Origin of the sequence: Nonomuraea sp. N2-4H (assembly GCF_045291505.1) — a bacterium.
Taxonomy (GTDB): Bacteria; Actinomycetota; Actinomycetes; order Streptosporangiales; family Streptosporangiaceae; genus Nonomuraea; species Nonomuraea fastidiosa.
In genome coordinates this window covers 2850984-2904734 of sequence record NZ_CP147987.1, presented here as the reverse complement: position 1 = coordinate 2904734, position 53751 = coordinate 2850984, and the positions used below count along the sequence as shown (strand labels likewise).

General features: G+C 70.4%; 61 protein-coding genes, 4 pseudogenes and 1 CRISPR repeat array (2 of these 66 running past the window's edge). Of the genes and pseudogenes, 36 read left to right on the top strand and 29 right to left on the bottom strand.

Annotated features, from left to right (window positions below; all coding sequences use genetic code 11):
* Positions 1-635 carry the 5' portion of an MFS transporter gene (locus WBK31_RS13290; protein ID WP_364070649.1) on the bottom strand. Its footprint begins 565 nt before the window's first position, so the window shows 635 of its 1200 coding nt (coding positions 1-635); the start codon lies at positions 633-635; the stop codon falls past the left edge of the window.
* 693 nt (positions 636-1328) lie between these two features.
* On the opposite strand from WBK31_RS13290, the gene WBK31_RS13285 reads away from it, so the two are divergent.
* The 4 genes and pseudogenes from WBK31_RS13285 to WBK31_RS13270 all read left to right on the top strand — a co-directional run bounded on the left by WBK31_RS13285 (position 1329) and on the right by WBK31_RS13270 (position 4046).
* Positions 1329-2087, top strand: a complete 759-nt coding sequence (locus tag WBK31_RS13285) for a peptidase inhibitor family I36 protein (protein ID WP_364070646.1) — start codon at positions 1329-1331, stop codon at positions 2085-2087.
* A 356-nt stretch (positions 2088-2443) separates the two neighbouring features.
* The gene (locus WBK31_RS13280) at positions 2444-3184 is read left to right on the top strand and encodes a protein kinase domain-containing protein (protein WP_364070620.1); all 741 of its coding nucleotides are present in this window, start codon (positions 2444-2446) and stop codon (positions 3182-3184) included.
* A pseudogene (locus WBK31_RS13275) lies at positions 3085-3882 on the top strand (WD40 repeat domain-containing protein); the annotation flags it as partial. The gene WBK31_RS13280 and the pseudogene WBK31_RS13275, both read left to right, overlap by 100 nt.
* An 8-nt stretch (positions 3883-3890) precedes the next feature.
* Positions 3891-4046: a WD40 repeat domain-containing protein gene (locus WBK31_RS13270; RefSeq protein WP_364070617.1), complete on the top strand. Its 156-nt coding sequence runs from the start codon at positions 3891-3893 to the stop codon at positions 4044-4046.
* Positions 4047-4059: 13 nt separating this feature from the next.
* On the opposite strand, the gene WBK31_RS13265 is transcribed toward WBK31_RS13270, so the two are convergent.
* A complete protein-coding gene (locus WBK31_RS13265; RefSeq protein WP_364070614.1) occupies positions 4060-4455 on the bottom strand; it encodes a MerR family transcriptional regulator in 396 nt (131 codons plus the stop codon).
* A 61-nt stretch (positions 4456-4516) separates the two neighbouring features.
* Here WBK31_RS13265 and WBK31_RS13260 point away from each other — a divergent pair, with 61 nt between their 5' ends.
* Positions 4517-5632 carry an alkene reductase gene (locus tag WBK31_RS13260; RefSeq protein ID WP_364070612.1) on the top strand — a complete coding sequence of 372 codons (1116 nt, stop codon included), beginning with the start codon at positions 4517-4519 and terminating at the stop codon, positions 5630-5632.
* Here WBK31_RS13260 and WBK31_RS13255 read toward each other — a convergent pair.
* On the bottom strand, positions 5613-5855 hold the full coding sequence (locus WBK31_RS13255; protein ID WP_364070609.1) for a hypothetical protein: 243 nt from the start codon (positions 5853-5855) through the stop codon (positions 5613-5615). The genes WBK31_RS13260 and WBK31_RS13255 overlap by 20 nt on opposite strands.
* On the opposite strand from WBK31_RS13255, the gene WBK31_RS13250 reads away from it, so the two are divergent.
* Positions 5854-5982 (top strand): hypothetical protein, encoded by a 129-nt coding sequence (locus WBK31_RS13250; protein WP_364070606.1) that lies wholly within the window; start codon positions 5854-5856, stop codon positions 5980-5982. The two genes, WBK31_RS13255 and WBK31_RS13250, sit on opposite strands and share 2 nt — an antisense overlap.
* Before the next feature lie 94 nt (positions 5983-6076).
* A complete protein-coding gene (locus tag WBK31_RS13245) occupies positions 6077-6256 on the top strand; it encodes a hypothetical protein (protein WP_406674925.1) in 180 nt (59 codons plus the stop codon).
* A 55-nt stretch (positions 6257-6311) separates the two neighbouring features.
* On the opposite strand, the gene WBK31_RS13240 is transcribed toward WBK31_RS13245, so the two are convergent.
* On the bottom strand, positions 6312-6725 hold the full coding sequence (locus WBK31_RS13240; RefSeq protein WP_364070603.1) for an Hsp20/alpha crystallin family protein: 414 nt from the start codon (positions 6723-6725) through the stop codon (positions 6312-6314).
* Positions 6726-6925: 200 nt separating this feature from the next.
* Between WBK31_RS13240 and WBK31_RS13235 the strand changes: the two genes are divergently transcribed.
* The 3 genes from WBK31_RS13235 (at position 6926) to WBK31_RS13225 (ending at position 9200) form a co-directional block, all read left to right on the top strand.
* Positions 6926-7903 carry an alpha/beta hydrolase family protein gene (locus WBK31_RS13235; RefSeq protein WP_406674924.1) on the top strand — a complete coding sequence of 326 codons (978 nt, stop codon included), beginning with the start codon at positions 6926-6928 and terminating at the stop codon, positions 7901-7903.
* Positions 7904-7988: 85 nt separating this feature from the next.
* The gene (locus tag WBK31_RS13230) at positions 7989-8471 is read left to right on the top strand and encodes a hypothetical protein (protein WP_406674923.1); all 483 of its coding nucleotides are present in this window, start codon (positions 7989-7991) and stop codon (positions 8469-8471) included.
* A gap of 162 nt (positions 8472-8633) precedes the next feature.
* Complete coding sequence (locus WBK31_RS13225) at positions 8634-9200, top strand: GNAT family N-acetyltransferase (protein ID WP_406674922.1); 567 nt, start codon at positions 8634-8636, stop codon at positions 9198-9200.
* Between the two features lie 158 nt (positions 9201-9358).
* Here WBK31_RS13225 and WBK31_RS13220 read toward each other — a convergent pair whose 3' ends face one another.
* Entirely contained in the window at positions 9359-9556 is a 198-nt protein-coding gene (locus tag WBK31_RS13220; RefSeq protein ID WP_364070640.1) for a hypothetical protein, read from the bottom strand.
* On the opposite strand from WBK31_RS13220, the pseudogene WBK31_RS13215 reads away from it, so the two are divergent.
* A pseudogene (locus WBK31_RS13215) lies at positions 9461-9847 on the top strand (RNA polymerase sigma factor); the annotation flags it as partial. The gene WBK31_RS13220 and the pseudogene WBK31_RS13215 overlap by 96 nt on opposite strands.
* Positions 9848-9980: 133 nt before the next feature.
* Positions 9981-10547 (top strand): hypothetical protein, encoded by a 567-nt coding sequence (locus tag WBK31_RS13210; protein ID WP_406675585.1) that lies wholly within the window; start codon positions 9981-9983, stop codon positions 10545-10547.
* Between the two features lie 7 nt (positions 10548-10554).
* Here the strand turns inward: WBK31_RS13210 and WBK31_RS13205 are convergent, their stop codons facing one another.
* Both WBK31_RS13205 and WBK31_RS13200 read right to left on the bottom strand, forming a co-directional pair.
* Positions 10555-12567 (bottom strand): SUKH-4 family immunity protein, encoded by a 2013-nt coding sequence (locus WBK31_RS13205; RefSeq protein WP_406674921.1) that lies wholly within the window; start codon positions 12565-12567, stop codon positions 10555-10557.
* 39 nt (positions 12568-12606) lie between these two features.
* Positions 12607-12807, bottom strand: coding sequence for a hypothetical protein (locus WBK31_RS13200; protein WP_364070595.1), 201 nt, complete (start codon positions 12805-12807; stop codon positions 12607-12609).
* Positions 12808-12833: 26 nt separating this feature from the next.
* On the opposite strand from WBK31_RS13200, the gene WBK31_RS13195 reads away from it, so the two are divergent.
* Together WBK31_RS13195 and WBK31_RS13190 are read left to right on the top strand one after the other, a co-directional pair.
* Positions 12834-13115: an NUDIX domain-containing protein gene (locus WBK31_RS13195; RefSeq protein WP_364070593.1), complete on the top strand. Its 282-nt coding sequence runs from the start codon at positions 12834-12836 to the stop codon at positions 13113-13115.
* Positions 13116-13216: 101 nt separating this feature from the next.
* Positions 13217-13354, top strand: a complete 138-nt coding sequence (locus tag WBK31_RS13190; protein ID WP_364070591.1) for a hypothetical protein — start codon at positions 13217-13219, stop codon at positions 13352-13354.
* An 83-nt stretch (positions 13355-13437) separates the two neighbouring features.
* Here the strand turns inward: WBK31_RS13190 and WBK31_RS13185 are convergent, their stop codons facing one another.
* Together WBK31_RS13185 and fxlM are read right to left on the bottom strand one after the other, a co-directional pair.
* Complete coding sequence (locus WBK31_RS13185) at positions 13438-14103, bottom strand: MOSC domain-containing protein (RefSeq protein WP_378789380.1); 666 nt, start codon at positions 14101-14103, stop codon at positions 13438-13440.
* Positions 14104-14179: 76 nt separating this feature from the next.
* Positions 14180-15319, bottom strand: a complete 1140-nt coding sequence (gene fxlM / locus WBK31_RS13180; RefSeq protein ID WP_406675489.1) for a methyltransferase, FxLD system — start codon at positions 15317-15319, stop codon at positions 14180-14182.
* A 189-nt stretch (positions 15320-15508) separates the two neighbouring features.
* On the opposite strand from fxlM, the gene WBK31_RS13175 reads away from it, so the two are divergent.
* Positions 15509-16072, top strand: coding sequence for a DUF3558 family protein (locus WBK31_RS13175; RefSeq protein ID WP_364070584.1), 564 nt, complete (start codon positions 15509-15511; stop codon positions 16070-16072).
* Positions 16073-16085: 13 nt separating this feature from the next.
* Here WBK31_RS13175 and WBK31_RS13170 read toward each other — a convergent pair whose 3' ends face one another.
* Positions 16086-16967, bottom strand: a complete 882-nt coding sequence (locus tag WBK31_RS13170) for a lysostaphin resistance A-like protein (protein WP_406674920.1) — start codon at positions 16965-16967, stop codon at positions 16086-16088.
* Between the two features lie 45 nt (positions 16968-17012).
* Here WBK31_RS13170 and WBK31_RS13165 point away from each other — a divergent pair, with 45 nt between their 5' ends.
* The gene (locus WBK31_RS13165) at positions 17013-17648 is read left to right on the top strand and encodes a TetR/AcrR family transcriptional regulator (protein ID WP_406674919.1); all 636 of its coding nucleotides are present in this window, start codon (positions 17013-17015) and stop codon (positions 17646-17648) included.
* A gap of 123 nt (positions 17649-17771) precedes the next feature.
* Positions 17772-18521 carry a hypothetical protein gene (locus tag WBK31_RS13160; RefSeq protein ID WP_378789387.1) on the top strand — a complete coding sequence of 250 codons (750 nt, stop codon included), beginning with the start codon at positions 17772-17774 and terminating at the stop codon, positions 18519-18521.
* Position 18522: 1 nt separating this feature from the next.
* Here WBK31_RS13160 and WBK31_RS13155 read toward each other — a convergent pair whose 3' ends face one another.
* Entirely contained in the window at positions 18523-19149 is a 627-nt protein-coding gene (locus WBK31_RS13155) for a response regulator transcription factor (protein ID WP_364070575.1), read from the bottom strand.
* Positions 19146-20351 (bottom strand): sensor histidine kinase, encoded by a 1206-nt coding sequence (locus tag WBK31_RS13150; RefSeq protein ID WP_364070572.1) that lies wholly within the window; start codon positions 20349-20351, stop codon positions 19146-19148. Before WBK31_RS13150 ends, WBK31_RS13155 begins: the two co-directional genes overlap by 4 nt.
* A 114-nt stretch (positions 20352-20465) precedes the next feature.
* Between WBK31_RS13150 and WBK31_RS13145 the strand changes: the two genes are divergently transcribed.
* A complete protein-coding gene (locus WBK31_RS13145) occupies positions 20466-20645 on the top strand; it encodes a hypothetical protein (protein ID WP_378789392.1) in 180 nt (59 codons plus the stop codon).
* A gap of 83 nt (positions 20646-20728) precedes the next feature.
* Entirely contained in the window at positions 20729-21322 is a 594-nt protein-coding gene (locus WBK31_RS13140; protein ID WP_378789394.1) for a TIGR03086 family metal-binding protein, read from the top strand.
* A 170-nt stretch (positions 21323-21492) separates the two neighbouring features.
* Here the strand turns inward: WBK31_RS13140 and WBK31_RS13135 are convergent, their stop codons facing one another.
* From WBK31_RS13135 to WBK31_RS13120, 4 genes are all read right to left on the bottom strand, one after another.
* Entirely contained in the window at positions 21493-22365 is an 873-nt protein-coding gene (locus WBK31_RS13135; RefSeq protein ID WP_364070564.1) for an alpha/beta hydrolase, read from the bottom strand.
* Positions 22362-22847 (bottom strand): MarR family transcriptional regulator, encoded by a 486-nt coding sequence (locus WBK31_RS13130; RefSeq protein ID WP_364070562.1) that lies wholly within the window; start codon positions 22845-22847, stop codon positions 22362-22364. Before WBK31_RS13130 ends, WBK31_RS13135 begins: the two co-directional genes overlap by 4 nt.
* Positions 22848-22906: 59 nt before the next feature.
* Complete coding sequence (locus WBK31_RS13125; protein ID WP_406674918.1) at positions 22907-23812, bottom strand: NADP-dependent oxidoreductase; 906 nt, start codon at positions 23810-23812, stop codon at positions 22907-22909.
* 758 nt (positions 23813-24570) lie between these two features.
* Positions 24571-25470: a LysR family transcriptional regulator gene (locus WBK31_RS13120; protein ID WP_406674917.1), complete on the bottom strand. Its 900-nt coding sequence runs from the start codon at positions 25468-25470 to the stop codon at positions 24571-24573.
* 321 nt (positions 25471-25791) lie between these two features.
* On the opposite strand from WBK31_RS13120, the gene WBK31_RS13115 reads away from it, so the two are divergent.
* The 3 genes from WBK31_RS13115 to WBK31_RS13105 all read left to right on the top strand — a co-directional run bounded on the left by WBK31_RS13115 (position 25792) and on the right by WBK31_RS13105 (position 28352).
* Complete coding sequence (locus WBK31_RS13115) at positions 25792-26391, top strand: SDR family NAD(P)-dependent oxidoreductase (protein WP_406674916.1); 600 nt, start codon at positions 25792-25794, stop codon at positions 26389-26391.
* 744 nt (positions 26392-27135) lie between these two features.
* Positions 27136-27762 (top strand): ATP-dependent Clp protease proteolytic subunit, encoded by a 627-nt coding sequence (locus WBK31_RS13110; RefSeq protein ID WP_364070551.1) that lies wholly within the window; start codon positions 27136-27138, stop codon positions 27760-27762.
* Positions 27759-28352: an ATP-dependent Clp protease proteolytic subunit gene (locus WBK31_RS13105; protein WP_364070548.1), complete on the top strand. Its 594-nt coding sequence runs from the start codon at positions 27759-27761 to the stop codon at positions 28350-28352. Before WBK31_RS13110 ends, WBK31_RS13105 begins: the two co-directional genes overlap by 4 nt.
* 46 nt (positions 28353-28398) lie before the next feature.
* Here WBK31_RS13105 and WBK31_RS13100 read toward each other — a convergent pair whose 3' ends face one another.
* The gene (locus WBK31_RS13100) at positions 28399-28845 is read right to left on the bottom strand and encodes a helix-turn-helix transcriptional regulator (RefSeq protein ID WP_364070546.1); all 447 of its coding nucleotides are present in this window, start codon (positions 28843-28845) and stop codon (positions 28399-28401) included.
* Between the two features lie 507 nt (positions 28846-29352).
* On the opposite strand from WBK31_RS13100, the gene WBK31_RS13095 reads away from it, so the two are divergent.
* The 8 genes and pseudogenes from WBK31_RS13095 (at position 29353) to WBK31_RS13060 (ending at position 35629) form a co-directional block, all read left to right on the top strand.
* A complete protein-coding gene (locus WBK31_RS13095) occupies positions 29353-29487 on the top strand; it encodes a hypothetical protein (protein WP_364070544.1) in 135 nt (44 codons plus the stop codon).
* A 156-nt stretch (positions 29488-29643) separates the two neighbouring features.
* Positions 29644-29853 (top strand): hypothetical protein, encoded by a 210-nt coding sequence (locus WBK31_RS13090; protein ID WP_364070541.1) that lies wholly within the window; start codon positions 29644-29646, stop codon positions 29851-29853.
* A gap of 136 nt (positions 29854-29989) precedes the next feature.
* A complete protein-coding gene (locus WBK31_RS13085; RefSeq protein ID WP_364070538.1) occupies positions 29990-30232 on the top strand; it encodes a hypothetical protein in 243 nt (80 codons plus the stop codon).
* A gap of 583 nt (positions 30233-30815) precedes the next feature.
* Positions 30816-31451, top strand: coding sequence for a VC0807 family protein (locus WBK31_RS13080; RefSeq protein ID WP_378789405.1), 636 nt, complete (start codon positions 30816-30818; stop codon positions 31449-31451).
* Positions 31441-32427, top strand: coding sequence for a hypothetical protein (locus WBK31_RS13075; RefSeq protein ID WP_364070529.1), 987 nt, complete (start codon positions 31441-31443; stop codon positions 32425-32427). Before WBK31_RS13080 ends, WBK31_RS13075 begins: the two co-directional genes overlap by 11 nt.
* Positions 32428-32446: 19 nt before the next feature.
* On the top strand, positions 32447-33505 hold the full coding sequence (locus WBK31_RS13070; protein ID WP_406674915.1) for an alpha/beta fold hydrolase: 1059 nt from the start codon (positions 32447-32449) through the stop codon (positions 33503-33505).
* 101 nt (positions 33506-33606) lie between these two features.
* Positions 33607-35205: pseudogene (locus WBK31_RS13065) on the top strand (WD40 repeat domain-containing serine/threonine protein kinase); the annotation flags it as partial.
* A 241-nt stretch (positions 35206-35446) separates the two neighbouring features.
* On the top strand, positions 35447-35629 hold the full coding sequence (locus tag WBK31_RS13060) for a hypothetical protein (RefSeq protein ID WP_364070632.1): 183 nt from the start codon (positions 35447-35449) through the stop codon (positions 35627-35629).
* 51 nt (positions 35630-35680) lie between these two features.
* On the opposite strand, the gene WBK31_RS13055 is transcribed toward WBK31_RS13060, so the two are convergent.
* The 5 genes from WBK31_RS13055 to WBK31_RS13035 all read right to left on the bottom strand — a co-directional run bounded on the left by WBK31_RS13055 (position 35681) and on the right by WBK31_RS13035 (position 38564).
* Positions 35681-36142, bottom strand: a complete 462-nt coding sequence (locus WBK31_RS13055; protein WP_406674914.1) for a nuclear transport factor 2 family protein — start codon at positions 36140-36142, stop codon at positions 35681-35683.
* Complete coding sequence (locus WBK31_RS13050) at positions 36139-36924, bottom strand: FAD-dependent oxidoreductase (RefSeq protein ID WP_406674913.1); 786 nt, start codon at positions 36922-36924, stop codon at positions 36139-36141. The genes WBK31_RS13055 and WBK31_RS13050 overlap by 4 nt, the downstream gene beginning before the upstream one ends.
* Positions 36925-36926: 2 nt before the next feature.
* Positions 36927-37118 carry a ferredoxin gene (locus WBK31_RS13045; RefSeq protein WP_364070515.1) on the bottom strand — a complete coding sequence of 64 codons (192 nt, stop codon included), beginning with the start codon at positions 37116-37118 and terminating at the stop codon, positions 36927-36929.
* A 29-nt stretch (positions 37119-37147) separates the two neighbouring features.
* Positions 37148-38032: a pyridoxamine 5'-phosphate oxidase family protein gene (locus WBK31_RS13040; protein WP_406674912.1), complete on the bottom strand. Its 885-nt coding sequence runs from the start codon at positions 38030-38032 to the stop codon at positions 37148-37150.
* 79 nt (positions 38033-38111) lie between these two features.
* Positions 38112-38564: a VOC family protein gene (locus tag WBK31_RS13035; protein WP_406674911.1), complete on the bottom strand. Its 453-nt coding sequence runs from the start codon at positions 38562-38564 to the stop codon at positions 38112-38114.
* A 106-nt stretch (positions 38565-38670) separates the two neighbouring features.
* On the opposite strand from WBK31_RS13035, the gene WBK31_RS13030 reads away from it, so the two are divergent.
* The gene (locus WBK31_RS13030; RefSeq protein ID WP_406674910.1) at positions 38671-39273 is read left to right on the top strand and encodes a CGNR zinc finger domain-containing protein; all 603 of its coding nucleotides are present in this window, start codon (positions 38671-38673) and stop codon (positions 39271-39273) included.
* A gap of 516 nt (positions 39274-39789) precedes the next feature.
* Here WBK31_RS13030 and WBK31_RS13025 read toward each other — a convergent pair.
* Genes WBK31_RS13025 through WBK31_RS13000 form a run of 6 tightly spaced genes read right to left on the bottom strand, consistent with a single transcriptional unit; the run spans position 39790 to position 48488 of the window.
* Complete coding sequence (locus WBK31_RS13025; protein ID WP_406674909.1) at positions 39790-41697, bottom strand: GH39 family glycosyl hydrolase; 1908 nt, start codon at positions 41695-41697, stop codon at positions 39790-39792.
* 8 nt (positions 41698-41705) lie between these two features.
* Positions 41706-43469, bottom strand: a complete 1764-nt coding sequence (locus WBK31_RS13020) for a glycoside hydrolase family 2 protein (RefSeq protein ID WP_406674908.1) — start codon at positions 43467-43469, stop codon at positions 41706-41708.
* Between the two features lie 41 nt (positions 43470-43510).
* Positions 43511-45217, bottom strand: coding sequence for a GH39 family glycosyl hydrolase (locus WBK31_RS13015; RefSeq protein ID WP_406674907.1), 1707 nt, complete (start codon positions 45215-45217; stop codon positions 43511-43513).
* Between the two features lie 34 nt (positions 45218-45251).
* A complete protein-coding gene (locus tag WBK31_RS13010) occupies positions 45252-46148 on the bottom strand; it encodes a carbohydrate ABC transporter permease (RefSeq protein WP_364070497.1) in 897 nt (298 codons plus the stop codon).
* Positions 46148-47131, bottom strand: a complete 984-nt coding sequence (locus tag WBK31_RS13005; protein ID WP_364070494.1) for a sugar ABC transporter permease — start codon at positions 47129-47131, stop codon at positions 46148-46150. The genes WBK31_RS13010 and WBK31_RS13005 overlap by 1 nt, the downstream gene beginning before the upstream one ends.
* Before the next feature lie 13 nt (positions 47132-47144).
* Positions 47145-48488 carry an ABC transporter substrate-binding protein gene (locus WBK31_RS13000; protein ID WP_406674906.1) on the bottom strand — a complete coding sequence of 448 codons (1344 nt, stop codon included), beginning with the start codon at positions 48486-48488 and terminating at the stop codon, positions 47145-47147.
* 159 nt (positions 48489-48647) lie between these two features.
* Here WBK31_RS13000 and WBK31_RS12995 point away from each other — a divergent pair, with 159 nt between their 5' ends.
* The 5 genes and pseudogenes from WBK31_RS12995 (at position 48648) to WBK31_RS12975 (ending at position 53502) form a co-directional block, all read left to right on the top strand.
* Entirely contained in the window at positions 48648-49652 is a 1005-nt protein-coding gene (locus tag WBK31_RS12995; protein ID WP_406674905.1) for a LacI family DNA-binding transcriptional regulator, read from the top strand.
* A gap of 183 nt (positions 49653-49835) precedes the next feature.
* A CRISPR array of direct repeats spans positions 49836-50329; the repeat unit is 30 nt; unit sequence GTTGCGATCCCTCCAGGGTTGATGAGCGAC.
* 977 nt (positions 50330-51306) lie between these two features.
* Positions 51307-51795, top strand: coding sequence for a hypothetical protein (locus WBK31_RS12990; protein ID WP_406674904.1), 489 nt, complete (start codon positions 51307-51309; stop codon positions 51793-51795).
* Positions 51796-52022: 227 nt separating this feature from the next.
* Positions 52023-52355 (top strand): hypothetical protein, encoded by a 333-nt coding sequence (locus tag WBK31_RS12985; protein ID WP_406674903.1) that lies wholly within the window; start codon positions 52023-52025, stop codon positions 52353-52355.
* 25 nt (positions 52356-52380) lie between these two features.
* Positions 52381-52554: pseudogene (locus WBK31_RS12980) on the top strand (Gfo/Idh/MocA family oxidoreductase); the annotation flags it as partial.
* 9 nt (positions 52555-52563) lie between these two features.
* On the top strand, positions 52564-53502 hold the full coding sequence (locus WBK31_RS12975) for a hypothetical protein (RefSeq protein WP_406675488.1): 939 nt from the start codon (positions 52564-52566) through the stop codon (positions 53500-53502).
* A gap of 225 nt (positions 53503-53727) precedes the next feature.
* Here WBK31_RS12975 and WBK31_RS12970 read toward each other — a convergent pair whose 3' ends face one another.
* Positions 53728-53751, bottom strand: partial view of an MBL fold metallo-hydrolase gene (locus WBK31_RS12970; RefSeq protein WP_406674902.1) — the 3' portion only. 882 nt of this gene lie beyond the right edge of the window; the window shows 24 of its 906 coding nt (coding positions 883-906); the start codon falls outside the window, past its right edge — the gene reads right to left on this strand; the stop codon is at positions 53728-53730.

Genomic DNA, 53751 nt, shown 5'->3' with positions numbered 1-53751 from the left:
GTGATCGGCAGCCGCCCTGTGTCCGCCAGCCGCTTGACCAGCGGCTGCACAGTGGCGCTGCGCCCCGGCGCGTCCCGCAGCAGCAGCCACGCGACGACCGCGTACACCGCCAGTACGACCGCCGTGATGACGAACGGCGCCGCCGCCCCGCCCCACTCGACCAGCCCCACCGTGGTCAGCGCGCTGATGGCCGTACCGCCCATGCCCGCGCCGAAGATCCCGACCGCGAACCCGCGCCGCTGCGGCGGAAACCAGGCGTTGACGAACGGCACCCCGATCGCGAACGCCGTACCCGCGACCCCCAGAAAGAACCCGCCGATGAGCAACGCCGTGAACGACGCCTGCCCGGCGAGCCCGATGAACAGCACCGGCACAATGGTCACCGCCGACACCAGCGGAAACATCACCCGCCCGCCGTACCGATCGGTCAACGCGCCCACCGGAATCCGCCCCAGCGACCCGACGATCACCGGCACCGCGACCAGCAACGCCTGCTGCGGCGCCGACAGCCCGAGCAGCTCCTTGTAGCGCGGGCCGAGCGGACTGAGCAGCGCCCAGGCCCAGAAGTTGACCGCGAACCCCACCGTGGCCAGGCCCAGCATCAGCTTCGCCCGACCACCCACCTCATCCGTCATCGAACCCCGCCTCGCTTCATTACTCAGCGTCATCGTATGGCTTCGACTCGTGGACACCCGCGCCCGGGTACCCGAGCCAACCGCCATCCGACCCCAGCTGAGGACGTACGAGTAGGGCCGGAAGCCCCCATGACCCCGACACCACGTAACCGCTGAGCAGGGACCAACGCCCCTGCCGGCCGCAGCGAGAATGCACCTGATACGTCTAGTGACATCATGGCGGCATGCCGTCCCGCTCGAGCTGAGGCTCGATCAGCCACACGACTCCTACGACATGGACGAGTGGGGCAAAGTCATCGTCGGTCCCGCCCCGGCGGACTTCCTAATGAGCCGCTTCCTCGGCCGACCGGTCCGGGCGGTTCACCGCATCATCGACCGCCATCCAGACGGAGGTCGGTATCCGGCTGGTGTTCGATCGCGGCGAGGTACGCATACTCAACCTGGGCGACGACCTGTCATCACCGACGCTGCCCTGCCGGAAGCACTCGAAGCCGAACTCGTCGAGTCGTCCGGCGACCGCTCACCCGAATGACGCCGCCAACGGCGGCTTTCGCTCGGAATCGACTGCAAGGAGCGCCTTTTCCAGTTCGGCGCTTGATCTCACCTTATGAGCACAACCCCAAGATAAAGGTAAGGCAAAGTCTCGATCAGCGGGGCGCAGATCGCCCATGCTGCTCACCACAATATGGCCGCATGAAAGTGCACCTTAATCAGCATCAACGATGGATTGTCGTCCTCATCATCGCTCTCGCCACGGTCATGACGGCAGTGAATTGCAGCAAGATCTTCGGCGAGAGCAAACTGGCCTCTCTGTGGTTCATTCCGGCAATCGGCTATGCGATCCTAGGGGTCGTTTTCGGCTCCTTCCTGGCTTCATCCGTCCCCGCCGATGAAGCCACCACGCGCGCCGGAGCCATCTCCGTTTCGATAGGAGCCGTGGCGGTCCTGGCCCTCGGCTCCACCTCCGCAGCTCTGTACACACTTGACGAACCTTCCAACACCACGCGGGGAGCCACGGCCAACCGGAACCCCGCCCCCATAGCCAGCGATGTTCCCAAGGGGAACATGGCAGCGCAGGGTAGCGTGGCCGGCCAAGGTAACGCGGCGGGTAACGGCAACATCATCGGCGATGGCAATGTGATCGAAGAGACCCACATTTACCAAAACACCGGCATCAATCCGCACCCGCCCTGCACAGAAGGGGCCATCTGCCTCTGGCCCGGTAAGGGCTTCACGGGAAAGATGTGGAAGTGGACTCCTGGAGAGGATAAAGACGGCCCTCTCCCTGACTATCTACAAGATCACCTCGGTTCGTTTGTTTCCGAGGCATACGGTTGTTTCGTGGACAGCGATGGGGACCAGGCCCCGCGCGAGGTGAAACCGACCCACCATCGCGGCAGGTACATCGAAACTTACGGCGCCGCGATCGACACCATCAAAGCACGCTGCTGATCCGATCGCAGATCGCGACGACAAGAACGGCCTCTGGCGCCACCAGGGGCCGTTCTCATGTGCGATGTGAGCCAAAAGCGGGCGGTTTGCCAAGGAGGGTCGCGTTCAGGGCCGCCCTGAAGCCGCCCAGCTCCACGTGGTAGAGGGCAAGATCGGGCCCGTCCTCGTAGGCCGCACGCAGGCTAGCGCGGGCCGAACGACGTAGTGATCTCAAATAGGGCCTACTGGCCGGTAGGTCGCTTGGTTTCCTGCCATGATCAAGCCGCGTCATGATGGCGTCACGCAGAGAGACTCGTTCATCTGCCCCCAAGAGACGGCCTCGTCCGTGGGCCCGGCGTTGATCGAGGAGAGAAGCGGTGGGAACGGGGGTCGTGGTGAGAGCGCTGTCGGGTCGGTACGAGCTGCTCGACCCGTTGGGGCAGGGCGGCATGGGGGTGGTGTACCGAGCGCATGACCGGGAGCTGGAGCGGACCGTGGCGGTCAAGGTGCTGCCTGCGCAGATGTTGCGCGATGCGGATTTCCTGGCCCGGTTCCGGCGGAAGGCGCGGGCGGCCGCCGGGTTGTCGCATCCCAACATCGCGACCGTCTTCGACATCGGGGAGGACGCCCAAGATGGGGAGCCGATTCCGTACCTGGTGATGGAGCTGGTGGAAGGAGAGACGCTGGGCGATCTGCTGCGGCGGACGCCTCTCACGCCCGCACAGGCCGGGCAGATCGCGACGGCCGTCCTGGAAGCGCTGGAGCACAGCCACGGACGCGGCATCGTGCACCGCGACATCAAGCCCGCCGACATCATGGTCCGCTTCGCCGACTTCGCCGACTTCGCCGACGGCCAAGCCAGGGTGAAGGTGATGGATTTCGGGATCGCCAAGCTCATGTCGGAGACGGCCACCCGGCTGACCTCCACAGGGATGCGGATCGGCACGCCTGCGTACATGTCGCCGGAACAGGCCGATGGCAGGCCCGCCGACGCCCGCACGGACCTGTACTCAACCGGATGCGTGCCGTACGAGATGCTCACCGGCCGCCCGCCCTTCACCGCGGACTCGCCCGCCGCCATGCGCTTCCAGCACATCTACAGCCGCCCTCCCGGCTGAAGCCGGATCTTGCCGCCTTCTGGGACGGGCTGCTGGCCACCGTGCTGGCTAAGGACCCGAAGAACGTCCCCAGGACGCCGCCACGATGCGAAAAGCCGTCGAAACCGGCTGAGCGGCCCCTGCCGCCGAGATACCGCCGACGCCCCCGCCTCCCGCGTCCGGGCCCACCATCCGGCTGGACAAACCCACGATCGCCGAAACGACATCGCACGTCCCGAGCCCCAGCGCACCCGGCTCTTCCGGACTCGGGCAGCGCTCTACGGTCGAAGCCGCAACGGACTCACAGGTCGCTAATGTGTCGCACCGGGCCCCGACCCGTCGCCGTCTGCTCACCGGGCTGGGCGTCGCGGATGTGGTCGCCGCTCTGCCGATCGCCAACTACCTCTTCGACCAGGACGATCCGGACCCAAGCCGATCAGAACCTCTCCCAGCCCGGAAGGCCCCCACGCCTAAGCCAACCGTCCCCGCCACCCTGCTGCACGACCTTCCCTTTGGCCACAGCGACTGGGGCCTTTCCGTTGCCTTCAGCCCCTGACGGCAGAATTCTGGCCACCGGCAGCGATGACGACACCGCGCGGCTGTGGGAGGTGCGCCCCACGTTGAGCATCGGCGACCCCCTCGAGGCCCCCGAAGGCATCGCCTCGGTCGCCTTCCCTCCCGACGGCAAAATCCTCGCCACCGGTAGCCGCGACGGCACCGCACGACTGTGGCGCGTCGCCACCCAAACCCTCATAGGCAGACCCCCATCGGCCAGTCGCTCGCCGGCCATAAGGGCGCCGTTTTCTCGGTGGCCTTCAGCCCTGACGGCAGATACCTGGCCAGCGCAGGCGAGGACGAAGAAGTGCTGCTGTGGCAGCTATGAACGCCTGGCGTCGCTAGTGACGGTCTGAGCCCTGGGTAGCGGCGGCGGGCGGGCGGCCGCCGGCCCTCTCGATCACCTCGTCCAGCACGTCCACCGACCGGAGCAGGTCCTGGACCTGGCGCATGATGCGCTCCCGCTCGACGGTCAGGTCGGCGACCAGCTGAGCGTCGGCGGTCTCGGACGGCCCGCCGTCGGCGTCACCCATGCACGGCAGCAGCTGCGCGATCTTCGAGCTGCACAGTCCCGCGCTGTACAGCTCCTGGATCCGGATGACACGGTCAACAGCGCTTTCGGGGTATTCGCGGTGGCCGCCCGGCGTGCGTTCGGCGGTCAGCAGGCCCTGCGTCTCGTAGTAACGCAGGGAACGCTCGCTCACGCCGGTCCGCCGGGCCAGCTCACCGATTCGCATGATCTATCTCACATCGTCCGGGGTTGAATCTGACATCAGTGTCACATTCTACGGTTTCGCCATGAACGAGACAGCACTCACCTCAGACCTGTTCACCCCGTACCGGCTCGGCTCCCTGACCTTGGAGAACCGCCTCGTCATGGCGCCGATGACCCGCACCCGCGCCGCCGACGACGGTACCGCGACGCCGCTCATGGCCACCTACTACGCCCAGCGTTCCACGGCCGGGCTGATCGTCGCCGAGGCGTCCACCCCGAACGCGGTCGGCAAGACGTACCCGAACACCACCGGCATCCACACCGACGCCCACGTGGCCGGATGGCGGCAGGTCGTCGAGGCGGTGAAGAGCGCTGGCGGGGCGCCGATGTTCCTGCAGATCCAGCACGGCGGCCGCGTCGGGCACCCGGACAACAGCGGGCTGACGCCCGTCGCCCCCTCCCCCATCCCGCTCCCCGACACCATCCACACGCCCACCGGCCCCAAGGAGGCGGTCGTGCCGCGCGAGATGACGCTCGAGGACATCCGCACCACCATCGGCGACTTCGCCGCCGCCGCCCGCCGGGCGATCGACGCGGGCTTCGACGGCGTCGAGGTGCACGGCGCCAACGGCTACCTGCTCCACCAGTTCCTCGCGCCGAACACCAACCGCCGCACCGACGACTACGGCGGCTCGGTGGCGGGCCGCATGCGGTTCGTGGTGGAGGTCGTGGAGGCCGTCGCCCAGGCCATCGGCCCCGACCGGGTGGGGCTGCGCATCTCCCCCGGCAACACCGTCAACGGCATCGACGGCGCCGACGCCGACGTTCTGTACCCGCAGCTCGCCGGGACCCTGGCCGACCACGGGCTCGCGTACCTGCACATCGTTTTCGCCGATCCCGGACGGCCGCTCTTCGAGCGCATCCGCACGATCTGGCCCGGCACGCTGATCGCCAACCCGACGCTGCCGCAGGACCAGATCCCCGCCGACGGAGGCAAGAACGCAGCCGAAAAGCTGCTGACGGCGGGAGCCGACCTGATCGCGCTGGGCCGTCCGTTCCTCGCCAACCCCGACCTGGTCGAACGGCTGCGCACCGGCGCCCCCGTCAACCCGGTCCGCGACGGCCTGATGTACCAGGGCGGCCCTGATGGCTACATCGACTACCCCGCCCTGCCGGCACTCACCGCAGCGGGGGCATGATCGGCGTTCGGGAGCGGGGCGGGCACGCCCAGGAGCAGCCGGACGGCGCCGCGTTCCCGCCCCGCTCCGGCAGGTGTTCGCCGACCGGCGCGGCCACGGTCTCCAGGCGCTGCAGGGACGCGCGCTTGTAGCGGGCGACGATCTCGGCGGATACGTTGCCTTCAGGCACGCTGCCCTGCGCGCCGACGAGGTGCCTTCGGTTCGTCAGAGGGGAGCCCGGCATGGGCAAGAGCTGGACGACCGCCGACATCCCCGATCAGAGCGGGCGGGTGGCCGTGGCGACCGGGGCCGACACCGGCCTGGGGTTCGAGACGGCCACTTCGCGCTCACCGGGCTGCTGCTGGATCTGATGCTGCCGGTGCCCGGCTCGCGCGTGGTGACGGTCAGCAGCAGCGGCCACCGCCTCCGCGCCGCGATCCGCTTCGACGACCTGCACTGGGATCCGTGCTCGGCGGCCAGTACTACGGCCCCGGCGGACCCCTGGAGATCCTCGGCCATCCCCGGCCGGTCACGTCGGGCCCCGAGTCCTACGACATGGCCGTCCAGCAGCGGTTGTGGGCGATCTCCGAAGAGCTGACCGGGGTGACGTTCCCCGTGCCCGGGCGCGCCGGCGTCCCCGGGTGAACGCGCCCGGGTGCGGGCAGGCCGGCCCGCCCGCACCCGGCCAGGACGCCGGACGTCAGTGCTCGATGGCGATGCGCCGCCCGGCGGCCTTCTTCTCCTCGGCCAGCCCCACGCTGACCTCCAGGACGCCGTCCTTGTACGTCGCCTTGACGTCGTCGGCCTTGGCCCCGGCGGGCAGCGTCACCGAACGCGACAGCGACCCGTAGGCGAACTCGGAGCGGTGCGCCTCGGTGGTCTTGCGGGTCTTCTCGGCCCGGATGTGCAGCATGCCCTCGTCCACCGTGACCTCGAGATCCTTGTCGGGGTCGATGCCCGGCAGCTCGGCACGCAGCACGTACCGGTCGTCGTCGATGTAGTCCTCGATGCGGACGATCTGGCCGAACGGCCGGAACCCGAACATCGGGCTCTCCATCCATTCCAGCAGGTCCGGGAACGGCCACCTGATGTCCTTGCGCTCGGGCAGGTTCATTGCGACCTCCTTTCTCGGTGGTACGCCTCCAGGTCACCACCTGGGAGGGCCGCGTCCCTAGAGGAGAAGGCCTCAGGCCACCGGGACCATCGTCACTCGCCGCCGAGGACGACTGACCCACACACGCCCCCGAACTATCGCGAAGAAAATCCGCACGGACAAGCATTCAGAGTTCGGCCGCTCTCCAGCAGGCTGGACGCATGACGCACGACAAGAACCTTGCGAAGGACCCGTCCACGTACGCCGCCGGCTTCCCGGCGCCCGACCCCGAGCCCGTCTTCTCGTACCACCCCGTGCTGATCGACGTGCCGCAGCGCCCGGTGCCGCTGGCGGTCCGCGTGACGGCTCCGGTGAACGGCACCGACCTGCCGGTCATCGTGCTCTCCCACGGGCACGGCCCCTCGACCTTCGTGCCCTCCTTCTACGGGTACGGCCCGCTGGTGAACTTCTGGGCCGCGCACGGCTTCGCCGTCATCCAGCCCACCCACCTGGACGCCACGTTCCTCGGCCTGCGCGAGGCCGACGACCCGGATGCGCCGCTGTACCTCAAGTGGCGTGCGGACGACCTCAGCCGCGTCGTGGACCACCTCGGCGAGATCGAACGCGCCGTTCCCGGCCTCGCCGGACGCCTGGACAGCAGCCGCATCGCCGCCGTCGGCCACTCCGCCGGCGGTCAGACGGTCGGCCTGATCTCGGGCGAGACCTTCATCCGTGACGGGGCGACGATCGGCGCCGTCGACGAGCGCTTCGGTGCCCGCGTCATGATCGCCGCCCCCGGCCGGGGCGAGGACATGAACGGCCCGGCGGCCGAGCCGTACGCCGAGCTCACCACCACCAGCTTCGACGGCATGACGCCGAAGGTGCTCGTCGTCACCGGCGAGAAGGACTACAACCCGTTCTTCTCCGACCGGCAGGACTGGCGGCGCGACCCCTACACCGCTGCGCCGGGGCCGAAGGTGCTGCTGGAGTTCTTCGAGGCCGAGCACGGTCTCGGCGGCATCTCCACGTTCGACGCCGCCGAGACCACCGACGAGAACCCCGACCGGGTCGCCGCCGTACGCGCGCTCATCTGGGCGTACCTGCGCAGCGAGCTCTACCCCGGCGACCCCGCCTGGACGAACGCCACCGCCGTGCTCGCCGGCAGCGCCGCGCCCGTCGCCCGCGTCGAGTCGAAGTAGCCTCTCACGGCCGCCACCGCTGCAGGACGGTCAGGTACGTGCTGCCGACGATCTGGCCCGCCCGCAGCCGGTCTAGCCTTACCGCATGACCGTGGAAGATCGGCTCGCCACCATCGATCACCTGCTGGCCCGCCCCTTCCCGAGCCAGGAAGAGCGCCTGGCGCCGCCCGGCAGGACGTGGGAGGGGTATCGCTCCAGCGGTCCCCGCAGCCACGTGACCTGCCTGGCGGCCAGCCAGGACTTCTGGGACGACCGCAGCGAGGAGGCCGTCGAGGCCGCCGAGGACGAGATCGCCGCCGCCTTCGAGGCGCTGGCGGCCGCGCTGACCTCACGCTGGGGCCGTCCCGAAGTCGTCGATCTGTGGCCGTATGTGGAGGACGAGATCGCCGCACCGCCCGAGCCGGTGAACGAGCTGAGCACCTACAGCAGCAAGATGTCCGTGTGGCGTCCGGGCACCGGCCGCTGGGTCGCACTCACGGTCGGCCAGGCCGACCCGGAGTTCCCGATCGTGCTGCTCGCCGCCGTCGGCGAAACGTCTTCTCTCGATCGCGGCGCCGCCCTCCCGTGAACCAGCAGCGGCTCACGGGAACGCGCTTCGCGCCACATGCATGAACCGACCGCACAAACCGCTTGCCGGCCACGAGCCGACGTTGAAGAATCGCCAACGTGATCTCCCACTGACGCGACCACCGCCGTCCGGACATCGCCGACCACATGGGAGATCCCTGCCTTGCGCCACGCCATTGGCGACTACACCGCTGAAGACGAGACGGCCTGGCTGCGCTGCCGCGTCCTGTCCTTCCTGACGACCGCCTCTTTCGACGACGTCGTCACGAGCAAACTCACGATCCCGGCCCCGGGCTTCGAACGCGTCGCAGAGAGCGGCGGCACGCTTACCGGCATCATCGACGTCGCCATCGACGGTGACCTGGCCACCATCGAAACCATCGCGGTCCACCCCGACCATCAGCGCCGGGGCATCGGCCGCGCCCTCCTCCGCGAAGCCCGTGCCCGAGCCCGCGAGCTCGGCGCGCGCACGCTCGACGCCTGGACGAGGGACGATCCGGGCACGTTGCGCTGGTATCGAGCCAACGGCTTCACCGAGAGCGAGCACTACCTTCACGTCTACGCGAACTACTCCACCGATCCCAGCGAACCGGACCGGGCCATCGGCGAGCGCCGGCCAGGGCTCCCGCCCATGGCGGTCTTCTCGCATGCCAGGCTGGAGGACGAGCAGGCGCTCCGCGCGCAATTCGCTCGAGTCCACATCTGCCGGCGCTTCGTGTCCACGCTCTGACGCGCTCTCCGAGCCTCATGCCGGTCACAGCCGCGGGCCGAAGGTGACCGGGCCGGCGGCGAACGTCCGTGAACACCTGGGGCTCCTGTGACAAGACACAGGTGACATCTCGAAGGGAGTCCAGTGTTGAAGACAGATCATCTATGGTGACCGACACGTCACCGGTGGTGGTGGACTCCGAGATCATCGCGGATGCCCTCGATGATCCGGAGAAGTTCGCCGTCCTGTTCGACCGGTACGCCGGGACGCTGTACAGGTACATCTCCTTCCGCCTCGGCGCCGAACTCGCCGAGGACCTCGTCGTGGAGACGTTCCTGATCGCGTTCCGCAGGCGCGGCACGTACGACGTCAGCCACCGCGACGCCCGGCCCTGGCTGCTGGGCATCGCGACGAAGCTCATTTCCGGCCACCGCAGGGCCGAGGTCAGCCGCTACCGCGCGCTGGAGCGGCAGAGCCCGGCCCGGCCCGTCGAGGGACCGGAAGAGGCGATCACCCGCTATCTGACCGCCCAAGGGTCGCGGACGGTCCTGCTGAACGCGCTCGCGCGGCTTCCGCGCGGCGACCGGGACGTCCTGCTGCTGGTGGCCTGGAGCGACATGACGTACGAGGAGGCCGCCCGCGCGCTCGGCATCCCGGTCGGAACCGTCAAGTCACGTCATCAAGGAACTGGAGCACGAGCCGCCGCCCGCCGCCCTGGCCCGGCAGCGGCTCCGGCTCATCGAGGAGGCGGCCGCTCCGGCCCGCCGCACCCGGCCGCTGCTGACGTGGCGGCGGTTCGCGATGGGCACGGCGGTGGCGGCCGCCGTCGCGGCGGGCGTGGCCGTGCCTTCCCTGCTCGGCCCCGGCGATCCGGCGTACGCGCTGACGAAGAACGGGGACGGGTCGATCAACCTCAAGATCTACGAGTTCCGGGACCCCGAGCGGCTCGAACAGGAGCTGATGGAGTGGGGCGTGCGGGCCGACATCACATACCTGCCGCCCGGCAAGCGCTGCGGGAACGACCGCGCGCCCGTCCTCGAAGGCGACGACGTCCGCGCCACCAAGGAGGAGCTGCTGAGCGACGATCCCGCCACGAAGGCCAGGGTCCGGGAGAGACTGCAGCGATCGCCCTCGTACCAGGCGATCCGCCCGAAGGACGGCATCACCATCTATCCCCGCCACATCCGGCCGGGCCAGATCGCGATGATCGAGGTCATGGAGAACCCGGCCCCGCCGTCGGCGGGACGTCCGGGGGTCCTCTGGGAGTTCACGGGGCGGCTGACGACCGGCCCGATCGCGCCGTGCCAGGTCGTGGACGACCCGTCGGCGCACGACGTCGGCGACGCCACGCCGCCGCCCGGCAGCTGACCCGCGTCTAGGTGAGGAGCGTGTAGTCCTCCAGGGCCGGGGGCCAGAGGGCGTCCTCGCCCGCCATGGCCTCCGGCTCGTACGTGTGCAGCTCGATCGCGAGGTCGTCGGCGCACCAGTAGGCGGCCTCGCGGTGGGCGTCCCGGCCGTCGCACCACAGCCTGCGCGCCCGGTGGATGACGTACATGAAGTACGCGTACGACTCGACGCCGCGGTGGGCGACGCGGGCGGTCTCCAGCCCTTCGCCCGCCTCGTACACCAGGCCGGTGCGGCCGTCGAGGAACAGGTACCAGGTGTTCATGTCGTCGAGCAGGAACAGCGCGCCGAGGTCGTCCGGCAGGCCCGCGCAGGCGCGCAACTCGTCCAGGCTGTCGGGCCACAGCTCGGACATCGGCTCGGCGAAACGGTCGAACGGCTCTTCCCAGAGGCCGCCCGCGGGCAGGCCGACCTCGGCGAGGAAACGGCGGGTGGGCTCGTGTGCGATCGCGGGGTGGATCTCGACGTCGCGCGGCCGGTGGACGCCTTCCGGGCCGTACAGGTCCTCCAGCAGTTCGCGGGTGACCCGGGTCGGAGGGCGGCAAAGCGACAGCGGGGTGACGGTGCCGGGACCGCCCGCCAGGCGCTCGTGGTGGGCGAGGTGCTCGCTGACGTACGTCGGCGGGGACAGCTCGGCCGACGCCGGCCAGCCGCGCATGACGGCGGCCAGCTCCCCGTGCGCCGACGCGGGCGGGGAGACGAGTTCGGCCAGGGCGGGCAGGTCGATGGCGTACGCGGGCAGGCCCGGCTCGGACAGGGGCAGCCGGGACGCTGCCTCCGCCACACCACGGGCGGCGGCCTCCGGGTCGTCGCGGTGCCGGCCGCAGTGCAGCAACCGCCACAGGTACGGACCGATCGGGACGAGGGCGAGCGCCAGGGTGCCGGCGGCGGCGCGGGCCTCCGGTGACAGTCCGTCCAGCCAGGCGCGCGCCACCCGCACGTCCATAGGCAGGCCCGGCCCTGGGTCGGCGCCTTCGGCACGTGCGGCGAGGGCGGCGAGCCCCGGTGAGGGGTACACCTGGTCGGCGGTGAACGGCGACCCCTCCACGCGCTGGGCGTCGTACCAGGCGGTGAAGGCGGCGCGCTCGGTGGCGCGCGGGTCGTCCAGGTCCAGCACGTACGCGGGCAGCCCGAACCCTTCCTCGGCGTCCTCGCGGCCGAGCTCCACGACCAGGCGGACGTGCGGGTTCGCCGCGAGGGGAAGAACCACCTCGGCGTACGCGCGCTCGGGGTCGTTGCTCCTGTGGGCGTCGGCCACGGTGACGAGCACGGACCGGTCGATGGCGTCCAGACCGGCGCCATCGCCGAGCTTGAGCTGCCCGGCCAGCTCGCGTACGGCGTCGCCCGCGTCCATCCCGCGCAGGCGGATCGCCGCCTCGTCCGGCCCCGGATAGCCCGACCAGTCCCAGATGCCGGAGTAACTGAACCAGGCCAGAAGCCGCGTCTTGCCGACGCCCGGAGAGCCGGTGACGACGCAGATGCGCGGCCCGTACGGGTCCTCCCGCCAGCGCATAAGGGCGTCCGCGGCGGGATCGCGTCCGGCGGCGGGCTCGTCGCGGATGCCGCGCCCGGGGTGCGGCTCCACCCAGGGCGGCGCGGCGTCCAGATAGTCGGGAACGTCCCGCGCGTCGCCCCCCAGCAGCGCCCTGACGAACACCGTGACCGCCGCATGGAACTCGGGCATCATCGACGCCGTCTCCGCCCAGTCCTCCCTGACCTCCGTCACGCACGGCTCGTTCTTGTTCCGGAGCAGGAGCATGGGGTCGCCGTCGTGATCCTCCGACAGCGCGTTCAGGTGCTCGAAGAACCGCTCCTGGACCATGCGCAGCTTGCCGACGTGCTCGCGCAGCCGCTCCGCCTCCGGACGCTCACCGGCCGCGGCCAGCAACCCGTCGAAGTGGGCGATCCGCACGTCCGGCCAGGGCAGCCCGACGGCCCGGTACGCGGCGGAGAGGTGGGAGGGGAGGTCGCGGGGCTCTTCCATGGTGGCGACGATCTTATGGGTGGCCGCCGTGGCCCGGCGTCACCGGGCGGCCTGGGTGCGTCCGATGAGGTCCGGCACCGCCTGCCGGGTCTCGCGCAACACGGCCAGGCTCTCCTCTGCCGCCGCGGCGACGGGCGCCGGGCGGGGTGGCGTTGCGGGTTCGAGGAGCCGCGCCATGGCGTCGGCGAGCACCTGGCCGGGGTCGGCGGCACCTTGCGGGCCCTCTCGGGTGCCGGTCACTTGGACCTGCTGGGCATACCGCATACATGACCGCACCCTTCGCCCGCGTCAAGATCCGTACGGGCGCTCTCGTCTTCTGCGGCGCGCACGTGGCTCTGATCCGCCGCGACCGCCCGACCGGCTCGCACTACACACCACCCGGCGGCAACGTGCACACCGGCGAACACCTGATCGCCGCCCTCGGCCGCGAACTGACCGAAGAGCTCCGCTCGACCTCGCCGACGCGACACCACCCGAGCTGTGCTGGATCCAGGACCAGCTGGTCACCAGGCCCGGCCCCACCCCGCCGCCGCGCAAGCTCCACCTGATCTTCCGCTGTCACATCACACCGGACGTACGCGACCGTCTCGCCACGATCGAGTACGACGACCTCCCGGACGGCGGCACCGAGCCCGGCACCATCGAGTGGGTGCACTACCGCGAGGTCGCCGAGCTGCCGCTGTTCCCGCTGATCGGCCCCGCCGTCAGCGCACTCCCCGTACCGGACGCCCCCGCCGGCAACCCCTACCTGCCGCCGATCACCGACGCGACCTACACCTGGCGCTGAGTACTGGGCTTGATCGCCCTGAGGACCGTCTCCTCGCCGAGTCGCTTCATCCACGGCGCTCGGGGAACGTCCCACCCCACCGCCTACGCCTTCCGTGCCTGCGCGGCGATCCGCCGGCGGGCCTTGGCCCTGTCCGGCTCCGGCAGCGCGTCGGCCGCCTCCAGCCGCGGAAGCAGGTCCGGCTCCGAGGTCATCGCGCGGAAGACCAGCTCGACGGTCACATCATGAGCGGGACGGTGGACGACCTCCACGAGGTCGCCGGCGCGGATCTCCCCGGGCTCGATCACGCGCAGGTACGTGCCCGGCCGGGCCGCCTGCGTGAACCGCTTGATCCAGCCCTTCTCCTCCAGCCAGCCCTCGAAGGTGCCGCAGGGGATGCGCGGGCACGACACTTCGAGGACGACGTCCGGGCCGATCCGCCAGCGCTCGCCGATCAGGGCGGCGTTGACGTCCAGGCCCTCGGTCGTGAGGTTCTCGCCGAAGACGCCGTTCGGGAGCGTCCGCCACATCTCGGTCTCCCACGTGTCGAGATCCTCGCGGGCGTACGCGTAGACGGCCTGATCGTCGCCGCCATGGTGCTTCACGTCATAGACCCGGTCACCGGCGAGGCCCACCGCGCCGGTCCCCTTGGGGCCGGGAGCGGCGACGGCGACCGGACCGTCAACCGGCCGCTTGTCGATACCCGTTGCCTGCAGGCCCTTCCACGGGTTGGGACGGGGGCGGCCGATGTTGACGGAGAGCAGCTTCATGCTCTCGACGCTACGGGTGCTCCCCCGATGCGGGCGAGTCCTTGTCGCGCCGTCTCCGTAGACCTCGCGCCCGCCGTCAGCCTCCCACCGTGACGAACACCCTGCTGTGCGTCTTGTCGGCGGTGATCATGGCGTTCGGTACGTCGGGGCTCCCCGCCGGGCGGACTTCGATGCGCAAGGACGCACGCTCGTCGCGGGCGCCGTGCCAGGCGCGGATGCGGCCTGCGACGTCACCGGCCAGCCGCGCCGCGCCGGGCCCGTACGCGCACGCGCCCAGCTCGATCATCTTCTGGCCGGTCTCATGGGGAACGTCGCGGCGGATCAGGTACGCGAAGCCGTCGGCGGTGTAGCAGCCCATGCTGCCCCAGCGCCAAATCGGCGCGACCAGGCCCACCTCCCGCTCAGGGGCCGAAACGAGCACCCGGCAGACCCGTGTCGCCTCGCCGGCCAGCCAGAAGTCCAGATGCTCCGGCGACTCGTACGGCACCACAACCCCGGACCAGACCAGGGACGGCGCACCGGTCAGCGCCGCCCGAAGCGCGCCGACGTCGATCGGCTGTCCGTCATCGACGCCAAGCCACACCCCACCGTCGGCGTCCAGCTCCACCCGGCTCTCCGTCACCGCCGACGAGCCCCGCATCGGGATGAACCCGCACACGACGATCGACACGCTGCGCCACACGTCGCCGTCGAGTCCCAGCGCCACCGACCGGGTGATGCCCCGCATCCGCAGCGGCACGACGAGCCGACCTCCGGAGGCGAGCTGCTCGCGCCACGCGGGCGGCACGTCCCACGCGCCCGCCGTGACGATGATCCGGTCGTACGGGGCGTTCCCGGCATGGCCGGCCGCGCCGTCACCGTGCACGACCTGGACCCGCTCGTATCCGGCCGCGGCCAGGCCCCGACGGGCGCCCGCCACGATGCCCGCGTCGATGTCGACCGTGGTCACCTGCCCTCGTGGCCCGGCCAGCTCGGCGAGCAGGGCGGCGTTGTATCCGGTGCCCGCGCCGATCTCCAGGATGCGATGGCCGGGCCGGACGTCGAGCTGCTCCAGCATCTCCGCCACCGTCCCGGGGCGGACGCACAGCTGATCGCCCTGCCGGTCTCGTCCCGGTGCGTGACGACCACGCCGCGCCCGTACGCCTCCTCTAGCGGCGCCTCCGGCACGAAGACGTGCCGGGGCACGGCCCGCATCGCCGCCTCGACCCGCGCTGATGCGATAGCACCCAACCTGACCAGATGATCGACCATCTCGTCACACAAAGTGTCAGCGGTCATGTACGGAGCGTACGACTCCGATGGGAGGCCGTCACGCTCGGGAGCGGTCCCGAGGCGGAAAGATTAGGCTGCCCGGGTGACTCGATCAGCGGACGCACCGTCCACCGGAAACCGCCGGATCCCGGCCATGGCCCTGCTGGTGGCGTTATGCGCGGTGAGTGCGTGCGGCGCGCAGGGCGGCGGCACCAGCGAGGAACGACCGGCCGGCCTCACCGCCTCTGCGACGCCGAGCGCGACGGGCACCCCGGCCCCGACCGGCTCCGCATCGCCGTCGAGCACCGCCGTCGGCGGCAAGCTCACCCTCTCCGAACTCGCCCGGAATCCTTGCCGTGCGATTGACGAGGAGGACAGGCTCGGCATCGTCATCAACGATTCGGAGCCGAACAACGGCCGCCAGTCCTGCCGGTGGGCTGCGTACAGATATGTGGTGGCCTTCATCCCGCACACGTCCACGGATCTGACGAAGGCCGCGAAGTACCGGCACCTCACGCGAAAGACCATCAGCGGCCACCGGGCGATGCTGGGCGTCAGCGAGGCTCTTGACAGGAAGATGTACCGTCTGTTCGTCTCCGCCGGCAAGAAGCAGTCCTTCGAACTCCAGGTTCTTCCGGTCAACGAGGGAACGCAGCCGGTATCCCCCACCACCGTGGCCACCCGCTTCGCCAAAGCGATCCTGTCTCACCTCCGGTGAGTCCTGGCCGTGATCACAGAGCGGTGAGCAGGCCCAGCAGGGTGGGCGCCGCGTTGATCGCGCCGTGGACGGTGAGGATGGGCCACATCAGCCGGTACCGGCTCCACAGGTAGCCGAGGAACAGTCCCTGCACGCCCTGGTGGACGACGACCGTGGCGAGGTCGGTGAGCAGGTCGCCGGTGCCGTGGATGCCGATGCGCCAGGCCGCGAAGGGCAGGCTCGCCAGCACGATGGCGGGCCGGCGGCCGATGATGTGCTCCCATCGGGTCTGCAACCAGCGGCGGTAGAAGGCCTCTTCGAGCAGGGCGTTGAGCGCGAACACCACGATCATGGTGAGGAGCAGCGCGGCGGGGCTGAGGCCGTCCGTCCAGGCGCTGTCGCCGGACGGCCGGGCGAACGGCCCCACGGAGGAGAGGACGAGCCAGACGGCCACCGGCACCACCGGCCCGAAGCGCGTCCAGCCGCCGCCCCGCCCCCGCGCCGGCTCCCGGACTCGTATCAGCCGGAACAGCAGCACCGGTACGGCCAATAGCAGGACGAGCTTCAGGACGGTGTGCGCCGGTTCGGGGGCGAAGCCGTTGTCCGCCAGCATCCGCAGCGCCGCCGCGAACAGCACGCCCGAGGCGAGCAGGACGCCCGCTTGCAGGCGGAGCTCCCGCGTCACCGGCAGACGGGCCCTCCGGGGCGGTGAGGGCATCAGCCGGGTGAGCATCAGTCCGGCGAGGGCGGGGATCCAGATGTGCCACATGGGCCTGGTGCCGGTGTGATCGGCGGTGTAGCGGATCTCGCCGCCGACGGTCAGCGCCAGCCACAGCGCCGATCCGGCCATCACGGCCAGGCCGCCGATCAGCACGGCCAGGCCCGGCAGGTGGTTCTGCGGCGATTTTCTCAGCACGCTTGTACTGCAAAGGAAACAGTACAAGCGTGTGATAATAAGAGGATGCCGAAGATCGTCGATCATGCGCAGCGCCGCGACGAGCTCGTCCGCGCCGTATGGGAGGTCATCAGCAGGGAAGGCATCGAAGGCGCCACGGTGCGCAAGGTCGCCGAGGCGGCGGGCGTCTCGGTCGGCGGGCTGCGCCACTACTTCGACAGCCAGCGTGGCCTGCTCGCGTTCGCCGCGCAGGCGGTCGGCAGAAGCGTCGCCGCCCGCATCGCCGGGCACCTGCACGCGGACCTGCCGGGGCCGGAACGCGCCCGGCTCATGCTCGAAGAGCTCCTCCCGCTGGACGGCAACCGCCGCGTCGAAGTCGACGTGTGGCTCGCGTGCCTGGTCCGCTCGCGCATCGACGAGTCCCTGGCCGATCTCCACCGCAACGCCTGGGCCGCCGAACGCCACATCTGCCGCCTCGCCATCGCCTCCTGCCAGGACCTGCCCGCACCCGAGATCGGCCAGGAGTTCACCGATACCGGCCTGGAACGGCGGGCCGCGCGGCTTCACGTGTTCATCGACGGCCTGACGCTCCAGACGGCCACCTACCCGCGCAACTTCACCCCGGAAGACATCCGGGCCGCCGTCCGCGACGAGCTGCGCCTGCTGACCGAGGCGCGACTACCGACCGAGCGGGAGACTTAGCCGGCCATCCTGAGATGATCGCGGCCTTTATGCCATTTTTCGGGGTCGGTTGATTGTGTGGCGCACGTTGCGTTGATCGATTTCTCAGGGAGCGACGTGAAGGCCAAAGCCGTACTGACCGCCATGACCGCATTCCTCTGCATGTCCGCGCTCGCGGCCGCCGCGTCCGCGAGCACGACCCCGCCGGACCCCGCGCCGGGCGGGCCGCAGCGCCCGTACGAGCCGGACGTCGAGGGCACCCGGAACCTCGACTCGCTCACCGTGACCGCGACCCAAGGCCCCGGGCGCAGCGTGACGATCGCCTTCGACCGGCGCAGCAGGGCCGAGACGGGGCAGGTCCCGGCCGGGCCGCGCCGGTTCGTGTTCCTGTTCGACCGTACGGTGCGGTTCAACCCCGAAGCGTTCCCCACCTGCGCCCGCAGCGTCATCGAGGAGCGCGGAGTGAACGCCTGCCCCGAGGGGTCGCGGATCGGCGGCGGGCAGGGGAAGACGGCCGACGGCAAGACGCAGGAGGTGCACGCGTTCAACACCAGGCTCGGACGCGGGCCGGGCCTGCTGGTGGTCATCCCGGACACCGGCGTGATCCTGGAGCAGACGCTGGAACGCGTCTCCGACCCGTACCGCAAGGACTACCGGTGGGCCTGGGACGAGATCATCCCGCCCACGTCCGTGCCGCCGCAGGAGCGGGCGGGCACCACGCGCTTCCAGCTCTCGTTCGGCGCCACCATCGAGCACAAGGGCCGCACGGTCGGGTTCGCCGAGACCACCGCCAAGCCGGGTGATGTGCTGTCGTTCGGGCTGTGGAGCGAGTTCGTGACCGGCCAGGTCGTCCTGCCCACCGACCGGACGAGGCTTACGAGCGGCGGCCGATAGCTCAGGGGCTGCTCAGGATGCCCCTGGCGATGGCGGTGGTCACGGCGGCGGTGCGGTCGGCGACCCCGAGCTTGCCGAAGATGCGCATCATGTGGCTCTTCACCGTCGCCTCGCTGATGAACAGCTCCCGCCCGGTCGCCGCGTTCGACAGGCCGCGGGCCGCGCACTCCAGCACCTGGATCTCCCGCGCGGTCAGCGAGGGGCCGCCGCCCTGCGCCCGTGTGGCCAGCTTGGCGGCGACCGGGGCGGCGAGCACCGTGCCGCCCGCCGCGGCCGTGCGAACCCCGGCGACCAGTTCCTCCGCCGAGGCGTCCTTCAGCAGGTAGCCGGTCGCGCCGGCGGCGACGGCGCGCAGGATGTCCCCGTCGGAGTCGTACGTGGTGAGCACGACCACCGCCCCGGCGCTCCCGCCGGCGACGATGCGCTCGGTGGCCTCGACGCCGCCCAGTCCGGGCAGCCGCAGATCCATCAGCACCACATCAGGGGCGGCGTCCGCCGCCAGGGCGACCGCCTCCTCGCCGGTGCCGCACTCCCCCACGACCGCGAAATCCGGCTGCGCGGCCAGCAGCGCCCGCAGTCCCTGCCGCACGATGGGATGGTCGTCGACGATCAGCACTCGTACGGTCATGACGGCAGCTCCACCTGGACCACCGTTCCGGTACGCCCGCCCGATCCGACGCGCAGCACCCCTCCGACCTCGGTGACCCGGTCGCGCATGCCGCCGATGCCGAAGCCCGTGCCGGCGTCATCCGGGTCGAAGCCCTGGCCGTCGTCGGCGATCCGCAGGGTCACGCCCGAGGCGCCGTATCCCAGCGCGGCCTCGAGCCGCGTCGCCCCGGAGGCGTGCTTGCGTACGTTGGCCAGGGCCTCCTGGGTGACCCGCAGCAGCACCACTTCCTCGTTCGGAGTGAGCCGCCGGGGCGTGCCGTTCACCGTGAAGCGCGTCTCCAGCCCGGTCTCCGCCGCGAACCGCTCGATGAGCCCGCTCACGGCGTCCGGCAGCGAGGCGTCGCGGAGCCGCGGCGGCGGCAGCGCGGCGACCAGGGCGCGGGCCTCGGCCAGATTGTCCATGGCGGTACGGCGGGCCTGGTCGAGGTGGGTACGGGCGTCCCGGTCGCGTTCGCACGTGCCCGCTTTGGCCGCTTCGATCAGCAGCAGCACGCTGGTGAAGCCCTGCGCGAGCGTGTCGTGGATCTCCTTGGCCAGCCGCTCGCGTTCGGCCAGCATCCCCGCCTCCCTGCTGACCTCGGCGAGCTCCGCCCGCGTGGCGGCCAGCTCCCCGACGAGCCGGGCGCGCTGCCGGCTCTGCTCGATGATCCGGGTGATCCAGACACCGAGCACCAGGGCCGCCACCAGCGCCACCGCCGCCATCAGCAGCGCGGAGCTCAGGTCCTGACCGTACGCGTCGCTGCGTACGATCATGACCGCCGCCGTCGACGCCACGCTCGCCACCGTCACGGCGACGGCTCTGCGCAGCGGGAGCAGCGCCCAGATGTGCGGGTACAGCATGAACGACATCAGCGCACCCTGCGGCGCCACCGCGAACAGCGCCGCCGATAACGGCACCGCGCCGGCCAGGTAGACGACGCCCAGCCGGCCGCGCTCGCGGTGCAGGACCCGGGCGCCGGTGGCGGCGTACCAGCAGCACAGCATCGCGAGCAGCGCGAGACCGGAAGCCCGCTCGACGCCGGGTGGCGCACCGTCGCCGGTGACGATGAGGGCGCCGGTCAGCGCGGCCAGTACGGCGAAGGCGAGATGCCAGCCGGGGACCGTCCGATGCCAATCGTCCTGTCCCGCATCGACCGGGCCTGTGAGGGAGTCGCCGAGCATCCCGCCAGTCTGACAGCCGGCGCCCGCCGCCCGGTATCCACCTTTCGTCGGAATCAGCGTCCCGTCCATCGGTGTCTGTCCCGGACTCGCCGGGCTCGGGCAGGCTCAGCGTTCATGAACGCGAAACTCTCCGCACGAGTCCTCATAGCCCTGTCCATGATCTACGGCATCACGGTGGGGGTGCTCGCCATGCTCGGCGTCGGCGGCACCGCCATGACCACCTTCATCATCGTCGGCGCCATCGTCGTCGGCGGCCTGTGGGCGATCCGCGGCATGCTCGCCGGACGCGGCTGACCATGGCGCGCACGGCGCGGCGTTCGTCCGCTGATGTCAGACTCTCCTCGAGGCGCACCGGCTCGAGGACGAGGAGAGCGACGATGGGTGAGATCGCCGACCGCTACCGGCGGCGCGCGGACGACTTCGAACGCAAGGTCGCGGCCGTGCGCCCCGGCCAGTGGGATGACCCGTCCCCGTGCGAGAAGTGGACCGCCAGGGACGTCGTCCAGCACATCATCGACATGCACGACGTGGTGCTGCGCGAGCTCGGCCGCACACCCCGCACGGCGCCGTCCGTGGACGAGGACCCGCTCGCCGCGTTCCGCGCCGCGCGGGCCGCCGTCGAGGAGGTCCTGAACGACCCCGCGCCGGCGAGCGTGGAGTACGAGTCGCACGGCACGAGAATGACGGCCGAGCAGCACATCGACAAGGTGCCGAGCGACGACATGCCGCTGCACGGCTGGGATCTCGCCCGCGCGACCGGCCAGGACGACACGATCGACCCGGACGACGTGGCCCGCCACTGGGCGGCGCTCACCGACATCCCGCCCGACCTGATGGAGAAGTACCGGACGCCGGGCGCGTTCGGTCCCGGGGTGGAGGTGTTCGGCCCCGAGGTGCCGGTCGCGCAGGACGCCTCGCCTCAGGACCGGCTGCTCGGCTTCATCGGCCGCGATCCGCGCTGGACAGCCTGACCCTGCAACTGGTCACCTGAGGGCCGGCCGGGCGATCCGGCCGCGACCCGCGCACCGGTCACCTCATGGTCAGCCGGGCGACGCGGCCAGGCTCGCTCCGGCCGCCCGGCAGGCGCGGTCGCTGGTGCGGCTCCGCGCTCCACGCGCATCGAGGCCTCATGCCGGGCGGCCTAACCCGAGTGATCAGCTCCGTCCACGCTCAGGAACTCCGCGATCAGCGCGTTCACCTTCTCCGGGCACTGCCGGTTCGACCAGTGCCCGACCCCTTCCAGCAGCTCGAACCGGGCGCCGGGGATCAGCGCGGCCGCGGCCCTCGTCCGGTCAGGCCGCACGCCCACGTCCTTGTCCCCCTGGATGAGCAGCACCGGGCAGGTGATCTCGTGCAGGCGGGGACGCAGGTCCACGCGCATGCGGAACGGGCCGATGGAGTCGTTCTGCCAGTCGGAGGAGCCCGCGCCGCCCGCCCGTACCTCCTCGACGATCTCGTCCACGATCTCGTCGAAGTCCGGCACCGGCCCCGCGAACAGCGCCCTGCGCGCGAACGCCGCCACCTGCTCGCGCGTCCTGAGCAGCGCGCCCGGCAGCGTCCTGTTGAGCAGCGGCAGCTTGGCCGTGAGCCACAGGAGCTGGTGCACGACGGGCGGGAACGACAGGATCCCGGCGGGCGCGAGCGCCACGAGCCGGTCCACGCGGCCCGGATGCTCGATGGCGGTGGCCAGCGCGAGCGCCCCGCCCTGCGAGAGCCCGACCAGGGCGGCCGAGCCGAGGCCGAAGTGATCGAGGACGTCGGTGACGCAGCGCAGCATGCGCTCATGCGTGGCCCGGCCCTGCCATGGGCGGCTCTTGCCCTGCTTCGGCCAGTCGGGCGCGAGCACGAAGTGGTCCGCCGCCAAGACGGGGATGAGCCGCCGCCAGCTCAGCATCGCGTTGTCCACGCCGGCCCCGCTGAGCAGCACCACCGGTGGCGCGCCCGGGTCGCCCGCGACGTGGACGTGCAGGCGGCCCTCGGGAAAGGTCAGGTACGTGCCGCGCGGCTCGCTCATGCGCCGTCCTTCGCCTTCGCCCGGTGCGCCTCCCATCGCTGCCACATCGCCGGCAGCTCCCCTTCGAGGAAGCGGTAGAGCTCGTGGACGTTCTCCAGCCGCTTGCGCCGCCCGGGGTCGCTGCCGTCCAGCACGCGCAGCCCTTCCTCGGTGATCTCGCGGAAGGCCGCCGTCTTGGCGTAGCGGGCGGCCAGCATGCGGCTCCAGCCGTCGGGGGCGATGCGGAAGTACTCCTGCCGCTCGCCGCGCCGCCGTACCCCCTCGACCAGGCCACTGGGCGTCAGAAGCCTGGTGGCGCTGCTGATCGAGCTGCGGCTGACGCGCAGCACCTCGGCGAGCTGGGCGGCGGTCTGCTCCGGCGGGTCGCAGATGAGCAGCCAGCCGATCACGCGGCCCGCGATCAGCGGCATGCCCTCACGGGAGAAGAAGATCGCGACGTCGTCGACGAACTCGAGCTCGGCGTCGGTGGGGGTGTCCTCCATGTCGCCACATTACGGTTATTGCAGTCATTACTGCAATAACCGTAATGACGGTGATGTGGTCAGATGCAGATCACGACCTTGCCCCGCGTACGCCCCTGCTCGGCGTAGGCGTGCGCCGCCGCGATCTCTTCGATCGGGTACGTACGCTCGATGCGCGGCGTGTACCGCCCCTGCCCGCCGAGCTCGGCCGCCTCGGCGAGCAGCGAGGAGTCGTTCTCCGCGTTGATCACCCGCACGCCCAGACGCTGCGCGTTGGTGAAGTCCGCGACCGTCGTCACACGCTCGGGGTCCCCTGTGATGGCGACGAGATCGTCCAGAGAGCCGGAGCCTGCGGCGTCCAGCACGACATCGACACCGCCCGGAGCCAGGCGGGCGACGCGCTCGGCCAGGCCCGGCCCGTACGTGGTGGGCACCGCCCCGAGCTCTTCAAGGAACGCGTGATTACGCTCGCTGGCCGTCCCGATGACAGTGGCACCCCAAGCCACCGCGATCTCCACCGCCGCACTGCCCACGCCCCCGGACGCCCCCTCGATGAGAATCGTGCGCCCCTGCAGCGGACCGAGCGCCTTCATACCGCGCATGGCGGTGACGGACGCCAGGCCCGCGGCGGCGGCCTGCTCGTCGCTCCACGTGGCGGGCGCGTGCGCCCACGCCGACAGCACGACCAGCTCCGCCGTCGCCCCGGTCACGCCGCCCAGCCCGAAGACCCGATCCCCGACGCTCACCCCCTCGACGCCCGCACCGATCTCGTCCACCACCCCGGCGGCGTCCCGCCCGGGAATCGCCGGCAGCTCCACGGGGAGCACCTCGCGCACCGCACCGGACCGCACCTTCCAGTCGACCGGGTTGACGCCGGCCGCCGTGGCGCGGATCCGCACCTCGCCAGGCCCCGGATGCGGGTCCGGCACCTTCTCGATCACCAGGGTGTCCACGCCGCCGTACTCGTGATAGCGAACTGCGCGCATGACGAAACCGCCTCTCTATACGTGGGGATGAATGCTCGGCGACCGCCGAGGCCCCCCACGCTAAAACCTGACGTTGGCGTCAGGGGCAAGTCGATCGAGCAGCGGAAGTCCAGGCGCTCCAGCGTCAGGCCACGACGTGGCCACTACCGCGACCTCGTCACTCGATGGTCGTCCGAACCGGCCTGCGTCACGTGGTGCTCAGCCCTCACCGTCGAACAGGTCGCCCGCAGCTTCGGCGCGGCTGACAAGCTGGGAGCGGGGCGGCGCGATGACCGGCTGGGTCGCCCGCGATGGGGGTTCTGCGCGGTCATGGCGGCGCACGGCGAGCCGGTGCTCGACCCCGTGTGGCCTCCCCCGCCGCCTGAGGGGGTCGGTGCCGTGGCTGCGGCCGCTTCGGCGTGGTGTGCGAGCCGCCGCCCGCCGGCCCGGCCGCGGTCGAGCCGGCCGCCGGTTCGCGGCCCGGCTCGCCCCGGTCGACTACGCGGTGACGGTGCATGAAGCCTGGGGGCGGTGCACAAGGCGCTGTACGACCTGCACGGCGTACAGGAGGTGGTGACGTCGGGCCGGCCTGCCCACCCCGGCTCCGGCGCGAACCCTGCCGTGCCGGGAGCGCCGTGGTGACGGCCGGCCGTGCCGGACGCTGCGCCACCTGGCCACCTGGCAGCGGCACGACGCGCCCGTCTGCGACGCACCGGCCTTGCTCCCCTCGTCGATCAACCCCAGTACTCGGTGAGAACCGGCCGGAGGCTTGCACGGGGTCATGCGGACTCGGCCGCGGCTCGCAGGGCCGCGATGACGACGCGCTGCCCTGGAGACGGCTCTGGCCTGGTCACGGCCAGGGTGGTACGCCCGGCATAGGCGGGGTCGTCCACCTCGACGACGGCGATCCCGGCGGGCAGGCCGGAGACGGCGATCCGGGGGACGGTCGTGATTCCGAGCCCGGCGGCGACGAAGCCGAGCCTGGCGTTCCAGTCGCGGATGCGGTGGGCGATGCGGGGCTCAGGCAACGTCGGCCAGGCACCGAACTGCGGGTCGCCGCGCGGCCCCGTACCGACGATCCAGGGCTCGCCGGACAGATCCTCGACCGAGACGCGCGACCGTCCGGCGAGACGGTGATTCTCCGGCACGGCGACGATGCCCATGCCGCCGGTCATCAGGCGTTCGGTGCGCAGGTCGTGCAGGTCGTAGTCGGGCAGGCTCTGACCGACGGCGATCACGGCGACGTCGACGCCGCCCGCCCGCACCTGGCGCAGGAGCGCCGGGCTGGACGCCTCGTGCAGCTCGACGGCCAGCTCGGGGTGCTCGCTGCGGAGCGCCGCCACGGCCTTGGGGACGAGCGACCAGGTCGCGGTCGGGAAGGCGCCGAGCGTGACCTGCTCGGCGAGCGGGTCGGCGAGCGCGGCCAGCTCCCGGCCCAGCGCGTCGAGCTCGGCCAGCACGGCCGCTGCCCGCCGCGCGACCGCCTCGCCCGCCCTGGTCGCCTCCACCCCACGGGCCTTCCGGACGAACAACGGCGTCCCCGCGGCCGACTCCGCGGCCGCCACCTGCCGGGAGATCGCCGACTGCGTGTATCCGAGCAGCTCAGCGGCCGCCGTGAACGATCCGGTGCCGACGACGGCGTGGACGACCCGCAGCGCCGGAACGGTGAACTCCGCCATGCGATCCAGCTTAGCCATGCGAAGCCCGCATGCCTCCTGTGCGAAAGCCTCGCTTGTGGAATGACTGAAGCGTACGCATGCTGAAAGCAGGAAAACCTGGGGGAAGGAAATCATGTCCAAGATCTGGTTCGTCACCGGCGCCTCGCGCGGCTTCGGCCGCCTGTGGGCGGAAGCCGCGCTGCGGCGCGGCGACCGAGTCGTTGCGACCGCCCGTGACGTCACCGCGCTCGACCCGCTCGTACGCCGCTACGGCGACAACGTCCTGGCACTGCCCCTCGACGTCACCGACGGAAGGCGGCCTTCGAGGCCGTCGAGCGGGCCGTGGAGCGGTTCGGGCGGCTCGACGTCGTCGTCAACAACGCCGGTTACGGCCTCTTCGGCATGGTCGAGGAGCTCACCGAGGCCGACCTGCGCGCCCAGATGGAGACGAACTTCTTCGGTACCGTCTGGGTCACCCAAGCGGTCCTGCCCGTGCTGCGAGCCCAGCGCTCCGGCCGGATCCTGCAGATCACGAGCGAGGGCGGCGTACGCGCCTACCCCGCGATCGGCGCCTACCACGCCTCCAAGTGGGCGGTCGAGGGCCTGTCCGAGTCGCTGGCCCAGGAGGTCGCCGCGTTCGGCGTGCACGTGACCATGGTCGAGCCCGGCCCGTACGCCACCGACTTCGCCGGCGCCACCAGCCTGCGCACCGCCGAGCGTCACCCCGACTACGCCGCCGTCCACGAGGTGACCGACGCCAAGGAATGGGTGCTCGGCGACCCGGCGGCGACCGCGGACGCGATCCTCCTGCTCGCCGACACCGAGAAGCCGCCCCGGCGGCTCGTCCTCGGCAACACGCTCCCCGAGATCGAAGCCATCTACGCCGAGCGGCTGCGCGAGTGGCGAGAGTGGGCACCGGTCACCGAGGCCGCATTCGGCTGAGGTGCGCGCTCATGCCTCTGCGGGGCGGGGCGGCTACGGAACGGGATTGCCCCGCCCCGGTGCCCGCTCTCTGCGCTGTGGCCCGTCCAGTAGCGACATCTCCATCATGCCGTGCGCATTCTGTGCCCCGGCTGGGTCGAATGGAATGGTGGCACCACGGCGTGCACGCCTGTACCGAGCCCTGATCGGGCAGATCGTCCGGATGGGCACAGATGGTGTCTCCCATCCGCCATCCGCTCACCGCCGCCGCAGTGGTGTCGCCGCCGTACATGATCGACCGGCCGCTCACCTCAGGAGCGAGGATCGAGACGCGGGAGTGACGCTTCGTGATGACGGCCCCCTCGGGCAGCGCCTCCTCGGGGACGTCGATCGGCCAGACGGAGAACGCCGGGCCTGGCCCGTTCCGGTGGTCGCGGTCCCACCTGCGTACCTGCTCCACGATGTCCTCGGCGACCCGGCGGCCGTGCGGCCCGTACCCGTGAGCTCCGAATCCCGCGAAGCCTTCCCCGGCGGGCTGGGCCGACGGACCGATGGTGGCGCTTGATCACCAGCGTTCGGGCGCGCCACGCCGTCACATTCAAAGACGGCGCCGCTCTCCGCCAGAAGCGCCGGAGGAACATCCGGGGATCCGTCGAGCCTACGTCGCAACGGCCATCGAAGATCGTCCTTCCACGCTGCTGAGAGCAGATCTGCCCCAGGCAGATTCGGTCGATCGGGCCCCTTAGCGCCGCCCATGATGGACGCATGAGCGAAAAATCAAGTGTTCCGCTGTTCAACCAGCGAATGCGGCGCGAGCTTTACGAGCAGCGAGTTCTCGTTCTCGACGGCCCACTAGACGACGACAACGGCACTTTGCTGGCCACGCAGATGATGGCGCTCGCCACCCAGGACCCGTCGGCCGATATCGCTTTGTGGATTCACTCCCCCGGCGGCTCGGTTCCCTCCATGTTGGCGATTCGCGACATCATGCGTCTCATTCCCTGCGACGTGTCCACGCTCGTCCTAGGAATCGCCTACAGCGCCGGTCAATTCCTGTTGTCGTCGGGAACCAAGGGCAAGCGACGCGCTCTGCCGCACTCGCGCGTCCTGATGCACCAGGGCTCGGCGGGCATCGGCGGCACGGCGGTCGACATCGAGCTGCAGGCCGGCGACCTGCGGCACACGCGCGACACGGTGCTCGGCCTCATCGCCGAGGACACCGGCCAGCCCTTCGAGCGGATCTTCGAGGACTCGCTGCACGACCGCTGGTACACGGCGCAGGAAGCGCTCGACTACGGCTTCATCGACTCCATCGTGCAGAACTTCGACGAAATCGCCCCGCGCAATCGCCATAAGCCCGGATTCAGCATCACCGAAGGAGCGGGTAAGTGAGCTCGTATACGATTCCGAACGTCATCGCGCAGAATCCGCGCGGCGAGCGGATCATGGATGTCTACTCGCACCTGCTCACCGAGCGGATCGTTTATCTCGGCACCGCCATCGACGCGGGCGTCGCCAACACCATCATCGCGCAGCTGATTTTCCTGGAGGCGGACAATCCCGACGCCGAAATCCAGTTCTACATCAACTGCGAGGGCGGGGACCCGAGCGCGATGCTCGCCATTTACGACACCATGCGCCACATCCGCCCGCGCGTTTCGACGACCTGCGTGGGTCAGGCCGTGGCAGTCGGCGCCGTTCTCCTCGCCGCGGGAGCCGAGGGGAAGCGTGCCGCGCTCCCCCACGCCCGCGTGGTCCTGCACCAGCCTGCCGCTCAGGGGCGCGGGCCGATCCCCGACCTCATCCTGCAGGCCGACGAGGTCGTACGAGTCCGCGCGGACATCGAAACCATCCTGTCACGGCACACCGGACAGACCGTCGAGACCCTGCGCGCCGACACCGATCACGACCGCGTGTTCACCGCGGCCGCGGCTCTCGAATACGGGCTCATCGACGAGATCTTCGGGGAACGCCGCCCGTAAGGCCGCCGGCCGCGTGATCCTGCCGGCCGCGTGATCCTGCCGACCGCTACGCCGCCAGCGCGTACGCGGCCGAGCAGACGGCGCCGTACCGCGCGCTGACCTTCGCGGACCGCACCGCGGTGACCTGGCCGGACCGCATAGCGCTGACCTGAGCGGACCGCACCTCGCCGACCTGAGTGGACCGCACCCGATCCGCGACCGCGAGGGTCAGATCGACCAGCGTCACATCCAGCGCGCCTGCGACCGCGGCGATCATCTCGCTCGACGGCTCTTTGACGCCGCGCTCCATCTCGGAGAGGTACTGCGGCGAGACTCCGGCGCGCGCCGCCGTCTCGCTCAGCTTCTCGCCCCGCTCCTGGCGGAGGCTCCGCAGGCACTCACCGAGCACCTCCCGCCACAGCGGCTCGCGCGCCGGAGCGGGCTTGTCGGCGGCCCGATCGGCCTTGGGACGTAGCGACGAGATGGACGCCGGCTGCTGGATGGAGGTGGCCATACCCCACACGATAGGGAGACAACGCGGCCAGGTCCCGCCGCCTTCGCGCACAGCGGAACCCCACCCCGGCCACCTCCATCCAGCAGTCATGCGAGCCCATGGTCATCGGGCGCTGAAGATCCGTAGCAGCGAGGCGCACCGTGCCGCCGAGATGCGGGCCGGGACGGCTGGTCGTCGGGCTACGGAGACGTGTGTCCCGAGCCCGGGCAGACCACGTGGCGGCAGAGCCGCGACGGGGACGCTTCCGGGTGCGCGTTCTTCTTCCTTGATCTCTCTCACCCCTGTTCTGCCCATCGCGCTGGTGGCTCTCGCCGCGTTAGGCGCCCTGGTGGCGTGGCTGGGCCGTCTCGGTCACGGGCGCGCGGTGCTGACGGCCTGCCTGCGAGCCGCCGTCCAGCTCGGCGTCGTCTCCGTCGTGATCAGCTGGGTGACCGCCTCTTTCGCGGCCACGACGGCTTTCGTCCATCCCCAACACCGGAACGTCAAGATGACCGCCAAGCCGCCGTCGTGCTCGGCCAGTTCGCCAACGCCTTCGCCTGCCGCAGCGAGTCGCACCGGATCGGCAGGACGCGCCGGCGCAGCGACCCGCTGCCGCTCGGAACGATGTCGATCGGCGGCGACACCGGCCGGTGTTCGTGGTGAGGTGGCGCCGGTGCCCGAAGCCCAAGCCCGATCCGCACGCGGCGACACGTCGTGATGCCGGGCGGATTCCCAACCGTCAGACTGTGATCCGGTCCGCACGAGCACAGATGTCACCCAGATGTCGGCAGCCAGGTTCACAAGACACCCGGGAGTGTGATGCACAGCTTCTACTTGTTCGAAGGATCGTTCATACAGGGCGGCGGCGGTTGGGAGTTCGTCAAGGTCAGTAATGATCAGGCCGCTGTCATGCAGGCGGCCGCTCGCTATGTCAGGGACGGCCACTGGATCGGCGGGCCCGATGACACCTGCGAATTACGCGTGTACCAGCACGGTGAGGTGCCTGGGAACAGCCCGTCTATCCACTGACGATGGTGAGGATCCCCGGCTTCACCGAGTTTCGTTTCGACGAACAGGGGCGAAAGCTCGGCGGTCTCCCCAAGCCGGGAAGCGGGTACGAGCATCTCTCCACGCTCGACCTTGAAGGAGCGGTGATCCCGAGCTGGTGAGCAAGCGGCCTGAGGAGGTGCAGGTCACGATCGGCTGGGACAACCTCACCTGGCCCCGGCTCGAACCTCCGCTGCTCCCCCAAGACGCTTGTGTGCTCATCGATCTCGCACGCGGTACCGCGAGCCGCGTCGGCCAGGAGCTGGACGATGAAGAATTCGATGAGTACATCGAGGAGCTGGAGGAAGAGCTGGACGACGACCAGCGCATCGTCTTCTACGGCTTCAACACCTTGCTCTGAAGTGACGGGTGCCGGTTCTCGTCATTGTCCGCCCCTGTGATCATGAAGCGCTGCGCCTCGCGAGAGCCGATGACGAACGGGATCCGCGCCGATGAAGGCCCGGCCCGCAGCTGCTCCACGCGGGCCAGGCCGTAGTCGGCGCCGCCGTGGTTTGTTTTGTGCAGCTCGCCCCCCGGCTTCCGCATCACGGCGGCCGCGGCGCGCCCGGAGGACAGGTACGCGCGCGTGCTCGGCGGCGCGGTCGTAGTAGTCCTGCGCGGTTCTTAGCACGGCGGCCGAGGCCGCCTTCTCGCCCACCGTCGGTGGTGTGAGGGCGGCGGCGGCCGGCAGGGGACGGCGAGACGTGCCGGGCATCGAAGGATCCGTCTTTCTCGGGCGGGTGCTGTGATGCTCCGGCTGCGAAGCAGAGCCGCTTCCGCCCTGCCCAATAGTGATTTCGTTCCCCCACCGATCAGGAACCCGATATCGCCGCACCTCGCCGCGCATCTCCACCCCAGGGTGGAGATCGCGCGATCTCATGCCGCGGGTTGAGGACACCCGGACGAGGCGCCCCTAGCGTTCCCAGCCTGATCTAGGAGGTGTCATGCACATGGACAACCGCCGGCTCGTCGCGGGACTGCTGTGGGATGCCGGGCTGCCCGCCGTGGTCTTCTACCTCTGCCGGGCGCTCGGCATGGAAGCGCTGCCCGCCCTGGCGGCGGGCGGGCTCGCCGCCCTGATACGGGTGGCGTACGTCGCCGTGGTGCGGCGGCGACTGAACGGACTCGCCGCCCTGGTGAGCGTCATTTTCCTGCTGCTGCTCGCCGTGTCGCTGCTCACCGGAGACCCCAGGATCCTGCTGGCCAGGGAGTCGGTTCTGGCCGGCGCGGCGGGCCTGCTGCTGGTGGGCTCCTGCCTCATCGGAAAGCCGATCGTGTACGCGCTCATCCGGCGTCTCAACGCGGCCGACGACGCCGCGCGTGTACGGCTCGAGGAGCGCTGGCACGCCGATCCCGCCTTCCGCCGCCACTTCTTCGTGCTCAGCATGGTGATCGGCGCAGGGCTGCTGCTCGACGCCGTCGCACCGGTCGTGCTCGTCTACCTGCTGCCCATCGACACCATGGCGGGTCTGTCCACGGCACTGCACGTCGTCACCGTGGTCCTGCTGGCCGTCTGGGTGATGTGGTACCGCAGGCGCCGCATCCAGATGGCGGTCGCGGAGGTGTCCCGTGCGCGGTGAGGGCGTCCACTACGACACCGGGACCGCCGTGTCGGACGGCTGGTCGCGGGAAACGTTCGACCCGGCTGATGTGCGCCGCGACATGCGGACCATCGCCCGCGACCTGCACTGCACCGCGGTACGCGTCACCGGCAGCAACCCCGACCGGCTGACGCTCGCGGCGCACGAGGCGGCCGAGGCCGGGCTGGAGGTGTGGTACTCGCCGTTCCCCTGCGACTTGACCGCCGAGGAGCTGCTGCCGCTGCTCGCCGACTGCGCCGACCGCGCCGAGCAGCTCCGCCGCGGCGGGGCCGAGGTGGTGCTGGTCACCGGAGGCGAGCTGAGCCTGTTCGCGCACGGCTTCCTGCCCGGCGACGACTTCCTCACCCGTATCGCGCTCGTGGCCGGGCGCGGTCCCGAGCTGCCCGGCCTGCTCCAGGCCCTGCCCGAGCGCATCAACGCCTTCCTTGCCGAGGCCGTCGCCACGGTCCGTCAACGGTTCGGCGGCAAGGTCACCTACGCGTCGGTGCCGTTCGAGCGGGTGGACTGGACGCCGTTCGACTACGTCGCCGCCGACGCCTACCGCGCGGCCGGCAACGCCGCCACCTACCGGGACGAGATCCGCGCGCTGCACCGCCACGGCCGCCCCGTGGCGATCGCCGAGTTCGGCTGCTGCACCTACCGGGGCGCCGCCGACCGGGGCGGCACCGGCTTCCTCGTCGTCGACCGTACGCAGGACCCGTGGCGGCTCAACGGCTCCTACGAGCGGGACGAGGAAGGTCAGGCCGCCTACCTGCGCGATCTCCTGCGCATCTTCGACGAGGAGGGGGTGGACACCGCCTTCTGGTACACGTTCGCCGGCTACCGGTATCCGCACCACCCGGACCCGAGCTACGACCTCGACCTGGCCTCCTACGGGCTCGTCCGCATCGACCAGGACAGGAGCCTGCACCCTAAGGCGGCCTTCCACGCCCTCGCCACCGCGTACGATTCTTGATCGATTCTCAAGGGGGAGCATGTTCTTCGAAAGCTTCGACGGCACGCGACTGTCCTACGAGGACTACGGCGAGGGCGAGCCCATCGTCTTCGTGGCCGGGGTCATGCTGGACGCCGACATGTGGGAGTACCAGATCCCCTACTTCGTCGAGCGGGGCTACCGCTGCATCGCCTTCGACCGGCGCGGGCACGGCCGCTCCGACCGTCCGTCCACCGGCTATGACCTCGACTCCTTCGCCGACGACCTGGCCGCCCTGCTCCGCCACACCGGCGTGGAAGGGGCCACGCTGGTCGGGCACTCGCTGGGCAGTGTCGAGGTCGCCCACTACCTGGTGCGGCACGCGCAGCAGCGGGTCGCCCGCGCCGCCCTGGTATCCACGATGCTGCCGTGCCTGATCCGGTCGGACGACAACCCGGAGGGCGTGCCCGCGCAGGCGGTGGAGGCGGCGGCCGCGAAGTTCCGCGCCGACCGGCCCAAGGCGCTGGCCGACCAGGCGCAGGCGTTTTTCGCCAGCCACCTCAACCCGCAGGTCTCCCCGGCGATGATCGACTGGATGATGGGGCTGTGCCTGCGGCCGTCGCCGTGGGCGGTGCTCAAGGGCAGGAGGTGGTGCGCACCGCCGACCTGCGCGACACGCTCCCGAAGATCACGGTGCCGACTCTCGTCGTGCACGGCGTCGCCGACTTCTCCGCCCCGATCGACGTCACCGGCCGCCGTACGGCCAAGCTCATCCCCGGCTGCCGCTACGTCGAATACCCCACCGCCGGCCATGGCGTCTTCGCCAGCCACCACGAGCAGCTCAACGCCGACCTGCTGGCCTTCATCACATCCTGACGGCGGCGCTCACGACCCGGCCACGCGCGGCACGCGGGGTGACGACCGCCACGAGGTGATCGCGCACGTGCCCGGCCCTCGCGCTGAGGCCCGTAGCTTCAACGGCTGCTGCCTGATGAGCTCGGTCTCCAGCGCGCGTTCCAGCACCGCCTTGACCGGTCTGCCGAGCACCGAGCTTTCACCGGTCGGCCGCAGCCCGCCAGAGCCGTCGCGTGAACGCTCCAGCAGCAGGTCCAGCAGGTGATCACCGAGCAGGTCCCGCAGTGGCGTCTCGCCGCCACGCTGGGAGATTTCTGAGATGATCTGATCTTCGATCGGACACGAGTTCCTGCGAGGGGGCACGCCTTGGACTCGCTGCATGAGAAGGAGCCGCACCGAGAGGCGGACACCGCATCCGGACGCCTGCTGGCAGGCAGGTACCGTCTCATCGGCCTCCTGGGGCAAGGCGGCATGGGGGCGGTCTGGCGAGCCCACGACGAGCAACTCGACCGAGAGGTGGCCGTCAAGGAACTGCGCCTCCCCCAGCAGCTGGACGACGCTGCGCGGCAGGTCTGGATCGCCCGGCTCGGCCGGGAGGCGCGCGCCGCCGCCCGGCTGAAGCATCCCGGCATCGTCACCGTGCACGACCGGGTCACCGGCGACGACGGGCGCCCCTGGATCGTCATGGAGCTGGTACGCGGGCACTCCCTGGCCGATCTGTTATCGAAAGAGGGTGCCCTGCCGCCGCATCGGGTCGCGCAGATCGGGTTGCAGATGCTGGACGCCCTGCAAGCGGCGCACCAGGCCGACATCACGCATCGCGACATCAAGCCCGCCAACGTCCTGCTGGAGAACGACCGTGTCGTCCTGACCGACTTCGGCATCGCAGCCGTCGAAGGCGAGATGACCCTAACCATGTCAGGGGCCATCTTGGGCACCCCCGCCTACATGGCGCCCGAGCAAGTACGCGGTCAGGACGCCACACCCGCCTCCGACCTCTGGTCGCTCGGCGCCACCCTCTACACCGCGGTCGAAGGCCACCCGCCGTTCCAGGCGCCGACCGCCGCAGCGATCTTCGTCGCCATCGCCACCGAAGAGCCCGCCCCGCCTCGTCACGCCGGTCCTCTGGAGCCGGTGCTGAGGGCACTGCTCACCCGCGACCCCGCGCAACGCCCGACCGCCGAGCAGCTCCGTGCCCAGCTCGTCCCGCTCGCCCAGAATCAGCCGCAGAGCCGGCAGCAACACCAGCCGCCTGCCCAATCGACCGCACTGTTCCCGACCGAGCAGGTTCCGGCTCCGCAGGGGCCCGAACCGGCGCCCTCCCCCACTGCCGTCCTCCCGCCGTCGCCTTCAGACCGACAGCCGAATGCACCGAGGCGGTTTCTCACTCGCCGCCGTCTCCTGTTCGGGCTGGGCGGAGTGGGGCTGGCCGCCGCCGTACCGGCCCTGTACCACGCCATCGTGGGAAGCAGCCCAGCCGTCCCTCTCGGCGAGCCGCTCACCGGCCACTCCGACGGCGTCTACACGGTCGCGTTCAGCCCCGACGGCAAGATCCTGGCCACCGCCGGCGAGGACAAAACCGTACGTCTGTGGAATGTGGCCCTCCGCACCCCCATCGGCCGCCCCCTCACCGACCACACCGACGCCGTCAGCTCCGTGGCATTCAGCCCCGACGGCAAGATCCTCGCAAGCGGCGGCCATGACCAGACCATACGGTTGTGGAACGTCGCCACCCGCTCCCCGATCGGTGGGCCTTTCAGGGGCCACGACCACGCCGTCTACTGTGTGGCGTTCAGCCCTGACGGCACGATGCTGGCAACCGCTAGCGGGGACAAAACCGTGCGCCTGTGGGATGTGGCCACCCGCGACCCCATCGGCGAGCCCCTGGCCGCCCACACCGGCCTCGTTGGCTCTGTGGCGTTCAGCCCTGACGGGAAGATCCTGGCTACTCGCGACGACGCCTTGCGCCTGTGGAACGTGGCGACTCGCACCCCGATCGGTGAACCCCTCACCTCTTACAACGGGTCCTTGGGCGAGGTGGCCTTCAGCCCTGACGGCACGATCTTGGCCAGCAACGCAGAGCTGGACGTCGATGACGCGGTGGGCGCCGACGACGTAGTGCAGTTGTGGCGTGCGGACAACGACACCATGATCGGCCATCTCGCGGGTCACGAGGGCTCCATCCTCTCCATCGCCTTCAGTCCCGATGGCAACCGGCAGCAGGGACCAAACCGTACGCCTGTGGGACGTGGCCACTCGCAGCCCTATCGGCGGGCCTCTCACCGACCACACCAACGTCGTCGGCGCCGTAGCGTTCAGCCCCGACGGCCGGCTCTTGGCCACGGGCAGCGCAGATGCGACGGTACGGCTGTGGGAGGTCGTGAGGTGATCATCTCGACCGGCGCCCGCAGCATCCGCGAACCCTTCCCCGCAGGGCCCGTCAAGACTGAGCGATCGGGAGGGACGGGCTTTGGACGCCGGCTCCGCGCGGGCCGAAGATGCGTCGTTGCCCGGCGGTGATACGGAGGTCGTTGATGCTGGCCTCGCGCCGCCGCATCAGCCCGTCGGCGTCGAACTCCCACAGCTCATTGCCGTAGCTGCGCCACCACCGGCCGTCGGCGTCGTGCCATTCGTACTGAAAGCGGACGGCGATCCGGTCGCCGGTGAACGCCCACAGCTCCTTGCGGAGCGCGTAGTCGAGTTCCTTCGCCCACTTGCGGGTCAGGAAGGCGATGATCTCGTCGCGGCCGGTGATGAACTCGTCGCGGTTGCGCCAGACCGAGTCCGGCGTGTACGCGAGTGCCACGCGCTGCGGGTCGCGGGTGTTCCACGCGTCCTCGGCGGCCTGGACTTTGGCCCGAGCCGTCTCGGCGGTGAAGGGCGGGACAGGGGGACGGGTCATGCGTGCTCCTTGGTCGATTCGGTCAGCAGGTGGCGGTAGGTGGTCAGCCGGTGCAGGAAGCCGGCGGTCACAGCGCCGACCGCCCGTCCGTTGTGGCGGTATTCGGCCAGAACCCGGCCATCGAGTTCGTGAGCTAGGAGCCGCGACTCGTCGCCGGCTCCGGTGAGCCCGACGGATCTGAGCCGGTGGCCGTACAGGTCGCACCAGAACGAGGGCACCGGCTCGTAGCGGCCGGCGATACCGAGCAGCGCGCGTGCGGCGTGGGCGCCCTGAGCGACGGCGTTGCCGTAGTGCTCCACACGGATCAGCCGCCCTCCCAGCATGGGGGACGGCCATCGGGCGACGTCTCCGGCGGCGGCGGCACGGGGACGGCCAGCGAGCGCGCCGCGCAGGGTGCGGGTGTCGTCGAGGGTGCGCAAGGTGACCACACCGCGAAGGCCGTCGATGCCCGGCAGGATGCGGGGACGCACTCCGGTGGCGATCACCAGGGCGCCGAACGGGACGGGCTCCTGCGCGCCGCGCAGTAGCCGGCGGGCGGTGAGGTCCAGGCCGGTGGCGGCTTGGCCCAGCAGCCAGGTCACGCCGAGTTCGCCGGTGCCGGGCAGGGCGAGGCCGGTGTCGTCGCCGAGGAGGTACTCCTTGGACAGGGGCGGACGGCGGTAGGGCCGGTGCGGCTCGGCGCCGACCACGCTGATCCGGCCGTCGTAGCCGAGGCGGCGCAGCTCTCGCACGGCCGACAGCCCGGCGAGGCCGCCGCCGGCGATCGCGATGCGGCCGGGCACGATCAGGTCCCCTCGAGGATGATGGCCTGTACGGGGCAGGCGTGGGCCGCCTCCTCGACGGCGGGCCGCAGCGCATCGGCGGGCGTGGCGTCGTACACCAGCTCGTCGTGGTTGTCGAGGGCGAACACCTCCGGCGCGGCGAACACGCATGGGGCGTGGGTCTGGCACAGGTTCATGTCGACATGGACACGCATGGTTCTCTTTCGGGTCTGCTTGATGGTGTTCACGCGGGGTTGAAGCGGGAGTATCCGCCGAAGGACCACCGCTGCGGGATCGCGCCGCTCACCTCGATCGCCTGGTCGACCTCGAAGTCGATCAGCCGCTGCGCCCCGGGCACGGAGGCCGCCCGCTCCGGGTCCCAGTCGACGCGGGCGCGGCCGGTCAGGTGGAGGGCGTGGCCGTCGTCCCAGCCGAGGAACAGCAGCCCGCAGCGCGGTTCGAGTTCGAGGTTGCCCAGGGTCATGTACATCGCGTTGCCGGCATAGTCGGGCCAGGTCAGGGTGCGGCTGCCGGTGACCGTGACGAAGCCGGGGTTTCCGCCGCGGTGCGAGGCGTCGGCTCCCAGCCCCTGCGCGTACGTGCCGATGAAGAACGTGTCGGCCGCGGCGATCCGCCTCTGCTGCTCGGCGGTGAGCTCGCCGGTGACCTGCGCCGGGCCGCGCTCCGGGAGCGCCTCGTCGGTGGCGTCGCGGGTCTGGATGTACTTCGGGCAGTTGGAGTACACCTGTTCGGTGCGGATCACCAGGCGGCCGCCGTCGTCACGGGCGTGGCCGTTGACCCGCATCCGCCGCCGGGTGGCGGGATCGATCGCGAGCACGCCGACCGGCCGTTCGGTGCGGAAGAGGCCGTCGAGCGGGTCTCCGGCTCCGGGCAGCCGGTCGGCGATGACGGTGCGGTCGTCGGGCGCGGTGACGAACCCCGGCGGGCCCGTGAGCGCGCCGGCCCAGGCGGCGCCCGTCTCGTCGGCGGCCACGATGACCAGGAGGCGCTGCCGGGCCAGGAAGTCCGCGGCCACCTGGGGGATGGACGCGCCCACGCCCGCCGACCCCCAGCCGCCGACGGTGAGACCGGCGCGGCGCTGCACGATCTGTTCGCCTGGATGGAACATGGGCGAACCCTTTCCTTGCGGCCGGGCCGCCGCGGCGGGCGGCCCGGGCAGTGCGATCAAAAGAAGCCGCAGGTGAGGGCTAGAAGAAGCCGCAGGTGGGGGCGCCCTGGACCGGTGCGGGTGCGGTGCCGGCGCCGGTCGGCGCGTAGATCTCCAGGCGGATGCCGTCCGGGTCACTGAAGAAGACGCCGCCCGAGGACGCGCCCTCGCCGTGGGGGACGATCCCGTCGTAGGCGAAGTCCACGCCCAGCTCCCGCAGAACGGCCTCATGGCGGCGGACCGCCTCGATGTCGGGCACCTGGAACGCCAGGTGGTGCAGCCCTGGGCGATCCGTGGGGAAGGGGCCGCTGCTCTGCTGCCACAGCGTCACCATGAGGGTGCCGTCGCGGCCGAGGAAGGCGAACCTGCGCTCGCCGTCGGTCCGTTCCGCCAGGGTCTCGAAGCCGAAGACCTGACGGTAGAAGGCGGTGGAACGTGCCAGGTCGGTCACGTTCAAGGCGACGTGCCCGGTCTGCAGGGCCTGCGTGGTCATGTGTTCTCCGAGGGGTAAGTGATTTCTAACGTCTGAGCACCACTGAAAGCGTTAGAACTATGACAGCAGTTTCTCACGCCGTCAACTTGCCGGTACCGTTAGAACCGTGGATGTGGCTCAGCTAGCAAGCGGCGGCGCCCCGCTCCTCGGCGAACCCCCGCCGATCGAGCTCGCCAACACCTCGTACGCGGTACGAGGCCGCCCCAAGGACGGCCTGCAGAGCACCGAGCACCTGGCGGCGTGGCTGCGCGACATGCGCCCACGCCTGGCGGTCCCGCTCGCCGACGTCGACCTGCTCACGGTGACCGACAGCGACCTGCAGGCCGCCAGGGAAGTCCGAGACGCCGTACGGGACCTCGCGGCCGCCACCGTCGGCGGCCACGACCTCGATCAGGCCCATGTCGATACGCTCAACCGTCAGGCGGGCCGGACCCCGCGCTGGCGCGAGCTGCGCACCACCCCCGAACCGCACGTGACGGTCCGCACCGCGGGCCGCCCGGTCGCGGCCGCCATCGCCGAGATGGCGGAGGAAGCCGTCGTACTGTTCGCCGGGCCGCTCCGCCACCAGTTGTGCGCCTGCCCCGGCCCCGGCTGCGTGCTGCACTTCGTCCGCGACACCACCCGCCGCGAGTGGTGCTCACCCGGCTGCGGCAACCGCGCCCGAGCCGCCCGCCACTACGCCAAAGTGCGGCAGGAGAAAGGACGCTGAGGCCGGCGGCCACGGTCCGCACCGCCACCTCGTGGCCGCCGTTGCCCTCAACGCGCCCGGAGACTCACGGCGCCACCGGCGACGGCACCGATCGCCGTGGTCATCGCTAACGATCCTCCGGCCGCGCCGGGGCACTTCATACTCGCTACGGTTGCGATCCCTCCAGGGTGATGAGCGGCCACCATCCGGCTCCCTGTAGATGTGTGGGAGCGGGTGTTGCGATCCCTCCAGGGGTGATGAGTGGCCCCAAAGTAAACGCAGGTCAGGCAGGGGCTCCGGCAGGCCTCAGACAAGATTCTTGCAGCAGTCCGCCGGTAATGCAGATGCCAGGCCACGAGGGGTGTCTCTCGCGGTCATCCTTCCTGCCATAGGCGGCACTCTAGCCTTCTTGTTCCTCGCGGGCGCCAGGGTGACGTGTGATGTTCTCGCCGCGAGCGGCGTATCGGGCGGAACACATGCGTGCGTCCTTCCCGCCGCAAGTCGGCGCGGCGGGAAGGACGCACGCAAATCTCAGTGCTACGCGGGCCGGACGGTGAACGTGGTGCGGGTGCCGGGGCCGGTGTTCTGCTGGTGGAAGCTCATGGTGACGCGTCCGGTCCAGCCCGGCGGGGCGAGGTCGGGCAGGTTGACGGTGAAGTCGGAGAAGTCGGTGACGCGGATGACCTCATCGGCCTGCCGCTTGGTGCCCCAGGGCACGGGGGCGGATCGGGTGCTGTTGTAGAGGCCGCCGTGCAGGAGCACGCCCTTGGTGTAGCCGGAGGCGGTCTCGAAGTCGATGCGTACGCCGTGCAGGCTGTTGGCGTCGAGGTTCTGGAAGGTGCCGGTGCTCTCGGCGCGGATGCGCAGCGTGTCGGGAAGGTCGGTGGCGACGACGCCGGCGGCGGCGTCGGCCCAGGTCTCGCTGCTCATGCCGATCTCGGCGGTCCAGGTGCGGCGGTCGAAGCTCGCGTAGCTCTTCTTGCCGTGGTTCGGCATGTACTGCAGGTCGCGTACGACGGTGCCGACGTTCACCGGGTCGAGGGACGAGGTGCCGGTGCCGTCCTCGGCCTCGAGGTAGACGATGCCATGGTCGGGGATGGTGCCGGACCAGGTGAGACCGGCGGTGGAGACGCCGAGCTGCTGCTCGACGGGGGTGAGGGTCTCACTGGCGGGGTTGTCCTCGTAGCTGGCGTGCTCGGCGTCGATGCGGTAGACGCGGAAGTTGCCGTTCGCGAAGGGCACGTTGTCCAGCGCGGCCGTGACGTCCTGGGCGCTGCCGGAGGTGTTCCAGAGCAGCACGCCGGACTTGTGGGAGTCGGAGGAGGCCAGGCCGTCGACGGCACCGTCGATGGTGAGCTGCTTGCGGGCCACGGGCATGTCGGCGTACAGCTTGAACGCGTTGTACGAGGCACGCACGTGCCCGTCACGGTCGAGCAGCCCGATGACGTCGCAGGTGGTGGGGCAGACCGGGTCCTGGAACTGTGCCCATTCGACGTGGGTGATCCACGGCTTGGCCAGCAGCGCCTTGAAGCTCTTCAGCAGCTCGGCGGCCCCGCGGTGGGTGATCACGTCGGTGGGCACGGTGAAGTCGTGTGACCAGTTGTACTCGTTGAGGTTGTCGTCGACGGTGGCCATCCGGTACGCGGTCAGGCCCGAGTCGGTGGCCGCCTGGTAGTTGTTCTCCAGGCTGCCGTCGGTGGCGTCGGTGTAGGCGTGGAAGGAGAAACCGTCCAGCGGCAGGTCGTCGGCGAGCACGCGGTTGACGAACTCGGTCTTCCACCCCACGCAGCACAGCGCCGGTCCTTCGACGTAGGCGTCGGGGTCGGCGGCGCGCAGCGCGCGGGAGGCGTCACGGTACAGGTCGAGGTACTGCTCCTGGGTGCCGGTCCAGAACACGCCGGGCAGGTCGGGCTCGTTCCAGATCTCGTACGAGCCGACCCGCCGGCCGGTCTCCTTCCAGTGGGCGGCGAGCGCCGGCACGATCTTCGTGGCCCAGACCGAGGGGTCGGTCGGCGGGTCGTTCCAGTTGCCGCCGGGCGGTTTGAGGATGCCGGGCGTGTACGTGAGCGCGGGCACCGGCTGGGCGCCGGCGTCGTTGATGAGGTCGACGAGCCGGTCGATCTGCTCGAAGTGGTACTGCGGGTCGTCGGGCGAGCCGGTGACCATGGGGGTCCAGTCGTGCTGCTCGTTGCCCCACATGGTCTCCCAGCGCACCCGCGCCGGCCGCAGCGCCGCCATCTTGGCGGCGTCGCGCTCCCAGCGGGCCAGTGACACGTACCCGCTGTTGAACAGGCCGAACTTGCTCTTGATGAGCGGGTAGTCGGCGGAGACCGCGAAGTCGGCGGTGACGGTGGCGTCGGCGGCGTGGGCGGGCTGGGCGGCGAGCGACGTGCTGATCAGCAGGGCGGTCGCGACGGTGGCGAGGGTTCTTAACGGTCGTCTCATGGGTGCGGTCACCTCCGGCCGCGGATGATGCGGGCGATGGAGTCGGGGTCGGCCTTGGGTTTGCGGTCCTCGGTCAGCAGTCCGTTGCGCTCCTGTCCGGTGTCGGTGAGCTGGGTGAAGCAGAACCCCGCCAGATCCCCGGCCTCGTGCACGGCCTCCAGCAGCGCGCCGAGCCGTTCGAGGAGCTGCTCGGGCGAGTCGGCGACGCCGTAACCGGTCCAGGTGGTGGGGTCGTCGGGGGCGTAGGTGAAGCCGCCGAACTCGCTGAGCACCACCGGCACGGCGGGCGCGTCGCCGGTGAGGGTGAGCGCGCGGCCGCCGGGCCGCCCTGCGGCGACGGTGTCCTGCAGGCGGGCGGCGTAGCGGTCGCGGATGGTCTGGGGGTCGTGGGTGTAGTCGTGGACGCCGAGCAGGTCGCCGCTGACGTACTCCCAGCCGTCGTTGCCGATCACCGGCCGGCTCGGGTCGAGCGCCTTGATCAGGTGGTACAGGCCGCGTACGGCGTCGCGCTGCGCGTCCGAGCGCGCCACCTGCGGCACGCCCCAGCTCTCGTTGAACGCGACCCAGGCCACGACGCACGGGTGGCTGGCGTCCCGTTCGACGATCTCGATCCACTCGCGCGTGGTGCGGGCCAGCGAGCGCGGGCTGAAGGAGTACGACGCCGCCGCGTCGGCCCACACCAGCACGCCGAGCCGGTCGCACCAGTACAGAAAGCGCGGATCCTCGGCCTTCTGGTGGACGCGGATGCCGTTGAAGCCGAGCTGCTTGATCAGCTCGACCTCGGTGCGCAGCGCCGCCGCGTCCGGGGCGGCCAGGTGCGACTGCGGCCAGTACCCCTGCGACAGGGCCATCCGCAGCCGGTATGGCAAGCCGTTCAGCAGGAACGACCGGGCGTCGGTGCCGACGGTCCTGAACCCGACGTAGCTGTGCACGACGTCCACGGGCTCGCCGTAAACGGTGATGGTCGCCTGGCACAGGGTCGGCTGCTCGGGCGTCCACTGCAGGTGGTGCGGCTCGGCGTCGTGGTCGCCGTCCTGCACGACCAGGCGCGTACGCAGGCGGGAGCCGGTGACGGTGGACGTCTCCTCGGCCAGGACGCGGCCGTCGAGCTCCAGCCGTACCGACACCTGAACGGGCCCGGTGGTGCGGCGGGCCAGCCGCAGGTCCAGATCGACCTCCCCCGGTGTTCCGGTGGGTGTCCAGCGGAGCTGCTCGACGTGGTCTGCGGGCACCTCCTCCAGCCAGACGGGCTGCCAGATGCCGCTGGTGCGCTCGTACCAGATGACGTGCGGGCGCTCCTGCCAGTCCTGCTTGCCGCGCGGCTGCTCCAGGTCGTGCGGGTCGTCGACGGCGCGGACGACGATCACCTGCCTGCTGCTGGCGGACAGCGCGTCGGTGATGTCGGCGCCGAACGGGGTCTGGCCGCCCTCGTGGGAGGCGACGTGCTCGCCGTTCACCCACACGTCGGCCCGGTAGTCGACGGCGCCGAAGCGCAGCATCACCCGCCGACCCGCCTGCGGCGGCTCCAGCTCGACGGTGCGGCGGTACCACAGCACCGGGTGGTAGCCGGTGTCACCGATGCCGCTGGCCGGGGACTCCGGCGGATAGGGCACCGTGATCGTCTGGTCGAACACGTCATCGCGGCGCTGCCAGTGCTCGGCGAGGCCGACGTCGCCGTCGTCGTAGGCGAACCGCCAGTCGCCGCCGAGGTCCCGCCAGCCGGCGCGGGCCAGCAGCGGGCGCGGATGATGGTCGTGCAAGGGCGTGGGCACGGTACTCCTTAAGGTCCCCGATGATGCGCTGGTGAAGGTGGTCAGGTGAGGGTGACGACGGCGAAGGCGTGCTCGGGCGCGTCGCGCAGCGCGACCGTGACGCGCGCCCGGCCGGGTTCGGCGGCGAGCCCGGTGAGGTCCACGGTCTGCAGGCCCTGCTCGTCCAGGTAGAGCTCGCGGCTCTGCCCGAGGCCGCCGTCGATACGGACGACGAGCCGCCCGCCGCTGATGTCCGCGCCGCCGGCGTCGGTGAGCCGCCCCGTGACGGTGATCGTCTCGCCGCAGCCCTCCAGGTCGGCGGCGATGACGGGCACGGCGTGCGGGTCGGTCGCGGTGCCGAGGCGGAAGGTGGTGGTGGCCTCCTCCAGGTCGGCCCAGGCGGTCGTGGTGCGGGCGGTGTAGCGGTGGCGGACCCGGCGGACGGTGCCGGCGGGGGCGGGCGGGGCGGTCCGCGCGGCGGTGTCGGTCGCCTCCAGCAGGGCGACGCTGCCGCGGGGCAGCTCCAGGTCCCAGTAGCGGTCGGCGGGCAGCCGCTCGGCCTTCGCGCCGTCGTGGCGGTCGTCGATCCTGCGCAGGGCGACGCTCCCGTACGTGCCCTGGCCCAGGTCGAGGCGGACCCGCACGGCGCGGGGCGAGCGGTTCCACACGGCCACGCACAGGCGGCCGGGCTCGACGCCGGCCAGGCCGCCGACCCCGGGCGGACCGTCGATCTCCAGCACGCAGCGGTCGGTCGGCATGTTCTGGTAGAACTCGTACGCGCTCAGCACCGGCTTGCGCTCGCCGTCGATGGTGACCATGCCCGAGTAGTTGCCGTGGCCGCTGTCGAGGAACTGCGCCCAGTTCACCTTGGTCAGCCCCGGCGCGGCGAGGAGGGTGGCGAAGTCGGCGAGCAGGGCCGCCGCCATGTGGTGGCCGTCCTGGGTGCCGCCGCGCGGATAGTGCACCGGGTAGGAGTTGTACTCGTTGAGGTGCACCTCCACGTCCGCCAGGTCGGGGCGTTCCTCCAGGTGGCGCAGCACCTTCTCCAGGGCGACATGCACGCTGTGGGTGCCGTAGTGGTGGAAGGAGAAGAAGTCCAGCGGCAGCTTCTCCGCCCGCACGGTGTCGAGGAACGCCGGGATCCAGTGCTCGTTCGGCAGCACCATGGCCAGGGCCGGGCCGCCCACTGGGGTGTCGGGGTCGGCTTCGCGGATCGCGGGCGCGGCCGTGCGGTAGAGCTGCAGGTAGTCGTCCAGGTCGCCGCCGTAGAAGACGGCCTCGCCGGTCTTCTCGTCGCGCAGGTCGGGCTCGTTGTAGACCTCGTGGTAGCCGACCGTGACGCCGCGCTCGCGGGCGCCGGCGACGTAGGCGCGCACCATCTCCGCCCAGCCGGCGTCGTCGGCGAGGTCGCGCCAGTCGCCGCCCTCGGGCTGATAGGGGGCGGGCACGTAGCAGTACGACCAGTAGGGGCGGATGCCGAGGCCGTTGAGGAACGAGCCGATCTCGTCCAGCTCGGAGAAGTCGTAGACGAAGCCGTCCGGGGTGGGCGTGCTGATCGGCCGTTCGTAGCCGATCCACTCGGCGCCCCAGCCGATGTCGATGCGGACCGACTCCGGATGCGCGGCGCGCAGCGCGGCCTCGTCGCGGCGGTACGTGGGGGCGTGCACGATGCCGCTGTTGAAGACGGCGAACTTCGACTTCGACAGCGGGTGGTCGGCGCGGCGGGCCGGGTGCACGCGGACGGTCGCGGTCGTGGCGGGGATCTTCACGTACAGGGGTCCCTTTCCGGGAGGAGAGCGAGAGTCAGTTGGCCATGCCGCTGAAGGCGATGCCGCGCACCACCCAGCGCTGGACGAAGACGTAGCCGATGACGATCGGCAGGGAGACGAGGGTGACGCCGGCCATGATCTCGCCGTACTGGCTGTTGTAGCGGCCGATGAGGCTCTGCAGCGCCTGGGTGAGCACCCACTGGTTCTGGTCCTGCAGGTAGATGGAGTTGACGAAGAAGCTGTTCCATAGCTGCACGAACGTCAGCAGCCCCATCGCCAGGTACGCGGGCCCGGCCAGCGGCGCCATCACCGAGAAGAACGTGCGCCAGCGGCCCGCGCCGTCGATCGCGGCGGCGTCCTCCAGCTCGCGCGGCAGTGTGAGGAAGAACTGCCGGAAGAAGAACGTGGGCAGCGCGCCGCCGAACAGCATCGGCACGATGATCGGCAGCGGGGTGTCGATCCAGTTGAGGTTGCGGAAGATGACGTACTGCGGGATGAGCGTCACCTGCGGCGGCACCATCAGCGTCAGCAGGATCACCATGAGCAGCGCCCGCTGGCCCGGGAAGGTGAAGCGGGCCAGCGCGTACCCGGCGAGCGAGCTCGACAGCAGCGTGCCGGCCGTGCCGACGACGGCGATCAGCACCGTGTTGCCGACGTACCGCCCGAAGTCCGGCAGGATCGTGAACAGGTTCGCGTAGTGCTCGAACGTGATCGGGTGCGGGATGAGCTGGTCGGCGTCGAACATGTTCGCGTCGGTACGCAGCGACATCGACGCCGCCCACAGCACCGGCAGGATGTACAGCACCACCAGCACCGTCATCCCGGCGTGGTAGAAGCCGGTCCTGGCCCGCCTGCGCGCCCGGTGGAGTCCGGGCGCGGGCTGCGCGGCCCGCTGCGGCGTACCCGCCTTGATCGTGTCGGTGATCGTCATCACTGGCCGCCCTTCTTGGCGGCGCCCTCACCGGCGTAGAAGACCCACCGCTTGCTGAACGCCCACTGGATGAGCGTGAGCACGAAGGTCAGCAGGGCCAGCACCCAGGCGATCGCCGCGGCGTACCCGAGCCCGGACAGGCGCTCGTTGTAGTTGAACATCTGGTTGTACATGTAGAGCACCACCGTGCGCGTGGAGTCGTCGGGCCCGCCGGCCATGCCGATGCTGCCGCCCGAGGTGGTCATCGCGACCACCGGGTCGAACAACTGCAGGGCGCCGATCAGCGAGGTGACCACGAGGAACAGCACCGTCGGGGAGATCATCGGCAGCATCACGTGGCGGAAGCGCTGCCAGGCGTTCGCGCCGTCGATCTTCGCCGCCTCCGGCAGCGCCTCGGGCACCCCGTGCAGGGAGGCGATGTAGAGCGTCATGCCGTAGCCGAGCCCCTGCCAGGTGGTGACCAGCGCGATGGCGGGCATCGCGGTCGCCGGGTCGAGCAGCCACTGCGGCCCGTCCACGCCGAACAGCTCGATCGCGGCGTTGATCGGCCCGGACTCGGTGTTGAACATCCACCGCCAGACGATGCCGACGGCGATCTGCGACAGCACGTACGGCAGGAACAGCAGCGCCCGGTAGAACGCCACCCCGCGCCGCGGCCGGTAGGTGAGCAGCGCGGCCACCAGCGACATCAGCAGGAAGCTGAGGGTGCCGGTGAAGATGAACTTGATCGTGTTCCACAGGACCTTCGGCACACGCTCGTCCTCGAGCAGGTGCGTCCAGTTCTCCAGCCCGATCCAGGTCGGCTCGGGGGCGACCAGGTCCCAGTGGGTGAACGAGTAGTACAGCGACACCCCGAGCGGGACGCCGATGAAGGCCACCAGTCCGAAGATCTGGGGCAGCAGGAACAGCAGTGCGGTGCCCGCCTCGCGGCGCCGCGCGCGGGAGCGCGGCGCCTGCGCGGGCGATGGTGCGGCTTCGGCCATCACGATCGTCCCGTCAGGAGGCGAGGATCTTGTCGATCTTCGCGCAGGTGCCCTGGAGCGCCTCGGCCGCGGGCTTCTTGCCGGTGATGATGTCGTTCAGCGCCGGGCCGATGCCGTCCTGGCCGAGCACCGTGGCGAGCACGCCCTGCGGGTCGATGTTCGTGCGGGCCAGCGGCCATGCCGCGGGGTCGAGCTGCGCCTCCTTCAGGTGCTCCGGCTCTCCGGGCGCCTTCAGGAACGCGGGCCCTTCGGCGACCTTCTTGTACGCCGGGATCAGCCCCATCTGCTTGCCCGCACCCTCGGTCGCCATGTATTTGATGAACTTCCAGGCGTTGTCCAGGTTCGGGGACTTGGCGTAGGCGGCCCAGCTGTGCACCTGGATCATCGTCGCGTTGCCCTCGGGACCCTTCGGCAGGGCGGCCATGTCGTACTTCAGCGACGGGTTCTGCTGCGCTGCGATCGTCACCTGCTCGTGCGAGCCCTGCTGCATCGCCACGTGCCCCTGGATCCAGCGCAGGTAGCCGGGCGTCTCCTGCTCCATCTGCGGGGTGACGGAGCTGTGGTCCTTCCACATCATGTCCTGCAGCAGCTGCATCGCCTGCGCGGTGCCCGGCTTCTCCAGGTCGCACTGGTCCCGCTTCTCGCCGCCGAGCACGCCGCCGCCGTACGCCCACAGCACCGGCCAGTAGCCCGGCTCCGACGGGATGGCGAAGCGGTTGTAGTAGCCCCACTGGACGATGTTCTTCGGGTCGAAGTCCGGGCTGTCGGCGTTGTTGCCGTTGGCGTCCAGCGTCAGCTTGCGCGCCCATTCGCGCAGGTCGTCGTAGGTGTAGTCGCCGTCGGCGGGCGGTTCCTTCAGCCCGGCCTTGGCGAACATCTCCTTGTTGTAGAACAGCGACTGGACGTTGTAGCCCATCGGCAGCCCGTAGAAACGCCCGTCCTTGGCGGCCTTGTCCGACTCGATGACGACGGGGACGAAGTCCTCCTCCTTCACGCCGTCGGCGGCCATCCGGTCCGTCAGGTCCGCCAGCACGCCGTCGTTGGCCATCTGGTTGAAGTTCCAGGTGCCGGTGACGAGCACGTCCGCCATGTTGCGTCCGGCGATGAGCGTCTTGCACACAGCGTAGTCGGCGCCGCAGTCGGTCCTGTTGAACTTCAGCTTGATGTCCGGGTTGGCCTGCTCGAAGCCCTTGGCGGCGGCCTTGATGCTGTCGATGTCCTCGTTGACGCCCCACACCGCGATGGTCAGCGTGTTGGACTTCTCCCCCGAGGACGCCGCGGTGTTGGAGCAGGCGGTCACGGCGGTTATCGCCGACATGGTCAGGCAGATCGGTATCAGCCGTCGAGAGATGCGCATGGAGCCCTCCGGGAGGCCGCGATCGGGGTTTCTGAAGTGTTTCGCGGCTATTGCGAGCGTTTTTACCACGTGGCCTGCCACGTGGTAAAGGCTACACTTGTCCTCGTTCACAACTCCGGAGAGCAGACAGAGGCAGGGATGACGGTCACACAGGCGGACGTGGCAGCCCGAGCGGGAGTCGCCCGCAAGACGGTCTCCAACGTGATCAACAACTACCCTCACGTCAGCGACGACGTGCGGGCCCGCGTCCTCGCCGCCATCGAGGAGCTCGACTACCGCCCCAACCACGCGGCCCGCAGCCTGCGCAGCGGACGCAGCCGCATCATCGGCCTGGCCGTCCCCGAGCTCGACGTCGCCTACTTCTCCGAGCTGGCCCGCCTCGTCGTCGAAGTCGCGCAGAAGCGCGGCCTCACCGTGATGATCATGCAGACGCTCGGCGACCGCGACCGCGAACTCGCCGTCGTCAACGGCACCTCCACCCAGTTCGTCGAAGGGCTCATCTACAGTCCCGTCGCCCTCGGCGGCGCCGACCTCGAAGGCCGCCGCGACCGCACCCCGATCGTCCTGCTCGGCGAACGCTCAAGCCAGGGCCTCGTCGACCACGTCGGCATCGACAACGTCGCCGCCGCCCGCACCGCCACCGAACACCTCATCGACATCGGCCGCCGCCGCATCGCCTTCATCGGCTCCCAGCGCGCGGCCACCTCCGAAATCGCCCAGCTCCGCACCGCCGGCTACCGCCAGGCCCTGGAGTCCGCCGGCCTCAAAGTCGAATCCCGCCTCATCATCCCCACCGCCGGATACCACCGCAAAGACGGCCTCCTGGCCATGCGTAAACTCCTCAAGCGGGCGGGAGGCCCCCCTGACGCCGTCTTCTGCGCCACCGACCTGGTCGCCCAGGGCGCCATCCGAGCCCTCCTCGAACACGGGCTCCGCGTCCCCGAAGACGTGGCCGTCGCCGGCTTCGACGACATCGACGAAGGCCGCTACAGCACCCCCACCCTCACCACCATCTCCCCCGACAAGCGGCAGATCGCCGAAACCGCGGTGGACCGGCTCCTGGCCCGGGCACAGAGCAAGACCGACCTGCCCGTGAACGACACCGTCACCGGGTTCACGCTGGTCGTGCGGGAGAGCACGGCCGGGCGCACCGCGTCCGGGTGAGCGTGTTCGGCGTACCGGCGGGTGCCGCCATGGCACCCGCCAAGTGCCCACGCGTACCGGCTGCTGCTACCACGAATGAAGGGCGCTTCGAGCCGACATCACCGCGCGTGCAATGACTACGGCGGACCCATGCCTTCGCGTAGTGTGAGCTCCTCGAAGCCGCACCCCCTCGTCCCCGTGATCGCTTTGAGCCCTCCAGGGGTGATGAGCGACCCCGGACGCGGTCATGGCGTGATCCTGCTCTCACATGCGTTGCGATCCCTCCAAGGTTGATGAGCGACTGCCGTCCGTATCGGGGTCGTAGTAGCACGCCTCAGGCTGTTGCGATCCCTCCAGGGTTGATGAGCGACCGGCCATGATCCCGTTCGCTGCGCTGTATCGAGTGTTGCGATCCCTCCAGGGTTGATGAGCGACGAGGATGGCTCTCCGCGCCCCTCAGAGGTGCCTGTGAGGTTGCGATCCCTCCAGGGTTGATGAGCGACCAGCGAGGACGAGCACGGCCCGGTCGTCGAGGAGGAGTTGCGATCCCTCCAGGGTTGATGAGCGACATCCAGTCCACGATCGGCTGCAATTCGAAAGGCGTGTTGCGATCCCTCCAGGGTTGATGAGCGACTGGGTCTCCGGCCCATGTCCGGCACGCCGGAGTAGTTGCGATCCCTCCAGGGTTGATGAGCGACCCCAAGGTAAAGCCGCAGGTTAGGCGGGTTACCCGGCGGGCTGTGGGGACGTATTCTGCAGCAGTCCGCCGGTAGTGCGGATGCGCAGGTCAGAAGGGGTGTCCGCGCGGTTGATTCCGCCTGCCATGGACGGCACTCTAGCCGCCTCAAGGCGAGGCCCACTGGCAGTGTGGCCACTTCCCTCTTACGTCTACCACCGCCGGGCACGCTTCCGCCGACCGAAGCCGATGCTCGGTGTGGGCGTGATCCCGCCCCGACGCGCTCTTCTGCAGCCCACCGACCTGCCGGCCCACGGCGCCATCCGGTCACCGCTCGAACACGGCCTTTGCGCGTATCCGAAACGCCGCCGGCTTCGACAGCATTGACGAAGATCGCCACGGCACTGCCGGGGACCTTATTTTCTCCTCGCGAGCCTTCCCGCGTACGAGCGGCGCCTCATGCGGCGCGGCTGAGCTTGTCTTCGACTCGGCCCTGCCGGGGGTTCGCGCCTTCGCGGTACGGTGCCTTTTCTTCGGCGGTATCGCGGCGCGGTTCCTCACGTTCTCGGTCAACCTGCAGAACCGAAACGAGCCGCACCACCTGGGAAACCGGCCTGGTGATCCTCCGTACACGCTGGGCTCGATCATCACCTCCGGCCCCGGCGTTGCTCTCGCCGTCAGAGCCGGCCGAACCCTTGCTGATCACCGGCTCACCCACGATCGTGGTGGACTGGGCTCGTCATGTGGCTCGCCGCCCAGGACGGCGACGCTATTGGGCCTCGACTGCTTGCTTCCTCGCTCTTCATCGGCGGTTCCGGGCTCGGTCTTGCCGCGCCCGTCCTCGTCACCATCGCCCTCGCGAGCATCGTCGGGCGCACTGCCGGCTGCGGGTGGTGCGCTGCCCACCGTCACGCGTAGGCATCTGACCATCGCCGGGGCGGGTAACAGGCCGCCGCCGCGGCGCAGGCGGCCGGTCTGCCGTTCCTCTGCTCCTCGGCGGTGCTGGACGCGCTCACCGAGCAACCGGCGGAGCACGTGGCGCGGGTGGCGCCGGCGCAATCCCACGGCTGGCGGATGTACGGCGACTTCCTTCTGGGCGCGGGACACCGCCACATCGCCGTGGCGGCCCAGCCGAGCGTCTACTGGCAGTCCGGCATCCGCATCCTGCGGGAACACCTCACACCGCGCGGCGGCACCGTACGGGAACTCGATGGACTGGACCCGCAGGCCCTGTGTGACGCGGTCGCCGGGAGCGGGGCGACGGCGCTGCTGATTCTGACCGGGTATCCGTCGCCGGCGGTGCCGCTCGTACGGTACGGACCGGGCACGCGTGTCCGCTGCCTGGCCGGACGTCGAGGTGGAGGGCGCCCGGGGGCGGATACGGTTCTGGCGGGTGCCGGGGATCGGCGTCTGGCAGTGGGCCTGGCCGCCCGTCCACGTCGTCGACCGGGACCCGGCCGACCCGCCCGTTTCCGCACCCTGCTCTGAGCGTCCGCAGCCTGAATCCGGGTTAGCAACCACGAGCCGCCCCCTGCCGAGGACACCACCTCACCGCGGTCGCCTGCTCGACTCGCCGAACTCCATAGGCCGTAGGTCTGCGCCGCAACCCCACCCGCGACGGCTCTTGCTCTCCCGCAACGGATGATCGATACTGCGCACATACCAGGAGAAAACGCCATAAACCATCACCACCCCCCAACCCTGGAGTGATCGCCGTGGCCCCTCCGCTCCGCTACGCCCCTTCCCGCCGCGACCTGCTGAAGACCGGTGTCTCCCTGGGCGCCACAGCGGCCATCGGAAGCACGGCCGCCGCCTGGGCACCACCCCGCGAACAGGGCGAACGGAGCATGGTGAACGTCCCGTTCGAGGGCTTCGAGAACGTCCGCGTCGGGCTCATCGGCCTCGGCAACCGGGGCGGCGACCAGGACGTACGCTGGGGCGCCGTCGCCACCGTCACCGCCGTCTGCGACATCCGCCCGGAACGGGTCACCCGCACCATCAGCCGCATCATGCAGCAGGGCTTCCAGGACGTCGAGCCGGCCGGCTGACGCGGCGGGCGACGAGGACTTCCTCAACCTCGTACGGCGCGACGACATCGACCTCGTCTACATCGCCACGCCATGGGAGTGGCACTACCCCCAGGCCAAGGCCGCCATGGAGCACGGCAAGCACGTCGCCGTCGAACTGCCGATCTCCCCGCACCTGGACGAGATCTGGGACCTGGTGCGCACCTCCGAGCGCACCCGCAAGCACTGCATGCTCCTGGAGAACGTCAACTACTTCCGCCCGGAGCTGCAGATGTTCAACATGGCCAAGGCGGGGCTCTTCGGGGACGTGCAGCACGGTTCGGGCGGGTACGTCCACGACCTGCGCTGGCCGTACCTGTTCGGCGGCGCCTACCACCCCGAGCACTGGCGGCGGCGCTGGCAGACCCGCATGAACGCCCTCCACTACCCCATGCACGGCCTCGGCCCGGTCTCGGCGGCCATGGGCATCAACCGCGGCGACCGCTTCGACGAACTCGTCGCCGTCGCCTCCGTGCCCAAGGCGCTGGCCCTGTTCCGCGAGGAGGACCCGCGGGTGGGCCCGGACCACTCCTCCTGGCAAGACCGCCCGTACATCTCGGGCGACCGCCACACCTGCTTCGTCACCACCGTCCAAGGCCGGTTCATCCGGGTCGAGCACGACGTCAACTCGCCGCACCCGTACACCCGCGAGACCACCCTCACCGGCACGCGAGGCACGATCGAGCTCGACAACGCCCGCCTCTACCTCGAATCCCTCGGCCACGACGACCACACCTGGCGGACCGGCAGCGCGTACGACGCCATCCTCAAGCAGTACGACCACTGGTTATGGCCGCTGCTTGAGGAGCTGGCCGACCAGTACGGCGGGCACGGCGGCGGCGACTTCGTGTCCATCTTCCGGCTCGTGCAACTGATGCGGCTCGGCATGACGCCCGACATCGACGTGTACGACTCGGCGGCCTGGTGCTCGGTGATCCCGCTCAGCCACGAGTCCCTGAAGGCCGGACGCCTCCGCCCGGTCAAGGTGCCCGACTTCACCCGCGGCCACTGGAAAGAGGCCCGCCCGACGTTCGACCGCCCCCGGCCGGAAGACCCGCAGCTCACCTCGGCCACCCGACGCCGCGGCAAAGGCATCATCGAACCGCCCGGCCCCGAAGCCAAGGGGTGAACCTCTCCTCCCCACGGCCTTCGGCCGCCGCTCTCGCCTCGCTCCCGATGCAGCCGACCTCCCGTCCTGACGGAGACGTACCGCGCATCAGGCGGTCGACTCCCGGCCCCGGCCCCCTCGGCGGAGCGTCGCCGTCCACGCCCACCACCCAGACGGTCCTGCCGGGCAGGCGTGCGTCGGCACCGGCTTTTGGATCGTGGTGGCAGGGGGATACGGGCAGGGGTCTCAGGTGGCCGCCCAGGGGCCGAG

What these genes read in the sequence shown, in the direction of transcription:
- WBK31_RS13285 (WP_364070646.1), top strand. Translation starts at nt 1,329, where the DNA reads ATGAAAGTGCACCTTAATCAGCATCAACGATGGATTGTCGTCCTCATC.
- WBK31_RS13265 (WP_364070614.1), bottom strand. Translation starts at nt 4,455, where the DNA reads ATGCGAATCGGTGAGCTGGCCCGGCGGACCGGCGTGAGCGAGCGTTCC.
- WBK31_RS13260 (WP_364070612.1), top strand. Translation starts at nt 4,517, where the DNA reads ATGAACGAGACAGCACTCACCTCAGACCTGTTCACCCCGTACCGGCTC.
- WBK31_RS13250 (WP_364070606.1), top strand. Translation starts at nt 5,854, where the DNA reads ATGGGCAAGAGCTGGACGACCGCCGACATCCCCGATCAGAGCGGGCGG.
- WBK31_RS13255 (WP_364070609.1), bottom strand. Translation starts at nt 5,855, where the DNA reads ATGCCGGGCTCCCCTCTGACGAACCGAAGGCACCTCGTCGGCGCGCAG.
- WBK31_RS13240 (WP_364070603.1), bottom strand. Translation starts at nt 6,725, where the DNA reads ATGAACCTGCCCGAGCGCAAGGACATCAGGTGGCCGTTCCCGGACCTG.
- WBK31_RS13235 (WP_406674924.1), top strand. Translation starts at nt 6,926, where the DNA reads ATGACGCACGACAAGAACCTTGCGAAGGACCCGTCCACGTACGCCGCC.
- WBK31_RS13230 (WP_406674923.1), top strand. Translation starts at nt 7,989, where the DNA reads ATGACCGTGGAAGATCGGCTCGCCACCATCGATCACCTGCTGGCCCGC.
- WBK31_RS13210 (WP_406675585.1), top strand. Translation starts at nt 9,981, where the DNA reads ATGGGCACGGCGGTGGCGGCCGCCGTCGCGGCGGGCGTGGCCGTGCCT.
- WBK31_RS13205 (WP_406674921.1), bottom strand. Translation starts at nt 12,567, where the DNA reads ATGGAAGAGCCCCGCGACCTCCCCTCCCACCTCTCCGCCGCGTACCGG.
- WBK31_RS13195 (WP_364070593.1), top strand. Translation starts at nt 12,834, where the DNA reads ATGACCGCACCCTTCGCCCGCGTCAAGATCCGTACGGGCGCTCTCGTC.
- WBK31_RS13185 (WP_378789380.1), bottom strand. Translation starts at nt 14,103, where the DNA reads ATGAAGCTGCTCTCCGTCAACATCGGCCGCCCCCGTCCCAACCCGTGG.
- WBK31_RS13175 (WP_364070584.1), top strand. Translation starts at nt 15,509, where the DNA reads ATGGCCCTGCTGGTGGCGTTATGCGCGGTGAGTGCGTGCGGCGCGCAG.
- WBK31_RS13165 (WP_406674919.1), top strand. Translation starts at nt 17,013, where the DNA reads ATGCCGAAGATCGTCGATCATGCGCAGCGCCGCGACGAGCTCGTCCGC.
- WBK31_RS13160 (WP_378789387.1), top strand. Translation starts at nt 17,772, where the DNA reads ATGACCGCATTCCTCTGCATGTCCGCGCTCGCGGCCGCCGCGTCCGCG.
- WBK31_RS13155 (WP_364070575.1), bottom strand. Translation starts at nt 19,149, where the DNA reads ATGACCGTACGAGTGCTGATCGTCGACGACCATCCCATCGTGCGGCAG.
- WBK31_RS13150 (WP_364070572.1), bottom strand. Translation starts at nt 20,351, where the DNA reads ATGCTCGGCGACTCCCTCACAGGCCCGGTCGATGCGGGACAGGACGAT.
- WBK31_RS13145 (WP_378789392.1), top strand. Translation starts at nt 20,466, where the DNA reads ATGAACGCGAAACTCTCCGCACGAGTCCTCATAGCCCTGTCCATGATC.
- WBK31_RS13140 (WP_378789394.1), top strand. Translation starts at nt 20,729, where the DNA reads ATGGGTGAGATCGCCGACCGCTACCGGCGGCGCGCGGACGACTTCGAA.
- WBK31_RS13135 (WP_364070564.1), bottom strand. Translation starts at nt 22,365, where the DNA reads ATGAGCGAGCCGCGCGGCACGTACCTGACCTTTCCCGAGGGCCGCCTG.
- WBK31_RS13130 (WP_364070562.1), bottom strand. Translation starts at nt 22,847, where the DNA reads ATGGAGGACACCCCCACCGACGCCGAGCTCGAGTTCGTCGACGACGTC.
- WBK31_RS13125 (WP_406674918.1), bottom strand. Translation starts at nt 23,812, where the DNA reads ATGCGCGCAGTTCGCTATCACGAGTACGGCGGCGTGGACACCCTGGTG.
- WBK31_RS13120 (WP_406674917.1), bottom strand. Translation starts at nt 25,470, where the DNA reads ATGGCGGAGTTCACCGTTCCGGCGCTGCGGGTCGTCCACGCCGTCGTC.
- WBK31_RS13110 (WP_364070551.1), top strand. Translation starts at nt 27,136, where the DNA reads ATGAGCGAAAAATCAAGTGTTCCGCTGTTCAACCAGCGAATGCGGCGC.
- WBK31_RS13100 (WP_364070546.1), bottom strand. Translation starts at nt 28,845, where the DNA reads ATGGCCACCTCCATCCAGCAGCCGGCGTCCATCTCGTCGCTACGTCCC.
- WBK31_RS13090 (WP_364070541.1), top strand. Translation starts at nt 29,644, where the DNA reads ATGCACAGCTTCTACTTGTTCGAAGGATCGTTCATACAGGGCGGCGGC.
- WBK31_RS13080 (WP_378789405.1), top strand. Translation starts at nt 30,816, where the DNA reads ATGCACATGGACAACCGCCGGCTCGTCGCGGGACTGCTGTGGGATGCC.
- WBK31_RS13070 (WP_406674915.1), top strand. Translation starts at nt 32,447, where the DNA reads ATGTTCTTCGAAAGCTTCGACGGCACGCGACTGTCCTACGAGGACTAC.
- WBK31_RS13060 (WP_364070632.1), top strand. Translation starts at nt 35,447, where the DNA reads ATGGCAACCGGCAGCAGGGACCAAACCGTACGCCTGTGGGACGTGGCC.
- WBK31_RS13055 (WP_406674914.1), bottom strand. Translation starts at nt 36,142, where the DNA reads ATGACCCGTCCCCCTGTCCCGCCCTTCACCGCCGAGACGGCTCGGGCC.
- WBK31_RS13045 (WP_364070515.1), bottom strand. Translation starts at nt 37,118, where the DNA reads ATGCGTGTCCATGTCGACATGAACCTGTGCCAGACCCACGCCCCATGC.
- WBK31_RS13040 (WP_406674912.1), bottom strand. Translation starts at nt 38,032, where the DNA reads ATGTTCCATCCAGGCGAACAGATCGTGCAGCGCCGCGCCGGTCTCACC.
- WBK31_RS13035 (WP_406674911.1), bottom strand. Translation starts at nt 38,564, where the DNA reads ATGACCACGCAGGCCCTGCAGACCGGGCACGTCGCCTTGAACGTGACC.
- WBK31_RS13025 (WP_406674909.1), bottom strand. Translation starts at nt 41,697, where the DNA reads ATGAGACGACCGTTAAGAACCCTCGCCACCGTCGCGACCGCCCTGCTG.
- WBK31_RS13010 (WP_364070497.1), bottom strand. Translation starts at nt 46,148, where the DNA reads ATGACGATCACCGACACGATCAAGGCGGGTACGCCGCAGCGGGCCGCG.
- WBK31_RS13005 (WP_364070494.1), bottom strand. Translation starts at nt 47,131, where the DNA reads ATGGCCGAAGCCGCACCATCGCCCGCGCAGGCGCCGCGCTCCCGCGCG.
- WBK31_RS13000 (WP_406674906.1), bottom strand. Translation starts at nt 48,488, where the DNA reads ATGCGCATCTCTCGACGGCTGATACCGATCTGCCTGACCATGTCGGCG.
- WBK31_RS12975 (WP_406675488.1), top strand. Translation starts at nt 52,564, where the DNA reads ATGCTCCTGGAGAACGTCAACTACTTCCGCCCGGAGCTGCAGATGTTC.